Source organism: Polymorphospora sp. NPDC051019 (assembly GCF_040683055.1).
GTDB lineage: Bacteria > Actinomycetota > Actinomycetes > Mycobacteriales > Micromonosporaceae > Polymorphospora > Polymorphospora lycopeni.
In genome coordinates this window covers 1-54,247 of record NZ_JBFBCH010000030.1, presented here as the reverse complement: position 1 = coordinate 54,247, position 54,247 = coordinate 1, and the positions used below count along the sequence as shown (strand labels likewise).

Here is a 54,247-nt window from a genome sequence, read left to right as displayed (position 1 = left end):
TCGCTGCACCTGACCCCGGTCGGTCAGACGTTGCTCGCCGAGCTGCGCCGCGACCGGCGGGAACGGCTGGCGGCGGTGCTCGACGCGATGAGCGCCGGCAGCCAGCAGGCGCTGCTGCGCGGGCTGCGTGAGTTCGAGTCGGCGGCCCGCGCCGAGACGGCCGAGGACGAGGCCCGTTCGGCCTGACCCCGGATCCGGGCGGGCGCCTCGCCGGTCACGGCCGGGCGGGCGCCGCACTGGTCACGGTCGGGCGCGGACACCGTCACGGGCGGGCGAGCACCGTCACGGCCAGGCGGGCACCGCCCCGGTCACGGGCGGCCGCCGGCCAGCCAGCGGGCCGGCCGGTCCAGCACGGCCCGTACGACGGATCCGGCCGCACCCACCACCGCCGCGTCGCCGCCGAGCCGGGAGGCCCGGACGGTCACCGGTGACCATCCGGCGGTCAGCACCCGGTGGTTGACCTCGTCCTCGACCGCCGGCGCGAGCCAGGGGGTGAGGGGGGCGTAGACACCGCCCAGCACGACGGTGTCTACGTCGAGCACGTTGATCACGCCGGCCACGGTGACGCCGAGGGCCGAACCGGCGTCGGCGAGCGCTCGCAGCGCCGCCGGGTCGGCCGCCTCGGCGAGGCTGGTCAGCCGGGCGACGGCCTGGTCCGCGGTGTGGCCCCGGTCGGCCAGGCCGGCTGCGGCCAGGATCGCGTCCTGCCCGGCGTACCGCTCCAGGCAGCCTCGGGCGCCGCAGCCGCACGGCGGGCCGTCGGGCCGTACCGCGACGTGGCCCAGTTCGCCGCTCCAGCCGCGGGCGCCGCGCAGGAGGGCGCCGTCGAGCACGATGCCGGCGCCGATCCCGATCTCGCCGGAGACGTAGAGGAAGCTGGCCGGGCCGGCGGTGTGCAGTTCGCCGAGGGCGGCCAGGTTGGCCTCGTTGTCGACGGTCAGCGGCGCCCCGCCGGCCAGGGCGGGATGCCCGTGCACGAGGGCGGGTACGTCGACGTCGCGCCAGCCGAGGTTGGGGGCGAGCCGGACGACGCCGTCGGCGGTGACCAGCCCGGGTACGGCCAGCGCGGTGCCGGCGTGCGCCAGCCCCTGCCGTTCGGCCTCGCCCCGTACGGCGGCGGCGAGGTCGGCGACCCGGGCCAGCACGTCCCGGGGCCCGGCCGGGCGCTGGTCGGCGCGGTGGACGACGCGGTGCCGGACCCGGCCGGTCAGGTCGACGACGCACGCGGCGAGGTAGTCGACGTTGATCTCCAGCCCGAGCCCGGCCGGCCCGTTCCCGGCGAGCACCAGGCCGAGCGCGGGCCGCCCGGCGCCGGCACGTGGGGTGGGAGCGACCTCGGTGACCAGCCGGCCACCGATCAGGTCGTCGACGAGTGCGGAGACGGTGGCCCGGGTCAGCCCGGTCGCGGCGGCGATGTCGGCCCGCGACGGCACCCGGCCGCCCGCCGCGGCCGTCCCGCCGGCCGCGTCGGTGCCGCCGGCCGTCGGCGGACCGGTCGCGATGTGTCGCAGGACCAGGCCGAGGTTGTGTTCGCGCAGGCTGGCCTGCCTCACCGGGGTGTTGCCCGACCGTGTGCCAGCCTGCGCCATGACCTTGACAGTGCCATAGCCGCGCCAAATAATTCAACGAATAAACAAATCAAACGTGTTACGTGGAGGTCGCCATGGCAGCCCAGCCCACGCCCGCTGACAAGTTCTCCTTCGGCCTGTGGACGGTGGGGTGGCCGGCCCGCGATCCGTTCGGCGACGCGACCCGGGCCGCGCTCGACCCGGTCGAGGCGGTGCACCGGCTCGCCGAACTCGGGGCGTACGGCATCACGTTCCACGACGACGACCTGATCCCGTTCGGTTCCGACGACGCGGCCCGCGACCACCACGTCGGCCGCTTCCGCAAGGCGCTCGACGAGACCGGCCTGGTGGTCCCGATGATCACCACCAACCTGTTCACCCACCCGATCTTCAAGGACGGCGGCTTCACCAGCAATGACCGGGACGTACGCCGGTTCGCCCTGCGCAAGGTGCTGCGCAACATCGACCTCGCCGCCGAACTCGGCGCGAAGACGTTCGTGATGTGGGGTGGCCGCGAGGGCGCCGAGTACGACGTGGCCAAGGACATCCGGGCCGCGCTCGACCGCTACCGCGAGGCGGTCAACCTGCTCGCCGGCTACGTGCTCGACCGCGGCTACGACATCCGGTTCGCGATCGAGCCGAAGCCCAACGAGCCGCGCGGCGACATCCTGCTGCCGACCGTCGGGCACGCGCTGGCGTTCATCAACGAGCTGGACCACCCGGAACTGGTCGGCCTCAACCCCGAGGTCGGGCACGAGCAGATGGCCGGGCTCAACTACGCGCACGGCATCGCCCAGGCGCTGTGGGCCGGCAAGCTGTTCCACCTCGACCTCAACGGCCAGCGCGGCATCAAGTACGACCAGGACCTGGTCTTCGGCCACGGCGACCTGCTCAACGCGTTCGCCCTGGTCGACCTGCTGGAGAACGGCGGCCCGGACGGCGGGCCGGCCTACGACGGCCCCCGGCACTTCGACTACAAGCCGTCGCGGACCGAGGACTTCACCGGGGTGTGGGCCTCGGCGGCCGCCAACATGCGCACCTACCTCCTGCTCAAGGAGCGGGCCGCGGCGTTCCGCGCCGACCCGGAGGTGCGTCAGGCGCTGGCCGACAGCCAGGTCGACGCCCTCAACGAGCCGACGCTGAACCCGGGGGAGACCTACGCCGACCTGATCGCCGACCGGTCGGCGTACGAGGAACTCGACGCCGACGCGGTCGCCGCGAAGGGCTTCGGCTTCGTACGTCTCAACCAGCTAGCCGTGGAGCACGTCCTCGGCGCCCGCTGACCCCACCCTCGATCACCGTGATCAGGGAGTATTTCCGGCGTGTCGACGGCGCGCCGGCGTACCCACTCCCTGATCACGGTGATCTTTGAAGAGAGCGGGGCAGCGGGTAGAGTTTCGGATCTGTCGATGCGGAGGCCAGTCATGCCGTACGTCGCCGGAGTCGACTCGTCGACCCAGTCCTGCAAGGTGGTCGTCCGCGACGCCGAGACCGGCGCGCTGGTCCGGCAGGGCCGGGCCGCCCACCCCGACGGCACCGAGGTCGAACCGGCCGCCTGGTGGGCGGCACTCCAGGAGGCGATCGACCAGGCCGGCGGGCTCGACGACGTGGTCGCCGTGTCGATCGCCGGCCAGCAGCACGGCATGGTCTGCCTCGACGAGGACGGCAAGGTGGTCCGGCCGGCGCTGCTGTGGAACGACACCCGCTCGGCCGGCGCCGCCGCCGACCTCGTCGCCGAGTTCGGCGGCGACCGGGCCGGCCGGCGCGCCTGGGCCGAGGCGGTCGGATCGGTGCCGGTCGCCAGCCTGACCGTCACCAAGCTGCGCTGGCTGAGCCGGCACGAGCCGGCCGCCGCCGACCGCACCGCCGCCGTCTGCCTGCCGCACGACTGGCTCACCTGGCGGCTGGCCGGCGCGCCCGGCCTCCCCGCCCTGCGCACCGACCGCGGCGACGCGAGCGGCACCGGCTACTGGTCGCCGGCCACCGGTGCCTACCGCACCGACCTGCTCCGGCACGCCTTCGACGGGCGCGAGCCGGCCGTACCCAGGGTGCTCGGCCCGACCGACCCGGCCGGCACCCTGCCGGCCGGCGCCCGGCTCGGCCCCGGCACCGGCGACAACGCCGCCGCCGCGCTCGGGGTCGGCGCCCTGCCCGGCGACGTCGTGGTGTCGATCGGCACCTCCGGCACGGTCTTCAGCGTCGCCGACCGGCCGGCCGCCGACGAATCCGGCGCGGTCGCCGGATTCGCCGACGCCACCGGCCGGTTCCTGCCGCTGGTCTGCACCCTCAACGCCGCGCGGGTGCTCGACGCGGCCGCGGCGATGCTCCGGGTCGGCCTCGACGACCTCGCCACGCTGGCCCTGGAGGCGCCACCCGGCGCCGACGGCCTGGTCCTGGTGCCCTACCTGGAGGGGGAGCGGACCCCCAACCGTCCACACTCGACCGGCGCGGTGCACGGCCTGACGCTGCGCACCGCGACCCCGGCCCACCTGGCCCGCGCCGCCGTCGAGGGCATGCTCTGCGCCCTCGCCGACGGGCTGGACGCCCTGGTGGCGCAGGGCGCCGCCGTCAACCGGGTGATCCTGGTCGGCGGCGGGGCCCGGTCGGCGGCGGTCCGCCGGATCGCGCCCGAGGTCTTCGGCGTCCCGGTGCTGGTCCCACCGCCCGGCGAATACGTGGCCGACGGCGCCGCCCGCCAGGCCGCCTGGGTCGCCCTGGGCGGTGCCGAGCCGCCACCGTGGTCGGCGAGCCAGGCCCGGGAGTACGTCGCCACCCCCGCCCCGCACGTCCGCGAGCAGTACGCCGCCAGCCGCGACCTGGTCCGCGACCGTCCGGTCACCGGTTAGCGCGTCGCCGGCCCCGGGTGTTGCCGGTGCCGGCGGCGTGGGCGATCCTGGTGCGGTGCCGAGGATGACCAGCGGGGTCGGGCCGCGTGGGGGCAGCCCGGCCCACCGGTTCTACAGCGTCGTCGTCTTCGTCGTCCTCGCCTCGCTCGACAACGTCGCGATCGGGCTCGTCCCACCGCTCTACGGGCCGATCTCCGAGTCGTTCGAGGTACCCGTCAGCGCCCTCGGCCTGGTCACCGCCCTCACCTTCCTCGTCAGCGCGGTCGCCTCCGTCGCCTGGGCGTACGTCGGCGACCGCACCGACCGCAAGCCGCTGCTGGTCGCCGGCACCCTGCTGTGGGCGGCCGGCACCGCCGGCAGCGCGCTCGCCGGCGGCGCGGTCGGCGGGCTGGCCACCGGCTACGCCGGCTTCGTCGTCGCGCAGATCGTGGCGGCGATCGGCCTGGGGGCGGTCGGGTCGGTCGGCTTCTCGGTCGTCACCGACCTGATCTCGCCGCGCCGCCGTGGCCTGGTGATGAGCTTCTGGGGGCTGTCGCAGGGCATCGGCACCCTGACCGGCACCCTGGTCGCCGGGCTGCTCGGGTCCGTCGACTGGCGCCGCCCGTTCCTGGTGCTCACCGTGGTCGGCCTCGCCGCGACCGCCGCCTACCTGTTCACGTACGACATCCGGCGCGGCGCGAGCCAGCCCGAACTGGCCGGTGTGCTCTCCGCCGGCGGCGACTACGACTACCGGATCGGCCGTGCCGACCTGCCGAAGATCGTCGGCCGGCGCAGCAACGTGTGGCTGATCCTCCAGGGCCTCACCGCCCAGGCGGCGTTCGGGTCACTGGTCTGGCTGCCGGTGCTGTTCCAGCAGCGGGCTCTCGACCAGGGTTACTCGACGCCCACCGCGATCGTGGTCGGCAGCGTCTTCGCGACCCTGTTCCAGCTCGGCGGGGTCTTCTCCATCGTCGGCGGCCTGGTCGGCGACGCGCTGCAACGGCGTACCCCGCGCGGGCGGGCGGTCGTGGCCTCGGTCGGCATCCTCGCCGCGGTGCCGTTCTACGTCGCCCTGTTCTTCGTGCCGATGCGCATCGACGTGCCGGACGGGGCCGGCGGCGGCGCGGTCACCGCCGCCGTGCTGCGCAGCGTGGTGTCCGAGCCGACGGTCGGCCTCAGCTTCCTCACCGCCGTCCTGGCCCTGGCACTGACCTCGGCGAACTCCCCGAACTGGTTCGCCCTGATCGCCGATGTCAACCCGCCCGAGCACCGGGGCACCGTCTACAGCCTCGGCAACCTGGTCAACGGGGTGGGCCGGGCGGCCGGGAACGGGCTGGTCGGCGTCGTCTTCGGCGTACTGCGCGGGGCGTTCCCACCCCCGCTGAACTACGCCGTGGGGCTCGCCGCCTTCCAGCTGTTCTTCGTGCCGACCGGGATCATGTACTGGCTGGCGTCACGCACCGCCCCCCGCGACATCGTCGCCGTGCACGACCTGCTGACCGCGCGGGCGGCGGGGGCCGGACCGGACCGCACCGACCGGTCGGCCGAGGGCACTTCCGGCCGTTGATCGGCAAGCTTGGCAGCATGCAGAACGCTCACCCGCTGCCGGCCCGTGTCGCCGGCTGGTTCGGGCTCGTCGCACATCTCGCCACCCTCGTCTGGTACGCCGCCAGCGGCCTGCTCGCACCCGGCTGGGCGGTGCTGCTCCTGCTGCTGGTGTGGGCCGGGCTGCTCGTCGTCGCGATCGTGCTGCTGCGCCGCCGTCCGGCGTATGTGCCGCTGGTGCCGGTCGTCGCGGCGCTGTTCTGGTTCGGCGCCATCTCGGCCGGGGAGGCCTGGCTCGGCTGGACCGGCTGACGACACGCTCGTCACACCGGCCGGTCCCGAACCCGGAACCGGCCGGTCGACGTGTCTCAGGCGCGGGCCCACACGGTGACGTCGGTCGGCACCCCGCCGTCGGAGTCGAGCGGACCGCTGCTGAGCAGCGGCTGCGTGCCGGCCGGCAACCCGACCGGATCGGCCCCGAAGTTCGTCACCACGAGCAGGTCGCCGTTACGGAACGCGAGCACGTCGTCGGCGGTGTCCACCCACGACAGCGTGCCCCGGCCGAGCCCGTGTTCGCGGCGCAGCATCAGCGCCGCCCGGTACATCTCGTACGTCGCCCCGGCCACCTCCCGCTGGCGGTCCAGCGCGTACTCGGCCCACAGCGCCGGCTGCGGCAGCCAACTGGCGTCGGTCGGCCCGAAGCCGTACGACGGCGCGTCCGCCTCCCACGGGATCGGTACCCGGCAGCCGTCGCGGCCCCGCTCGGCACCGCCGCTGCGCTTCCAGGTCGGGTCCTGCCGGGCGTCGTCGTCCATCGTGGTGTGTTCGGGCAGCCCGAGTTCCTCGCCCTGGTAGAGGTAGGCCGATCCGGGCAGGGCGAGCATCAGCAGGGTGGCCGCCCGGGCCCGGCGCAGCCCGACCGCGGCGTCCGGCTGCGGGTCGCCGGCCCCGATCCCGTTCGGCTTGGGCGTGCCGGGCGGCAGCCCGAGCCGGGACGCGTGCCGCACGACGTCGTGGTTGGACAGCACCCAGGTGGTCGGCGCCCCGACCGCGTCGGTGGCCGCCAGCGAGCGGGTGATCACCGCGTACTGGGCGGGCGCGGTCCAGGCCGCCAGCAGGTACTCGAAGTTGAACGCCTGGTGCATCTCGTCGGGGCGGACGTAGGCGGCCAGCCGCTCGGCCGGCTGCACCCAGGCCTCGGCGACCAGGATCCGCTCGCCCGGATAGCTGTCCAGCAGCCGGCGCCAGTCCCGGTAGATCTCGTGTACGCCGTCCTGGTCCCACATCGGCGGCCGTACGCCCTCGCTGCCGCCGCCGCTCAGCGGCTCCTCCGGGTAGTGCCAGTCGGCGAGATCGGCCTGCTTCACCAGACCGTGCGCCACGTCGACCCGGAAGCCGTCGACGCCACGGTCGAGCCAGAACCGCAGGACGTCCTCGAACTCGGCGCGTACCTCGGGCAGGTCCCAGTTGAGGTCGGGCTGGCCGACGTCGAACAGGTGCAGGTACCACTGGCCGGGCCGACCGTCGGGGTCCGGCACCCGGGTCCAGGCCGGCCCGCCGAAGACGCTGCGCCAGGTGTTCGGTGGCTCGGCGCCGTCGGTGCCCTTGCCGTCGCGGAAGACGTAGCGGGCGCGGGCCGGGCTGCCGGCCGGGGCGGCGAGCGCCTCGACGAACCACGGGTGCGCCGACGAGGTGTGGTTGGGCACCAGGTCGACGATGACCCGCAGGCCCCGGGCGTGCGCCTGCGCGATCAGCTCGTCGGCGTCGGCCAGCCGCCCGAAGATCGGGTCGACGTCGCGGTAGTCGGCGACGTCGTAGCCGGCGTCCGCCTGCGGCGACGGGTAGAACGGGGACAGCCAGACCGCGTCGACCCCGAGTTCGACGAGGTGGCCGAGGCGGGCGGTGATGCCGGGCAGGTCGCCGATGCCGTCACCGTCGATGTCGGAGAACGAACGCGGATAGATCTGGTAGATGACGGCGTCACCCCACCAGGCGGGCGGGACGGCGGCGGGCCCACCCTGGGCCGGGGAATCCGTGGCGGAGGTTTCGTGCGTGTTCAGGGCGCTACTCCCGTCAGTTCGTGCCGGATCGACCTGTTTCCACCGTACTGGTCGAGCCGCTGGATCCGGGTGGACCGGTCGTGGCGCGGTCGACTCTCTCAACCTGCCCGCGGCGGCGCCGTCGACTCCCGTACGACCAGCCGAGTGGGCAGGATCACCGGCGGCTCGACGGCGTCGGCGGGATCGCCGTGGCCGAGCGGGCCGAGCAGCAGGCGGGCACCGATCCGGCCCTGCTCGGCGGCGGGCTGCGCGACGGTGGTGAGCCCGACGACGCCGGCCACGTCGTGGTCGTCGATGCCGATGACGCTGATGTCGTCGGGCACCCGCAGCCCGGCCTGCCGCAGCGTGGCCATCGCTCCGAAGGCCATCTCGTCGCACGCGGCGAAGATCGCGGTGGGCAGCGGGCCACGGCGCAGCAGTTCGGCGGTGGCCCGGCTGCCCCCGTTGATGGTGAAGTCGGCCTCGATGTCGAGCCGGGGATCGGGTTGCACACCGGCGGCGAGCAGTGCCCGCCGGTGGCCGATCCGCCGGTCGATGTGGGTGGTGAAGGCCAGCTCGTCGGACGGGTCGCCGGAGATGTGCGCGATCTGCCGGTGCCCGAGGGCGAGCAGGTGGTCGGTGGCGGCCGCGGCGGCCGCCCGGTCGTCGATCAGCACCCGAGGCCACCCGGGTACGGCGGTGCCGGAGCTGATCGTGACGCCGGGCAGGGCCAGGTTGGTGACCGCCACGAAGTCGGCCGGCCCGAGCGGGGTGGCCACCAGCATCACGGCATCGACCCGCTTGTGGAGGTTGGCGGTGTGCAGCAGCCGCTGGCGGGCGTGCTCGCGGCCGCCGAGGTTGTACAGCAGCAGGTCGTAGCCGGCGTCGTGCAGCGTCTCCTCGGCGGCCTCGACGACCGTGGCGAAGAACCAGCGGGTGACCCGGGGGATCACCACCGCGACCGCCCCGCTGCGGCCGCCGGCCAGCCGGGAGGCGCTGGGGGAGGCGGCGTAGCCGAGTTCGGCCGCCGCCTCCAGCACCCGTTCCCGGGTGGCCGGCGACACCGTCGGCAGCCCGCGCAGGGCCCGCGAGACGGTGGCGGTGGAGACGCCGGCCCGGCGGGCCACGTCGTCGATCCTGGTCACCGGACCACCCCCGCCACCGTCGCGCGCAATGGTGCCGCGGTCAGCCCTTCACACTGCCGGCCAGCAGGCCGCGTACGAAGTAGCGCTGGAGGGACAGGAACACGATCAGCGGTACGACGATCGAGACGAACGCGCCCGCGGTCAGCCGTTGCCACTCGTTGCCCCGGGTGCCGGCGAGTTCGGCCAGCCGCACGGTCAGCGGTGCCGCCTCGTTGCCGCCGCCGGCGAAGATCAGGGCGACCAGCAGGTCGTTCCATACCCACAGGAACTGGAAGATACCGAACGCGGCCAGGGCCGGGGTGATCAGCGGCAACACGATCGACCGGAAGATCTTCGGGTGGGTGGCGCCGTCGACCCGGGCCGCCTCCATCAGGTCGCCCGGCAGCTGCGCGATGAAGTTGTGCAGCAGGAAGACGGCGAGCGGTAGCGCGAAGCAGGTGTGCGCGAACCAGACCTGGATGAACCGTTGCTCGTCGTCGAGGTCCCAGGCCGGCATGATCTGGACACCGCCGACGCTGACGCCCTGGGAGAAGAAGCTGAGCAGCGGCACGAGGGCCATCTGCAGCGGCACGATCTGCAGCGCGAAGATGCCGATGTAGACCCAGTCCCGGCCCCGGAAGTTGATCCACGCCAGCGCGTACGCCGCCAGCGCGGCGAAGGCCAGCGGGAACAGCACCGACGGCAGGGTGATGACGACCGAGTTGACGAAGTAGCTGGCGAGCTGTCCGGCGGAGGACGACCGGCCGAAGAGAACGTCCTGGTAGTTCTCGAAGGTGATCTGCGGGTCGGTGAAGAAGGTCCACCAGCCGGTGGTTTTGATCTCCTGCTCGGGGCGGAACGACGAGACGAACAGGCCGAAGGTCGGCAGCGTCCACAGCACCGCGATGACGATCGAGACGAGGCTCGCGACCCGGGTGTTCAGCCGCCTGCGGACCCGCCCGGCGGCGGTCTTCGGCCGGTCGGCGCCGCTCTTGGCCACCGGCGGCGCGGGGGTGGTGGTGGTCATGTCAGCCCTCCCGCTGCTGGCGCAGGTTGCGGATCTGGTAGATCACGATCGGGATCACCAGGACGAAGAGGAACACCGCCAGCGCGGAGCCCTGCCCGACCTGTCCGAACCGGAACGCCTGGTTGTACATCTCGTTGGCGATCACGCTGGTGTTGAAGTTGCCGTTGGTCATGGTCCGGACGATGTCGAAGACCTTGAGGGTGGCGATCGAGATCGTCACGACCACGACGATCAGGGCCGGCCGGATGCTGGGAAGGGTGACCCGCCGGAACATCTGCCAGGCGTTGACGCCGTCGAGCCGGGCCGCCTCGACGATCTCGGCCGGGATGGCCTTGATCGCGGCGGACAGGACGACCATCGCGAAGCCGGCCTGGATCCAGACCATGACGGCGATCAGCAGCAGCGTGTTGAGGGGGGAGTTGAGCAACCACTGCTTGGGTTCGCCGCCGAAGGACACCGCGATCTGGTTGAGCAGGCCGATCTGCTCCTGCTCCTCGGAGCGGTAGGCGTAGACGAACTTCCAGATGATGCCGGCGCCGACGAACGAGATCGCCATCGGCATGAAGATCAGCGACTTGGCGATGGCCTCGAACCGGGCCTTGTCCACCAGTACGGCGTACAGCAGCCCCATGCCGGTCGCGAGCAGGGGGACGAGGACCACCCACATCAGGGTGTTGGTCAGCACGTCGAGGATCTCGGGCTGAGAGAACATCCAGCCGTAGTTGCGCAGCCCGACCCAGTTGTCGCTGCCGCCGTCCATCAACGACAGCAGGGTGGTGCGTACGGCCGGCACGACCAGGCCGATGAGCAGCAGCACGATCGCCGGGAACAGGAAGAAGGCGGCGAAGAGCCCCTCCCCGCGGCGGGGGCGGGCGACCGGGGCGGGGGAGTCCCCGCCGGGCCCGCCCTTGGCGGTGCTCGCCGCGATCAGCCGCTGCTCGCGGCGCCGGGCGAAGTAGTTGGGGATGGCGTCGAGCAGCAGGAGCAAGCCACCCACCACGACGACGAACGCCACCAGGCCGTACAACAACATGAGAAGCTTCGGGGCTTCGTCGGCGAACTCCATGCGTCCTCCCGCACGCGGAACCTACCGGGCCGGTGGCCCAATGGACGGTGGTCCGGCCCGAGCGGGCCGGACCACCGGAAAATCACTGGGGCCAGGATTGCTCGACGAAGGTCAGCGTGCTGGCGGTGTCCTTACCGTTGATCCAGTCGATCATGCCCTTCCAGAACGTGCCGGCACCGACGGCCGCCGGCATCAGGTCCGAGCCGTCGAAACGGAAGACGGCGTTGGTGTCCTGGAGGATCTGGACCGACAGCTTGTCGATCGGGTTGGCCACGTTGTTCAGGTCGACGCCCTTGTTGGCCGAGACCCAGTTGCCCAGCTTGGCGCGGGCGTTGGCGTGGTCGGCCGAGGCGAGGTAGGTCTGGAACGCCTGGACCTCGGGGCGGTCGGCGAACGCCGTGACGAACTCGCCACCGCCGAGGACCGGCTTGCCCTTGCTCGGGTCGACCGGCGGGAAGTAGAAGGCGAATACGTCGCCGTCCTCGGCGACCCGGGTGCCCTGCGGCCACTGGTTGGCGTAGAACGACGCCTGCCGGTGCAGGGTGCACTTGCCCTCGACGATGGGCAGGCCACCCTCCTGGAAGGAGGTGGTGGAGATGCTCTTGACGTCGCCGTAGCCGGCGTTGACGTACGCCGGGTTCTTCAGGATGGAGCCGGCGCGCTCGAACGCGGCGGCCACCCGCGGGTCGTTGAACGGGATACCGTGCTCGACCCACTGGTCGTAGACGTCAGGGGCGTTCTCGCGCAGCATGATGTCTTCGATCCAGTCGGTGGCCGGCCAGCCGGTGCCCTCACCGGACTCGATACCGACGCACCACGGCTTCTGGCCGTCCGCGACGACCTTGTCGCTGAGCGCGATCAGTTCCTGCCAGGTGGTCGGGACCGTGTAGCCCTTCTCCTGGAAGGTCTTCGGCGAGTACCAGACGAAGGACTTCACGTTGGACCCGAACGGCGCGCCGTAGAACTGGCCGTTGACGGTGCCGTACTTCAGCCACTCGGCCGGGTAGTTCTGCTCGGCCATCGTCTTGGTCTCGGCGGAGGTCGGCTTGAGCTTGCCGGCGTCGGCGAAGCGCTTGATCAGACCCGGCTGCGGGATCAGGGCGATGTCCGGCGGGTTGCCGCCGTCGACGCGTACGGGAAGCTGGGCCTCGAACTCGCCGCTGCCCTCGTAGTTGATCTCGATACCGGTGCAGTCCTGGAACTGTGCCCAGGACTGTTCCAGCAGATCGGCCTCCGCGTCGCGGATCGACGCGTAGACGGTCACCTCGGTGCCGTCGTGTCCCTTGTATGGCTCGTACGCGGCGCACTCCGGGGAGTCCGCGTCGGTACCGCTGCTGTCGTCGCTGGAGCACGCGGCGGCACTGAGGGCAATGCCGAGCACGCTGGCGATCACGAGGGCTTGGCGTGGTCTGGTGAAGACCGCCATGCCGTCCTCCTTCCTTGCCGGCGCCGTTTCCGAGCCCCACGGCTCACACGCCGGCCCCGACTCCTGTGGGCGTCCTCACATGTAAGCGCTTGCAACATTCGGAGTCCAGTCCAGAAAGGCATCGGCAAGTAACAATCAGGAAACTCGAAGAGATTGCTCTCCGTAGCCATTTGCGCACCTGATGCTCATGGGAGCGCTCCGACCAGCGGATTCAGTCACCGAGGATGGCGGCGAAGCGGGTTTCCGCAAGGTCCAACTGGTCGAAGATGTGGTCCTTGGCGCGGGTGGACAGCGGGGTGTCGGGGCGTCCGATCAGCTCCCGGAAGAGCGGGACGAGCGGCCGGTACTTGCGGGCGAGCCGCGCCACCCGGTCGCCGGTGGTGTGGATGATCCCCACCCCGTTGTCGGTGAAGTCGGAAACCTTGATCACCCGTGCCCACGGGTGCCGGTCCAGGCTCTCCGCCACGTGTGCCCGGTACTGCTCGTGCCGGTCGCGGTCCGGGGCGTACTCCGGGTTGGTCACCGCCCGGACCAGGTCGGCCACCCGCGGGTTGAACCGGCGGGCCAGTTCGGCCAGGGCGGCCCGGGTCGCCACGTCGTACGGCTGGCCCGGCGGCAGTCCGGCCAACTCCTCCGGGTGGTCCTCGACCGCGTCGTGCAGCAGGGCGGCGACGATCACGTCGACGTCGTCGACCTCGTAGTACCGGATGATCCGGATCGCCACCCGGAGCAGGTGGTTGAGGTACGGCTCGCGCACCCGGCGGTCGTCGCGGTGCAGGTGGGCGGCGAGTTCGGCGGCGGCCGCCAGGCGTGGCCGGTCGGCGGGGGAGAACCGGGCGAGTTCCTCGTCCAGGCGGTCCCGCAGGCCCGGTTCGCCGTAGACCTCGGTGATCGCGTGCAACGGCATGGACATCAGGTACGTCGGCGAGGCCATGGCCAACAGGTATACCGGATCATCGCCACCGGAACTGGCGTGAACTTGCCAGAGCCCCTTCCGCCGCCTGCAGCTTTCTGTCAACATCCATCGAAAGATCGACAATTATTACCGTTGTTTGGAGGATCTGGATGTTCAGACGTCTGCTCACGCTCTCCGCCGCGGCGCTGATGGCCGCCGCCGCCGTCATCATCCCGGCCGCGCCGGCCGCCGCCGCACCCACCTTCAAGGTCCCGTTCCCGTGCGGGCAGACCTGGTCGGGCCAGACCCGGACCAACCACAGCCCGCAGAACTCGATCGACTTCAACCGGACCAACGACGTCGACGACCCGGTCGTGGCCAGCGCCGCCGGCACCGTCGACCGGGTCACCAACCTCGGCAACACCAGCTACGGCAAGTACGTACGGATCAACCACGGCGGTGGATACCACACCTACTACGCGCACCTGAACGCGTTCCGGGTGTCGGTCGGCCAGACCGTGCGCCACGGCACGGTGATCGGCACCGTCGGCAGCACCGGCGGCTCCACCGGCCCGCACCTGCACTACGAGCAGCGGCTCAACGGCGCCGACATCAAGATCCGGTTCAACGGCACCCTCGCCCTCTACTGGGGCACCCGCAACTACACCAGCGACAACGGCTGCTCCGGCGGCAGCACCGCCGCGGGCACCGTGCGCACCGCCGGCACCCCGCTGACCGTACGCTCCGGCCCCGGCACCGGCTACGCCTCCGTCGGCACCCTCGCCACCGGCACCAACGTCACCATCCACTGCCAGACCACCGGTACGTCGGTGACCGGCACCTACGGCACCAGCAACATCTGGAACCGGATCGGCAGCGGCCGGTTCATCGCCGACGCCTACACCTACACCGGTCACAGCGGCTTCATCCCGGGCGTGCCCCGCTGCTGACCGACCGATCCGCGTACGGGCGCCGTGGCCGGGCCGGGCACGGCGCCCGCCGGATCGGTTCATCCGCCACCCGGCGAGGGATCAGTTCATCGGCACACGGCGAGGGATCAGTTCATCCGCCACACGGCGAGGTTGAGCGCCGCCGCGAACGTCACCCACGCCCAGTACGGCACCAGAAGCAGCGCGGCCGGGCGGCTCACCCGCCAGAAGAGCGCCACGGTGGCGCCGACCAGCGCCCACAGCACGACGATGTCGAGGAACGCGAGGCCGTACCGGCCGGCGCCGAAGAAGATCGGCGTCCAGAGCGCGTTGAGCACCAGTTGGGCGGTCCAGACGTAGAGGGCGGGGCCGAAGCCCACCCGCCGCCAGACCAGCCAGCCGGCGAGCGCGATCATCGCGTAGAGCACGGTCCACACCGGACCGAAGACCGACGACGGCGGCGCCCACGACGGTCGGGCGAGCCCGCCGTACTCCTGCGCCGTGCCGCTCACGCCCAGGCCGCCGATGCCGGCGGCCACCACGACGGCGGCGGCGAAGCCGGCGAGCGCCCACCACCGCCGATGGCCGTGCCGGGCGTCGACGCTGAGCGTGTCCATGTCCGATGCGGTTCCCGCTGTTGGAGGCGGGCAAACCGGGCCCGGCCCCGGACGGCAAGGCGCCGGGGCCGCTGCCGGCCGGCCGTCCATCGGGGAGGACGACGACCTTCCGGCAAGCGACCCCGGCGGGTCCAGGAGGGGAATGGGAAACGAGGGGTGGGAGGGACGGAGAGGGGATCGGACGGCGTCAGGTGAAGAGGCTGACGCCGCCCGGGCCGACGAGCAGCCCGACGATGATGAGGACGATGCCCCACAGGATCTGCCGCCGGAAGAGCGCGAGTACGCCGGCGACGACCAGTACCACTGCGAGAATCCAGAGAATCAGGTCCATGGCGGCGGATTACCCGACCGCCCAGCGCCGGAAACCCGCCGGTCAGTGACCCTGGTCGCCCACGTGGAAGACGCTGTACGCCTGCTTGATCACCGGATGGGCGACGTTGCGGACCCGTACCCCGCCCGGCGTGGTGCCGCGTTCGCTGCCGGAGTGCGCGTGCCCGTGGATCGCCAGCGCCGTCGGCGCCGCATCGATCGCCTGACCCAGCAGGTACGACCCCAGGAACGGGTAGATCTCCGGCGGCTCGCCGGCCAGCGTCTCCGGCACCGGCGCGTAGTGGGTGAGCGCCACCCGGATGTCGCACCGCAGCCCGATCAGCGCGGCCGCGAGGCTGTCGGCGCTGTCATCGGTGGTCTTTATGAACGCCTTCATCTCCGGCTCGCCGAAGGCACTGGCGCTGCGGCCGGCGAATCCGCCCCCGAACCCCTTCACCCCGGCGACCCCGAGCCGTACCCCGTCGTGCTCCACCACCGTGGCGTCGCCCTCCAGCACCGTGATGCCGGCGTCCTCCAGCACCTTCACCACCTGCGGCACCTGGTCGCAGTGGTGGTCGTGGTTGCCGAGGACGGCGATCACCGGTACGCCGAGTCCACCGAACTCGGTGGCCACGCAGCGCGCCTCGGACTCGGTGCCGTGCCGGGTCAGATCTCCGGCGAGCAGCAGCACGTCGGCCTGCTCGGGCAGTTGGTCCAGGGCCGGGCGGAACCGGCCGACGACGTCCTCGTCCATGTGTACGTCGCCGACGGCGGCGATCCGGATCACGGCAGTTCCTCCGCTTCGGTCGGCGCGGCGGCGCGGGTCACCCCGATGTCGGAGGCCAGCCGCAGGTCGGGGTACCGCTCCTGCACCAGGCGCAGGATCTCGTCCCGGCGTTGCGGGCTCTCCACCTCGCCGCACAGGACCAGCGTGTTGTCCCGCCGCGACGCGGTGATGCCCTGTTCGGCGATGTCGGCGTTCTCGGTCAGCAGATGTTGGATCTCGGCTTCCAGGTACTCGTCGCTCACGGCTCCTCCTCGATCCGCTCGGTGTTCACGTCGGCACCGCCCGGTCGGCCCCGTACGGCACCACGTCCAAGCGGTCCAGCAGCACCAGGAACGCCTCGGCGTACGGGGAGTGCTCCGTCTCCTTGCGTACCCGGTCCCAGTCGATCTGCTCCCGCAGCGAGCGGGCCAGCGGCAGTCCCCGGGCGAAGTCGCAGTAGTGCTGGGAGAAGCTGAGCAGCTTGTGCACCATCAGTTGGGTCGCGGACAGGACCGGCATCTGGATGGCGTCGACGGGGCGTACGACGGTGTCGGTGAACGTCTCGTCGGTGACCGGGGTTTCGATCGGCCGGTGGATCAGGTCCACCATCCGGCCTTCGTCGTAGACCTTGACGAGCCAGTCCTCCGGCGGACGCTCCGCGGTGAATCCGGCCTCGACGAGCGCCTCCAGGCAGCGCTCGACGTCCTGTTCCCGGATCAGGAAGTCGACGTCGTGGTCGCTGGAATGGCCCCCGTGGGCATACACCGCGAAGCTGCCACCGAGCGCGAACGGCACGTCGGACTGTTTCAGTACGGCGGCTACGCGTTTGAGGGTGTTGAGAAGGCCCTCGTCCACGCGGTGAGACATGGCGGTCTCCCGTGGGTAGGTGTCTGTTGAAGGTCTACCGGTACCCGACCGTCGGCCCGCTGACACCTGGGCAGGGGCTCAGGAGCGCATTCCCCGTACGGCCCGGGGCTAACCCGCCCGGCCCCGGACCGGCCTTTCCGGTCGGCGGTGACCAGCCGGTCACCGCCCGCCGTACCCGTCGTCGAGGTGACCGCGCAGCTTGACCAGGGCCCGGGCCAGCAGCCGCGAGACGTGCATCTGCGAGACGCCGATCCGGTCGGCGATCTGCGACTGGGTGAGGTTGCCGTAGAACCGCATGGTGAGGATCTGCTGCTCGCGCAGGTCGAGGGAGGCCAGCGCCGGGCCCAGTGCGACCCGCAACTCGGCGAGGGCGAGTTCGTCGTCCTCGCCGCCGAGCAGGTCGCCGAGTTCGGCGGCACCCTCGGTGTCGTTGGTCGGGGTGGACAGCGAGACGGTGTTGTAGGCGCGGGCGCCCTCCAGGCCCTCCAGCACCTCTTCCTCGGTGATGCCGAGGTGCCGGGCGAGGTCGGCCACGGTGGGCACCCGGCCGAGCCGCTGCGGCAGCGTCTCGGTGGCCTCCGAGATCACGATCCGCAGTTCCTGGATGCGGCGGGGTACCCGGACGTCCCAGGTGCGGTCCCGGAAGTGGCGTTTGATCTCCCCGACGACGGTCGGGATCGCGAACCCGGCGAACTCCACCCCGCGCCCCGGATCGAACCGGTCCACCGCCTTGATCAGCCCGACCGTGGCGGTCTGGACCAGGTCGTCGACGGGCTCGCCGCGGCCGGCGAACCGGCCGGCGAGGTGCTGGGCCAGCGGCAGCCACTGCTCGATGGCCTCGGCCCGCAGACGGGGGCGGAGCGGATCGTCGGGCGCGAGTGCGTGCAGTTCGCCGAGGAGCGCCGAGGCTCGTTCGTCGAATTCGCGTTCGGCTGTGGTGCGGACATGTGTGCTGCCCACTGGAGGCCTCCCCTGCGCCAGATTGCACCCATCTTAAGACGATAAATTGGTGAATACCGGCAAAAGTACCGTGTCTTTGCCCTGCACAATCGCTTTTCGTCCCGACGTCCGCGTGCGTCCGCCCGGTACCGTTGCGGACTGTGGCCCCGGTACGAGAGCACCACAGCACGAGTGGGAACGACGCGGGCACCACCCGCAGGCCGCGCGCGATCGCGTTGGTCGGCATCGATGGTTCGGGCAAGACGACCCAGGCGCACCAACTCGCCGCGCTGCTGACCGCGCGCGGCGTGCCGGCGACCTACTGGCAGAACGCCGGCGGCCGGCGCTGGCTCGGCCGGATCGCCCGCCGGGTCGGCCGGCGCGACCCGCAGCACCTCCTCGGCCGCACCGGCCTGCTGTTCGTCGAGTCCGTGCTGCGCTGGCTCGCCATCGCCCGCGCCCTGCTGCGCTCCACGCTGCGCCGCCGGGTGGCCGTCATGGACCGCTACGCCGTCTGCCAGTACGCCAGCATCCGGGCCCACGGCGGGCACCGGTCGGAGGCGCTGGCCCGGGCGTTCTACCGGATCTTCCCGCCCCCGGACGTCACGTTCCTGCTCGACGTCGACCCGGCCGAGGCATACCGGCGGATCGAGACGCGCGGCACCGACCACGAGACCATGGAGTTCCTGTCCGCCTCGGTCGCCGCCTACCGGTCGCTGCCGGAGCATCCGGGCTTCGTGGTCATCGACGCCAACGGCACGCCGGCCGAGGTCACCGCGGCGATCGTCGACCACCTCCTGGAGCGGTACCGGCCGCGTCCGGAACCGGGTGCGGCCGGAACCGTCCACGAGGTGCCGCCGCCGGCCGGCCCGGCGGCGCCCGGACCGGGCCTGGCCCGGATCGCTACGCGCTCGGCGTAACCGTTCCGCCGAGGGTGAACGGAACTGTCGCCGGCCGCGGTCGCGGGCGAGGATCGCCCGCATGCGACTTCTCATCCTCGGTGGCACCGTCTTCCTCGGCCGCGCGATCGCCCGGCACGCCCGCGACGCCGGCCACGACGTCACCGCCGCCGCCCGCGGCGTGACCGGCACGCCCGTGGACGGGGTCCGGTTCGTCCGGGTCGACCGCGACGACCCGGACGGCCTTGCGGACCTGGACGGGACGTACGACGCCGTCGTCGATGTGTCCCGCCGGCCCAGCCACGTCCGTCATGCGGTGGCGGCGCTCGGCGACCGGATCGGGCACTGGTCGTTCGTCTCGACCGGATCGGTCTACGCCGACGCCGTGACGCCGGGGCAGCGCGCGGCGACCGCGCCGCTGGTCGATCCCGCGCCCGCCGACGTCGACGACCCGTCCGGCGACCGGATGGAGTGGTACGGCCCCTGCAAGGTCACCTGCGAGTCGACCCTGCGCGACGGGGTCGGCGCCGACCGCGCGTTCATCTGCCGGGCCGGGCTGATCGTCGGCGCGGAGGACATCAGCGACCGGTTCCCGTACTGGGTCCGGCGGCTGGCCACCGGTGGCGAGGTGCTCGCTCCCGGCACCCCCGACGAGCCGGTCCAGTTCGTCGACGTGTCCGATCTGGCGGCCTGGCTGGTCCGCGCGGCGGAGACCGGGCTCGCCGGCACGTACGACGGTGTCGGGCCGGCGCTGCCGAGAGGCCGGTTCCTCGCCGAGGTGGCCGCCGGGCTGGGGCGGCCCGATCCGGAGCTGACCTGGGTCGACCAGGAGTTCCTGGCGAAACACGACGTACGCCCCTGGTCCGGCGAGCGGTCCCTGCCGCTGTGGCTGCCGCTGCCGGAGTACGGCGGTTTCATGTCCCGCGACGTCTCCGAGTCGCTGGCCGCCGGGCTGGCGCCCCGTCCGCTGGCCGAGACGGTGCGCGACACCCGGCAATGGATGACCGATCATCCGGATGCCGTCAAGGCGGGCGGTCTGGCCCCCGGCGAGGAGACGAAGGTCCTGCGGGAATGGCACGGACGGTTGGCGTGACCGCACCCCGGCGCCGGCCGGGTGGGCGTACTTTCGCAGGTGCCGACAGTCACGGTTGACTCTCCGGCATTTGTGAAAGTAAGTTTCATCCGTGGCGAAGACTGCGAAGGTTTCTGCGACCGGTGGGGCGCGCGGTTCGACGGCCTCGGAGACGCGAGCTTCCGCGGCCCACGACACCGGTGGGCTGATCGTCCACATCAGCGGCCTGCTGCCGTCACTGTCCCCAGCCGAGCAGCGGGTCGCCCGCCTCGTGGTCGCCGACCCCGCCGACGCGGCCCGTCGTACGATCACCGACCTGGCCACGGCCGCCGAGACCTCCGAGGCGACCGTGATCCGCTTCTGCCGCTCGGTCGGCATGGAGGGCTACCCGCAGTTGCGGATCCGGCTCGCCGCCGAGGCGGCCCGCCGGATCGAGCCCCCGGACGCCCGCGTCGTCGGCGGCGACATCCCGCCCGGCGCCGACCTCGCCCAGATCATCGCCACGATCGCCTTCAACGACGCCCGGGCCGTCGAGGAGACCGCCGAGCAACTCGACGCCGAGGTCTGTGAACGGGTGGTCGACGCGATCAACAACGCCGAGCGGGTCGAGATCTACGGGGCCGGCGCGAGCGGCTTCGTCGCCTCCGACTTCCAGCAGAAGCTGCACCGCATCGGCCGGACCGCCTTCCACTTCCCCGACGTGCACGCCGCCCTGACGTCGTCGGCCCTGCTCAGCCGGGGTGACGTCGCGATCGGCATCTCGCACACCGGCACCACCTCCGACGTGATCGAGGTGCTGGAGCAGGCCCGGGCCCGGGGCGCGACGACCGTGGCGATCACCAACTTCCCCCGTTCGCCGATCACCGAGGTCGCCGACTTCGTGCTGACCACGGCCGCCCGGGAAACCACCTACCGGTCCGGCGCGATGGCCAGCCGGCTGGCGCAACTGACGATCGTCGACTGCCTCTTCGTCGGGGTGGCGGCGCGCAACCGGGCGCGGGCGAGAAAGGCACTGGAGGTGACCGCCGAAGCCGTGCAGGCACACCGGCTCGGCGGCCACCGGAGGAAGGCATGACCCGGTCCGCACGGGCCGGTCACGGTGCCGGCCGCGGCACGGCCGGCGGGATCGGAGTCACCGTACGGCGCGGCGGACGGCCCGCCGTGCACCGGCAGCGCAGGCGGGGGATGGCATGACGGCGGAACCGACCAGGCTCGATCCCATTCCCGCGCCCGGCCCGGCGCCGGCCGGCACCGAGTTCGGTGCCGCCGGTGGTGCCGAGCGGCCCCGGGCGGCCGTACGGGTCGCCGCCCCGACCGAGCGGTCCAACCCGACCAGCGTGGACCTCGACCTGATGTCGACCCGCGAGGTCCTGCGGGTGATCAACGAGGCGGACAGCCGGGTGCCGGTCGCCGTGGCGGCCGTCCATGACGAGGTCGTCACCGCCGTCGAACTCGCCGTGACCGCGCTGCGGGCCGGGCACCGGGTGCACTACTTCGGCGCGGGCACCTCCGGCCGGCTCGGCGTGCTCGACGCCGCCGAGCTGTCGCCGACCTTCAATTCGCCGGACCACTGGTTCCGGGCCCACCTGGCCGGCGGCCCGGACGCGATGTGGCGGCCGGTGGAGGACGCCGAGGACGACGCCCCGGCCGGACACGCCGAGGCGCAGTCGGCCGTACGCGGCGGCGACCTGGTCGTCGGGCTCGCGGCGAGCGGCCGTACGCCGTACGTGCTGGGGGCGCTGCGGGCCGCCCGGGCACTCGGCGCGTCGACGGTACTGCTGTGCGCGAACCCCGGCGCCCCGGCCGCCGGTGAGGTCGACGTCTTCATCGGGATCGACACCGGACCGGAGGTCGTCACCGGCTCCACCCGGATGAAGGCCGCCACCGCCCAGAAACTGGTGCTCAACGCGTTCTCGACCGCCGTCATGGTGCGGCTCGGCCGGGTCTACTCCAACCTGATGATCGACATGGTGGCCACCAACGCCAAGCTCCGGGGCCGGATGATCTCCATCCTGATCGAGGCGACCGGCTGCACCGAGGACGTGGCGGAGCAGGCCCTCACCGAGGCCGACGGGGACCTGAAGGCCGCCCTGGTGTCGCTGGTGTCCGGCGCCGGCGTCGAGGATGCCCGGGCCGCCCTGGCTCGCTCCGCGCACCGGGTACGCGACGCCCTCGCCCTGCTCGCCTCCTGACCGATTCCCGACTGATTTCGGTCTGATTTCCGCCCCGGACGGCGTCCTGTCCGGCGCATGTCAACCCGCTGTTCTCTGCCGTCTGCGACGTTCGTCACGGCGGGAAGCGATGATCCTGCCCGATTGTTCCTTCCATGGCGGGGTACTCCAAAAGCGTGGTGAACCGGAAGCGGTAATCGAACGTGTAGCTGAGGTGACGAGGATCGCAGCCCTCCCGGTGACCAGGGTCGCAGCGCCGGCCAGTCGGTCGGTGTTGTCGTTGACCGGGGTCGCGAAGGTGGATCGCCATGCATGCGGAAGTGCCCGGCTCCGAATCGCCCTGAACGGCGACGCTGACAGCAAACGTCAATCGCGCTCTCAGCAAATCTTCAGGCGTTCGTGACACTTTCCAATGACGAGACGGAATCGCCGACACGTCTCATCTGTTGTGTAGGTGTCAGGACGACAGGGCACAGCAGAGGTTACGGGGGAGGGCTGATGAACGTGGAGACCAGAGGCAAGAGGGCAATCGGGGCAGACGAGGGGACCGTGGGCAACGTGGAGAAGAAGATGGTCATGCGGACCGACGAGGTTGCCGAAGAACGCGACCTGGTCGGCGTCTACCTGCACGAGATCTCCCGGACGCCGCTGCTCGACGCGGCCACCGAGGTCAACCTCTCCAAGTCGATCGAGGCCGGCCTCTACGCGGAGCACCTGCTCGAGACCGACCGGGTGCCGGACGGGGTCGACCGCGAGGAACTGGAGCGGCTCGTCGCCGACGGCGAGCGCGCCAAGGACCTGTTCATCCGGGCCAACCTCCGGCTGGTCGTGTCGATCGCCCGGCGCTACGTGCGGTCCGGCATGCCGATGCTCGACCTCATCCAGGAAGGCAACACCGGCCTGGTCCGCGCCGTCGAGAAGTTCGACTACGAGCGCGGCTTCAAGTTCTCCACCTACGCGACGTGGTGGATCCGCCAGGCGATCAGCCGGGCCATCGCCCAGCAGGAGCGCACCGTGCGCCTGCCGGTGCACCTGGTCGAGGACGTCAACCGGATGCGTAACGTCGCCCGGCAGCTCACCCGTGAGCTGGGATCCGACCCGGAGCCGGAGCAGATCGCGGCGGCGCTCGGCGTTCCGGTCGAGCGGGTCCACGAACTCGTCCGCTGGTCGCAGGACACCGTCTCGCTGGACACCCCGGTCGGTGACGACGGCGACACCAACCTCGGCGACCTGGTCGCCGACAGCGACGCCCCGTCGCCCGAGGAGGTCGTGCTGACCGCCCTGGAGCGCCAGCGCATCGAGGGCCTGCTCAACCACCTCGACGACCGGTCGGCCGGCATCATGCGGGCCAGGTACGGCCTGGAGGACGGCCGCGAGCACTCGCTCACCGAGGTGGCGTCGCGGTTCTCGCTCTCCCGGGAGCGGATCCGCCAGCTGGAGATCCAGGCGCTCGGCCGCCTGCGCGAGCTGGCCCGGGCCGAGGGCCTGCAAGCGGCGTAACAGATCCGGCCACCCCGTACGGTCAAGCGGCCGGCACTCCCCGCGGGGAGTGCCGGCCGCTTCGTGCGTTCAGCCCACCGCCGCCGGGGCGGGGTCGGGCAGCCAGCCCAGCCCGACCCGGGCCAGGTACGCCCACCAGCCGGTGTGGCGTCCGTAGCGGCCCCGGATCTCGGCGGCCGACGGCGGCGGATCACCGTAGACCGCCCGGGCGACCAGCTCGAACTGGGCCATCTCCAGCGGTGCGTCGTCGGGCCGGCCGAGCACCCGCAACAGCAGCGAATGAGCGGTGAACGGGCCGACGCCCGCGACGCCGAGCAGGGCCGCGCGGACCTCGTCGTAGGGGGCGGTGTGCAGCCACTCCTCGTCGAGGGCGGCGATCCCCTCGACGACGCCCCGCAGGCGCTCGGTGCGCTGCCGGTGGCCGGTGTAGCCGGTCAGCTCGTCGTCGGTCAGCCGGGCGATGGTCGCCAGCGAAGGGAACGCGGTGTAGGCGGTGCCGTCGAGCCGGACGGTCGTGCCCAGGTCGGCCATCAGGCGCCGTTTGCGGGCCGCGGCGAACCACTGCGTGCTGCGCTGGGTGAGCGTGAAGTAGACCGCGCCCTCGGCGAGTGACGCGAACCGGACCTGGTGCAGGCCGCGAAGCACCGGCAGCAGCGGGGCCATGGCCGGGTCGGTGTCGGCGGCGGCCAGCAGCGGCGCCGGATCGTCCGCCAGGCTGAACCAGCGGGCGACCAGCCGCTCGACGGCGCACAGGTCGGCCGGCGCCAGCGGGATGTCGGCGAAGACGGTCAGGGTGACACCGGGCGGGCCGGCGGCCGCGGCGACCTCGACCACGACCGCCCGGTCGGGACGGCCGGCGGGAGCGGGGAGCAGCAACGCCTTGCGGACCGCGTCGCCGGTGCGGCGATGGTCGCCGGCGCCCGGGCCGAAGCCGTCGAGGGCACGCAGGCTCAGGTCGAACGAGAACGGGGGCAGAGCAGGCAGAACGGTCCGATGGACCGCGGGGAGGTCTGTCATGCCGGCCAGCATGGGGCGGTCCTACGACAATCGCCGTTCAAGATCGCCGTTTCGGCGCCGAATGTGCAGTCGACTGCGTTATCGGCGCCGAAACGGCGATCTTGCGGTGTTCGCGATCCGGTCACCGGACCGCCCGACGGTCCCCGCGTGCGACTGGCACGGCGGGGCCGCCGGGCGGCAGGAGTGGTCTAGCGCACCCGGCCGTAGCCGTACGGGGGCATCATGTCGACGCTGGAGATCTTGACGCTCTCGCCGAAGGTCGGTGCGTGGATCACCTTGCCGCTGCCGACGAAGATGCCCACGTGGCCGAGGTTGCTGTAGAAGACCAGGTCACCCGGCTGGAGCGCGCTCCGGCTGATCTTCGCCACCCGGTCCCACTGCATGGCCGCGTTGTGGGGCAGCGACTTGCCGGCCGCCCGCCACGCCGCCAGCGTCAGACCCGAGCAGTCGTAGCCGTTCGGGCCGGAGGCCGCCCACACGTACGGCTTGCCGATCGCGCCGTACGCGAACCGGACCGCGACACCGGCCTGCCCGGAGACCGCCGGGATGCTGCCGGTGTAGGAGCTGCCCGGGTTGGTGGCCGCGCCGTACGCCCGCTCCCGCATCTCGTACAGCTTCTTGAGGTCGGCCTCGATCTTCTTCTTGCCGGCCTGGAGTTCCTTGGCCTGGGCGGTCTCGCGGGCCAGGGTGGCGTCGAGCCGTGCCTGCTCGTCCAGGTATTCGCGCTGGGTCGCGGTGAACCCGCTCACCTGCGACTGGCGTTCGCGGGCGAGCTGTTCCAGGGTGCCCAGGCGGTCGACGAGCGACCCGTTCTCGCTCGCGGTGAGGATCGCCTGGATGGTGTCCAGGCCGCCCGACTTGTAGGCCCGGGCGGCGATCGTGCCGACCTCGACCTCGGTCTGGGCCAACTGCTCCTGCAGCGGTCCGAGCTTGGCCTCCACCGCGGTCTTGGCCGCCTTGGTTGCCTTGATCTCCTCGTTGAGTTTGTTGTAGGACTCGACGACCTTCTCCAGCTCGGTCGACGACTTGTTGATCCGCTGCGTCAGCTCGCTGACCGACGGTTCGGCGGCGGCACCCGTGGCGGGTACGACGAGGCCGATGGTGATGCCGGTCAGGACGACGGCGCGCAGCAGCATCCGGGCGGGCGACAATACAGGCAGAGCCTTTCTTCCCCGGGTCACGCCCGATCGACGTGATCCAGCCGCCTACCGGGTTAGCTGACGGATTCGGGCGGGAAGATCGCCCTACCACGAAACGTGGATTCACCCCTTGGTGCCGGTGGGTTCCCGGTTCACCGGTCCGGTCGACTGCGCAGCGTGATCGGATGTCGACAATGGATGACCGGTGATTCGGCGGCGCCGGGCCGGCGCCTCCCGAGGGGGTTGGCTGACGACCGGACCAGCGGCTCCAACCTAGTCGTGGTCCGGATCAACCGAAAGAGGGCGGCTGCGTGATGTGGAGCGAAGTTGCCTGGTCGGGGCGCGATGTGCTTACTGTCCGTTGTTGTCGCTGTGCGCTGCGTCGATTGCCGGCTCGATCGGGATCGCGGATGGACCGCGCGGCGGACGCTGCGATCAAAAGTCGATCTTGCCAAGATTGATTGTTGTTTGAGGCTATTTGTCGCTCTTGGCGGTATCAATCGGATCAAATGTGTGCAATGTGGTGGCTATGGGTGTCCAGGGGGCCACCTGCCGCCTGTAAAAGTGCCAGGTTGCACATTGCCCCCCTTCTCTTTTGGCGCGCGGGTCCACACAATGGTGTTAGGCCGTAAAGGTTTCGCGGAACCGGCGCCGCAACGAGAAGGCGATCGGCACCTGACTGCCATCAGATGCCGATCTTTCGAACCGCATGTGGATCTTTCGGGACACGTGCCGACCTCAGAACACTGGCGATTTCGATCTACGTCGATTTTGATCTACGTCGCTCTCGATCTGCGTCGCCGACCCGCGTCACGAGCCCTTGGAGGCATCTCGTGAATGCTACCCGCCAACCCACCCGCCCAACAGAGGCCATGTCCGGAAAGCCCGAATGGGTAACCCGCCGGACACCTGCCACGATCTACCGCCAGCCCGGTCTCTACATCACGACGGAGTGGTTCGTGATCGGCAAACGGCGCTACCCGATCTGGGAGTTGACCAACCTGCGGACCGGGCGTGGCCGACGGGATCCACTCATCGTCCGGTCGATGCTGGTCACCGCGGCGGTGGTCGCCGGAATCGGAGTCACCCTCGGCTTCGTCCGCGAACTCCACACCATCAGCCCCGCCACCTACCTGGCCCTCGGCGCCGCCGCCATGGTGCCCATGCTGACCGCCGCCGTCGGATACCGGCTGCGGCCCAGGCCGTACGAGCTGTGGGCCGACATCCGCGGCCGGGCCGTCATGGTCTTCAGCACCGACCAGGAACGGGTGTACGGACAGGTCTCCCGGGCGTTGCTCCGGGCCAAGGAAGCCGCCCGGTACGGCGGCATCGCCGACCCGCTGGCCGCCGCCGGCCAGTGGCCGACCGTACGCTGACCGCACCACGACGCGGACGGATCCCTGCCGGATCCGTCCGCGTCCGCGTGTCCGGCCCACCCCGGGCTCAGCCGAGGTCGTCGGCGATCCGCGCGATGCGCGCGAGCGACGCCGCCGGCTCCAGCGACATGCCCTGGAGGGTCCGGAAGGCAGCCACGTAGGGCTCCACCGTGTCCGACGTGTCGGTCAGGTCCTGCGACAGTGGACTGCCGACGAAGACCACGTCGGTGTCACCCGTACCCGGGAACCGGACGACGATGAACGGGGCGCGTACCGCGTAGTCCGGCACCTGGAACGGCAGCACCTGGATCGTGATGTTGGACCTGCGGCCGGCCTCGACGAGATGCCGCAACTGCTCGCGCAGGCAGGGCGCCCCGCCGGTCTGCCGGTGCAGCACCGACTCGTCGAGTACGACCTCGATGGACGGCGGGTCGGCCCGGTCCAGCACCTCGTGCCGGCGGCGTGCCCGTACGTCGTCGACGATGTCGAGATCGAACGGCTCCACCGCGAAGCGCAACGAGGCGACGGTGCTGGCCCGCGCGTACGCGTCGGTCTGCAACAGCCCCGGAATCCCGACCGACTGGAAGACCAGCAGGCTCGACGCCTCGACCTCGAGCCCGATGTACGACAGGTACGGCGCCGGCAGCCCGTCGCGGTATCGCGACCACCAGGCCCGGCGACGGGAGACCCGGGCCAGGGCGACCAGCTCCGCGACCTGCTCGGAGTCGGTCAGCCGGTAGTGGCTGATCAGCGCCTTCACGTCGTTGGTGGAGACGGAGACGGCGCCGGCCTCGATCCGGATCACCTTGGACAGCGACCAGTCCATGGCGTCGGCGACCTGTTCCTGGGTGAGGCCGGCACCCTCCCGGGCCGCCCGCAGTGCCGAGCGCAGTCGCCGGCGTCCGATCGTCGCTCCGTGTAGCGCGGTCATCGGTGGCCTCCTCACCGAACCGGAGCCGGGGATCGTCAGCCGATCTGGCGGGCGATCCGGTCGATCGTGGCGATCGACTCGTCGCGCCCGAGGGACATCTCCCGGAGCCGCTGGAACGTCTGTTGGTAGGGCGCCACGAGGTCGGGCCGGTCGACGATGTCCTGGGCCAGCACGCCCTCGAGGTAGACGACCGGAGCGTCGTCGGAGCCGGGAAAGTCCAGCACGATGAACGATCCCTGACTGGCGTACGTGCCCGCGGTGAAGGGCAGCACCTGGATGCTCATGCTGGGTTCGCTGCCCATCGCGACCAGATGCCGCAGCTGCTCGCGGATGCAGGCCGGCCCGCCGGTCTGCCGGTGCAGCACCGCCTCGTCGAGCACGACGTTCACCTGTGGCGGCTCGGGGCGGCTGAGCATCTCGCGTTGGCGGCGCATCCGGACCGCCACCCTCGTTTCGATCTCGCTTTCGTCGATCGGGAAGACGGTCGAGGTCGTGGCGGCCGCGGCGACGGTCGCCCGTGCGTATCCCTCGGTCTGCAGCAGTCCGGGGATGCCGGAGGACTGGAAGAACGAGAGGGTGGACGCCTCGAGTTCCAGCCCGATGTAGGCGATGAAGGGGGCGGGCAGGGTTTCCTTGTACTGCGACCACCAGGTCCGCCGGCGGGCGACCCTGGCCAGTTCCAGCAGTTCCGAGACCTGCTCGGGATCGGTCAGCCGGTAGTGGCTCAACAGCGCCTTGAGGTCGTTGGTCGAGATCGACACGGTCCCGGCCTCGATCCGGATCAGCTTGGACAGCGACCAGTCCATCGCGCCGATGACCTGTTCCTGGGTGTAGCCCGCCCTCTCGCGGGCCGCGCGTAGCGCTGACCTCAGCCGCCGTCGTCCGACCGTCGGTCCGTGCACCGTCGTCATTCGCTCAGCCTCCGTGCGCGCGCGATGCACAACCGCGCCGGTTCTGCTGCTCGAGCGGGTGCTGCTCGGGCAAAATCCGCCACTACTCGAGCGGGTGCCGCTCGGGCAAATCCGCCACCTGGCTAGCCGCAACCTGCCACATAGCGAGTCCTGTGCAGGTTACACCCGTCGTCGTCGCCTTTTCCAGGGTCTTTGCGCCCCGCGCGTCATCGGCCTCTCGCCCGGCTAGATCAACTGTTCGGGTTCGGGTGGTGGGTAATCGTGATCGTCGGTAGTCGGACCGGGTGCTTTGGCGGGTGCTTTCCGGGGCCGAACGGTTCCGTACGGTGTTTTTGAAAACCGCCCTCCGCGTGTCGACGTATTGCGGGCGGTCGGGAAGTAGGCTGCCGCCTGGTGGCATCCGGCCACGTTTGAGATCACGGCAAAACGTAGAGGGAGCTAGAAGGATGGCTCAGGCAGGTCCTGCCATAGGCGAGTGGGTAAAAAGCAGCCGGTGCGAGGCGCACAACTGCGTGGAGGTTGCTCGCCGTAGTGGTGAGGTCGCGGTCAGGAACAGTGCGCTTCCGGTGGACCAGGTGACCTTCACCGAATCTGTCTGGGCGGATTTCATCGCCGGTGTTCGGGCCGGCGGATTTGATCTTCGATAGGTACTGACGCACCCAGACGACGGTCGGCGGGCCATTCCACGCCCGCCGGCCGTGCCAGCTCCCTCCCGAGAACTCCCGAACACCTTCTGAGCAGGGAACTCATTCACTCACGTGAGCGACCTTTACCGCTTGTGGCCGTCGTGCAGAATTGACGGTGACGGCGGAGGTGTGGATGGCACACCACGCTTTCGCCTGAACCGGGGGGGAGGGACAGGTGAATGTGATGGACCAGCCAGCAATGTGGCGGCGGAGCCGTCGCTGCGAGTCGCACAACTGCGTCGAGGTGGCCTACCGGTCCGGGCAGGTGCTCGTACGCAATTCGCAGTACCCCGACGGGGGGGTTCTCGCGATCGACCCGGACAGTTGGACCAGTTTCTGTGTCGCACTCAGGACGGGAGAGTTGCACGGCTGACCGTGCGACGGAAGTGACCCGGGTGCCGGTGGTCGGCCGGCGTCGTCGCCGACCGCTCACCGGCATCAGTCCGAAGCGGGTCAGCTGGCGGCGGGCTGCGGCTCACGCACCCATCTCGCGACGACCCGCTCGGCCCAGAAAGACACGAACGGCACGGTTCCGGCCAGCATGACCAGTGCCATCCTGCTCAGCGGCCACTCGGCCCGCCGCCCCAGGTCGAAGGCGGCCACCAGGTAGACCATGTAGAGGAAGCCGTGCCCGGGGCCGATCGTCTCGACGACGATCGGGTCGTCCCAGATGTACTTCATCGGCATACCGACCACCACGAGCGCGATCAGCACGACACCCACGATGTAGGCGATCACGCGGTATCGGGTCAGGGCTCCGCCCACGGTGTTCCTCTCCTTCTTGTCCTTCTCGCTGCCCGGGGTCAGCCGGGGTAGTCGCTGATGCGCGCGTCGGGGTTGGCGTTACGCCAGGCCAGGTAGCGGTTGTACTCGTCCAGCTCCGGGTCCTCGTCCGCGGTGGTGGTCCGGCGGACGGCGCGTACCGGCCGGCGGATGCCAGCCGCGCCGCCGGGCCCGCGGGCATCGGCGGGCGCACCCACCGGCCCGGCCACGCCGGTCGCGGCCAGTGGCCGGGCCGGTTCGGCGGTGTCCAGCGGGCCGGGGGCGGAATCGGTGTGGGGGGAGTCGCCGCGCAGGGTGTGCCGTACCTCGCGGATCCATACGAAGATCACGAAGCCGGCGAAGACCGGCCATTCCACGGCGTACGCCCAGCTCAGGGCGTTGCCGGCGACGGCCCGGCTGATCTGCCACCAGCCGAGCGCGCTGAAGGCGACCACGAGCGCGACCGCGCCGACATGCCGGGCGATCCACGACGGGGTCAACAGCCGCTTCATGGCCACGAGCGTACCGGTGGCGGCGGACGGTCTCCGACGCGCCGTCGTAGTTGGTGTCCGCGCGGGCGGGTTTGGCGCCGTGTGCTCCGGGCAACCATCCCGGAAAGACGCACGGTAACGAGACACCGGGAGCGACGATGACCGAATCAGTACGCGACGTGAGCCCGGAGCAACGGATCGGGGAGTGGGACGGCGACCACATCCGCGACGGGGTCGGCACCGCGACCGGTCTCGCCGAGGATGAGATCGGGATCGACCCGACCACCCTTCCCGAAGAGGACCTGATCCGCGAGATGAGCAGCCTGCACCGGACCCGGCTCGACACCCTGCGGCACGCCCCCGACAGCGCGCTCGCCACCCACCTGCGGCGGACGGCGGAACTGGAGACCGAATACCTGGCCCGGCATCCCGGCCGCGAGGTCGACGCCGGGCGCCTGCGCGGCGGGTTCTGACATGCCGGTCGACACCCAGCGGAGCATGTCCGCGCCCCCCGAGGTGGTCTTCAACACCGCGACCGACCCCGACCGGATGGGTGCCTGGCTGCCCGAGCCGCTGCTGAAAGCGGACCACCGGACGCCGACCGACCAGTCGATGCGGGCTCGCTGGGACACGGCCGCTGACGACGGTCCTGGGACGTCACCCGCATCAGGCAGTCGCAACTGGTCGGCGCTCCTACGGGTCGAGGACGTACCGGCGGGTGGTGCGCTGGTGCGGCTCCGGCTCGACGCCGACGCCGACACCCCGCCCGACCGGCTGTCCGGGATCGCCGAGGAGGCGCTGACCTGTCTCGCCCGCGAGGTCGCCGACAACCTCACCGCCGGCTGATCACCACTGGGAGTACCCACATGCGGATCCGTGACCGGCTCGGCCGGCTCCGGCGGGCGTACGCGCCCCACGAACACCGCCCGTTGGGTGGCTATCTCGGCGCGATGGGGACGTACGCCGCGGTGGCGGCGGGGCTCGGCGCGGCCGCGAAGGCGACCCGCCGCCCGGTGCCGGAGCGGCCCGCGACCTCGGACGTCGTACTGCTGTCGATCGCCACGCACAAGCTGAGCCGGCTGCTGTCCAAGGACGCCGTGACCAGCCCGCTGCGGGCACCGTTCACCAGCTACGACAAGCCGATCGGCAGCGGCGAGGTGATGGAGCAGGTACGGGACGGGGGCAGCGCTGCCCGGCACGCCATCGGCGAACTGCTGAGCTGCCCGTTCTGCCTGGCGGTCTGGGTCGCCACCGGGCTGACCGGCGGCCTGGTGCTGGCGCCCCGGCTGACCCGCCTGGTGGCGACCGCGCTGACCGCCGTCGCCGTCTCGGACTTCCTGCAGATGGGGTACGCGGTCGCGCAGCGGGCGGCGGACGGCCCCCGCCACGGTGGAGGTACGCCGTAGGCCGGGACCGGCAGGGGCCGGCCGGGTGGGCTACGGCTCCTCTTCGAGTCCCGCCCAGCCGCGCGGTGCCTCGGGTTCGCGGTCGACGTCCTCACCGGTGAGGACGTCGTCGTCGACCGCGGTCTGGTCGTGTTCGTCGGCGAAGTCGCCGTCCTTCTCGGCGCTGGAGGGGGTCGGCCGGGTCGCGTCCGATCCGGTGGCATCCGGGCCGGTCGCCTGTTCCTCGGTGGCGCCGGGGCGGGTCGCCTCGACCGGCTCGCCGAGGGGGGCCAGGAACTCGTCGGCGGGGTCGTCGCGTTTCATGTTCATCTCCTCGGTACGGCACCGGTCGGCCGGCGGCCCGGTGACCGGTCGGGCCGTGGCCGGTTGGGCGGGGCGGGGGAGTGGCGGTGACCGCCGGTACCGGTCAGGCGACGCTGCCGCCCAGCAGGTCGGCGGCCTCGTCGATGGCGTACTCGCCCTCGGGCATCGCACCGATGCGGGTGAGCAGGCCGGCGGGCAGGTCGGCGGCGACGGCCCGCCGGTAGATCTCCGCCTGGGTGACCCGCTCCTGCCCGAAGTAGATGTCGTCAAGCAGCCGGTCGAGGTCGCGGTTGGGCAGTTCGTCGGTCACGGTGGATCAGCTACCCCGGTTCCGGAGCAGCAAACGCTGTGACGGGCGGCACAGAACGGGCCGGAACACCGGCGGGGGGACGGCGGTTGTACCCACCGTCGGTGTGTCCAGTGTCCCCGGGCCTCACCCAACTGCCTTCGCGGAATACCGTCCGGCTGGAGCCGCGTCGTGCCACTCGCCGAGAGGCGACCTGCACACCGACACCGGGCGCCGCCCAGGGTCACCGCCCTGGGCGGCGCTCTTTTTCGTCCCGCACCCCGCCAGCGGGTCGGGGGTCGGGGATAGTACGGCAGATCGACCATTTCTCATCATATGGTGAACTGTCCGGATTACCCTCGGAGCAGCATGATCCCGGCAGGGCGGCCCACGAACCGGTCCGCGGGGGTGCCGGGCTGCTTCGAGGAGGAGTCATGATCGGCACAATCCTGTGGGCGCTCATCGCCGGCACGATCATCGGCATGCTGGGCCGGCTGCTGCTGCCCGGCCGGCAGAACATCTCGATCTGGGTCACCATCGGCGTCGGCGTGGCGGCCGCGCTGCTCGGCGGCATCATCGCCGACGTCTTCGGGGTGGGCGAAACCGCCGGCATCGACTGGATCCGGCACGCGATCCAGGTCGGGCTCGCGGTGCTGTTCGTCTACATCGCCGCCCGCCTGACCGGCAGCCGGCCCGCCGGTGGCCGGACGCCGCGCTGACCCCTCGCCGCCGCGGCGGAACGTCCGGCGCACGTGATCGGTACGCCGGACCCGGGCGGGCATCCGGTCCGATGCCCGCCCGGTCGGAAGGTCACGCCTGAGCGGCCCCGATCGTCGTACGGCGGGCGGCCACCGCCGCCGCGAGGGTGGTGAGCACCGAGTCGGTGCGCTCCCAGCTCATGCAGGCGTCGGTGATCGACTGGCCGTAGACCAGCGGGCGGGTGGGGTCGAGATCCTGCCGGCCCTCGACCAGGAACGACTCCAGCATCACCCCGGTGATGCCCCGCTGGCCGGCCGCCAACTGCTCGGCGATGCTCTCCACCACCACCGGCTGCCGGCGGTGGTCCTTGCCGCTGTTGTCGTGGCTCGCGTCGACGACCAGCCGCTCCGGCAGACCGGCCGCCCGCAGCAGTGCCAACGATTCCCCGATCGACTCGGCGTCGTAGTTCGGGCCGCCGCGCCCACCACGCAGCACCAGGTGGCAGTCGGCGTTGCCCCGCGTGTGCAGGATCGCCGGCGTGCCCGACAGGTCGATGCCGGGGAAGACGTGCGGCACCCCGGCCGCCCGGATCGCGTCGACCGCGGTGCCGACGCTGCCGTCCGGGCGGTTCTTCATGCCGATCGGCATGGACAGCCCCGACGACAGTTGCCGGTGCACCTGGCTCTCCACCGTCCGGGCGCCGATCGCGCCCCAGGCCACCGTGTCCGCGATGTACTGCGGGGTGATCGGGTCGAGGAACTCGCAGCCGACCGGCAGGCCGAGCCGCAGCACGTCGAGCAGCAGCGACCGGGCTTTACGCAGGCCGGTGTTGACGTCGCCGGAACCGTCCAGGCCGGGATCGTTGATCAGGCCCTTCCAGCCGACGGTGGAGCGGGGCTTCTCGAAGTAGACCCGCATCACGATCAGCAGGTCGTCGGCGAGCCGTCCGGCCGTCACCCGCAGCCGGTCGGCGTAGTCCAGGGCCGCGGCCGGATCGTGTACGGAGCACGGGCCGACGACGACCAGGAGGCGATCGTCGACCCGGTCGAGTACCCGGGCGACGGCTCGTCGACCGTCCAGTACGGCCGTGGTCAACGCGTCGTCGAGCGGCAGCTCGTGGTGCAGCAGGGCCGGGGTGGTCAGCGGTACGACGCGGTCGATGCGCTGGTCGGTGACCCGGGCGGTGCCGGTGCTGATCATCGTGGGTAGTCCCTCCGCCAGCCACCCGGGGCCGGTGTCCCGCGGTAGAGCCGGCTGCTCGTCGCATGCGAAAGGGCAGGGACGATGCCCCTGCCCTGGCCGGCTCTGGTGTGTGGTGACGTCAGGTCATAGCCGAGTCACCGGCACCAGGGCCGGCTGACCAAACCATCGATAGGAGCGCCACACGCGGCCAACCCTACCCGACCCGGGCCTGCCCGCCCCCCACCGTTCCGCGTCCTGGGACGCCCGCCCGGCGGCCGCGCGGCGCGGATCCCCGGCGCCCCCGCGGTCGCCCGCGTGGCGGACCGCCCGGCGGGGTATGGAAGGTCGGTATGAGTGCAGAGACCACCGAACGGGACCCGGACCGGGAACGGGCCGAATCGCGAGCGCGTCGCCTGCTTCCCGAGGAACTGGCGGCCGGCAGCGACGACGCGCGGGCCCAGGCGACGGCCATCCTGGCCGAGTCCGACCGGCGTACGGCGGATCCGGGGGCCGCGCCCGACACGATCCTGGAACGGCGTACCTCCGAACAGACCGTGACCGAGCCGCCGGACTGACCGCATCCCCGGACTGACCGTAGCGCCGGCTCAGCCCAGCGGGAACTCGTCGAAGAGCACCACCGCCGAGTCGGGTTCCCTGGTGTCGAACCGGTACGACCGTACGACGCCGGCCGCCGAGTCGAGGATCGAGAACGCGGTCACGTCGTTGCTGGCGACGTACGGCAGCGGCCGGCCCGAGGCGTCGGTGAGCGGGGCGACGGTCGGGAGCACCGGCGCCAGCCCGCCCGGATCGCCCTGCAGCGGGTAGCCGTCCGGGGCGTCGCGCAGGCGGCCGGAGGTCACGTCGTACGCGCCGTAGCTGTTGCCGACGTTCGACGTCTCCAGCCAGTTGACCCCGGCCGGGGTGCGGAACCGGTTCCAGATGTGCGAGTGGCCGTTGAGCACCAGGTTGACCCCGGCGGCGTCGAACAGCGGCGCCAGGTCGCGCAGGATGTGGTCCGCCTCGAGCGGGTAGTCGTACCGCACCTCGGTGACCTCGCCGGTCACCTCGTCCCGGACCACCGTCCGTACCGGGTCGGTGTACGCCGGCACCGAGTGCGTGCCCAGCCCGTGCGCCGGATGGTGGAACATCACCACCCGGTGACGGGCCGCCCGCGCCGGGCCGCCCGCCAGCTCCCGCTCCAGCCAGGCGAACTGCGCCGACCCGCGCCGGACCGGTTCGAAGAGGAACTGGCCGCCGCCCCAGCGTTCCGGTGTCGCCAGCCGGTCGGTCGGCTCCCGGTAGCGGCCCTCGCCGCCGTACCCGCCGTTCGGCCGCCAGACCAGGGTGGCGAAGACCGAGGCGACCCAGACGTCGCCGATCGTGCGCGACCACCAGCGCGGCCCGCCCTCCGGGCTCGCCGGCAGCGGAAAAAGCTCCGAGTACGTCGTCACGTCCCAGTCGTCCGGTGCCGGATCGTTGAACTGCTCCCCCAGCGTGGTGGCGTCCGACCAGCGGCCCATCACGTCGTGGTTGCCCGGCGTGGGATAGATCGGGGTGTGCTGGAGGATCGGCGCACCCCGGTAGAGGCGGCCGGCGAGCCGGTGCTCGGCCCGCCCGCCGAACGCGGCGAAGAAGGCCCGCCCGGTGCCGCTGTCGAACCACTCGCTGGCCCGGTCCGGCACGTTGACCATGTCGCCGGCCATCAGCACCCCGTCCAGTTCCACCCCGGCGGTCTCGGCGACCTTCTCCAGGTTGGCGGGGACCATCCGCTTGAGCTGGTGGTCGCTGCTCAGCAGCAGGCGTACCGGCTGGTCCGGGCCGGCGACCGGGGCGAGCCGGTAGGTGGCGGTGACCGTGGCCCGGCCGACCCGGCCGGCGGCGACCACCCGGTACGGCGTACGGCCCGGCGGCAGTTCGGTGACGGTGGCCAGGTGGCGGTAGACGGGCCGGCGCCGGACCCGGTGGTAGTGCCGGCCGGGCACCCGGGAGTCGGTGTCCTCCCGCATCCGGCTCAGCGCGGTGGTGACCGCCACGACCCGCCGCCAGCCCGGGCCGTCCGCCTCCGGTCCGGTCGCCGCGGCCAGCGCCGCCGCCTCGGACAAGCCGGACACACCCGGTCCGACCAGTACCACCTGGACGGGCCCCGGCGACTCGGTGTGCCACACCACATGCGCCCGGTCCGGCCCCGGATCCAGCAGATACGGCGTACACAGAAGATCCACGCGGCCATTATCGGGCCAGCCGTGCCACCCTGCCCGACCGTGATCGGATAGCGTCGGCCCATGTCTGTGACCGGTTATCCGTGGCCGATCGAGACCACCCGCCTCGACAACGGGCTCCGGGTGGTCGTCAGCGTGGACCGCAGCGCCCCCGTCGTGGCGGTCAACCTCTGGTACGACGTGGGGTCCAGGCACGAGCCCGACGGGCAGACCGGATTCGCCCACCTCTTCGAGCATCTGATGTTCGAGGGATCGGTCAACGTGGCCAAGACCGAGCACATGAAACTGATCCAGGGCTCCGGCGGCTCGCTGAACGCCAGCACCAACCCCGACCGCACCAACTACTTCGACACCGTTCCGGCCGAGCACCTCGCGCTCGCGATGTGGCTGGAGGCCGACCGGATGGGTGGCCTGGTGCCGGCGCTGACCCAGGAGACGCTGGACAACCAGCGCGAGGTGGTCAAGAACGAGCGCCGGCAGCGCTACGAGAACGTGCCGTACGGCGACGCCTGGCTGCGCCTGCTCCCGCTGCTCTACCCACCGGGACACCCGTACCACCACCCGACGATCGGGTCGATGGACGACCTCAACGCCGCCGACCTGCCGACGTTCCAGGCGTTCCACACCACCTACTACGCGCCGAACAACGCGGTGCTGACCGTCGTCGGCGACACCTCGGCCGACGAGGTGTTCTCCCTCGCCGAGCGCTACTTCGGGGCGCTGGAGGCACGCCGCGACATCCCCGCCGCGCCCGACGGGCGCCAGGTGCCGGCCACCGGCACCCCGGTCCGCGAGACCGTCCGCGCCTCGGTGCCGGCGCCCCGGATCTACCTGAGCCACCGCACCCACCCGTTCGGCAGCCCCGGATACGACGCCCTCACCGTGCTGGCCGCCGTCCTCGGCAGCGGCCGGGGCAGCCGGCTCTACCAGCGGCTCGCCGACGGCGCCCGGATCGCCCAGCCGGACAACATCGCCGCGTACGGCGTCGACCTGGCGCACGCCCCCGCGCCGCTGATCGTGACCGCGACCGCCCGGCCCGGCGTGACCGTCGAGGAGCTGGAGGCCGGGCTCGTCGAACTGCTCGACGAGGTCGCCGCCGGCGGGGTGACCGAAGCCGAACTCGACCGGGCCAAGGCGCTGCTCACCACGAGCTGGTGGCGCGGGCTGGCCCGGGTCGACGGCCGCGCCGACCTGCTCAGCCGCTACGCCACCCAGTTCGGTGACCCGGCCCGCGCCGCCGACCGGCTGCCGAACTGGCTCGCCGTCACCACCGACCGGGTGGCCGAGGTCGCCGCCGAGGTGCTGCGCCCGCAGGACCGGGTCACCCTGACGTATCTGCCCGAGGAGGAGAGCGCGTGACGCTCATCAGCGAACGCCCGGCGCCGGGCGAGCCGCGGTCGTACCGCTTCCCACCGGTCGTCCGGCGGGCCGTGGCCGGCGGCGAGGTCGTCGCCGCGCACCTGCCCGGCCAGAGCCTGGCCGTCGCCACGCTGCTGCTCGACGCCGGTGCCGGCCGCGAACCACTGGGCCGCGAGGGGCTGGCCGGGGTGGTCGCCAAGGCCCTGGAGGAGGGCACCACCGACCGGGACGCCGCCGCCTACGCGCTGGCCCTGGAGGGGCTCGGCACCGAGCTGTCGACCAGCGTCGACTGGGACTCGTTCCGGACCACCGTCCAGGTGCCGGTCGACCGCCTCGCGCCGGCCGTCACCCTGCTCGCCGAGGCGGTCCGTACGCCCCGGCTCGACCCCGCCGACGTCGAGCGGGTACGCGACGACGAGGTCACCTCGCTGCGGATGTACTGGGCCAACCCCGGCCCCCGGGCCGACGCCGCCCTGCGGGCCGACCTGTTCGGTGCCGAGGTCCGGCACGGCCGCCCCATGGACGGCGACCCGGAGTCGGTCGCCGCGCTGACCGTCGACGACATCACCGGCTTCCACGCCGGCTGGCTGCGCCGGCCCGGCACCCTGCTCGTCGCCGGTGACCTGGACCGGATCGACCTCGACGCGCTGGCCGCGGCGGCGTTTGCCGGCACCGGCGGTGACCCGGTCGAGGCCGGCGTCCCGATCGACGTCCAGGTACGCACCCAGCGGCGGATCATCCTGGTCGACCGGCCCGGGTCGGTGCAGTCGTCGCTGCGGCTCGGCCACACCGCCCCGCCCCGCCCGCACCCCGACTACGTGCCGACGCAGCTCGCCGGCACCGTGCTCGGCGGCGCCTTCACCTCCCGGCTCAACCACCTCATCCGCGAGGTGCGCGGCTACACGTACGGCATCCGGGCGGACTTCGGGATGTCGCGCCGGTTCGGCCGCTTCACCGTCAGCTCGAGCGTGCAGACCGCGGTCACCGCACCCGCCCTGGTCGAGGCGGTCGGCGAGATCGCCCGTACGCAGGCCGACGGGGTCACCGAGGAGGAGCTGGCGGTCGCCCGGTCGTGGCGGGCCGGGCAGCTCTCGGTCGAGCTGCAGACCCCGGCGGCGATCGCGTCGGCGCTGGCCACCCTGGTCGTGTACGGCCTGCCCGACGACTACCACGCGCACCTGCGCGAGGCGATGCTGTCGGCGCCGCTGGACGTGGTGTCGGCCGCCGCCGCGGCACACCTGCACCCGCACGGGCTGACCCTCGTGGTCGAGGGCGACGTCGCCCTCATCCGCGACGAACTGGTCGCCTCCGGCCTCGGCGAGGTCGTCGACGACGGTCCGAGGTGATGGGAAAGACCTTGCCGTATCCGTGGGCGGGGTGGGTAGCCTCGCCTGCATGAGGATCGGCATTGTGGGAGCCACCGGCCAGGTCGGTGGCGTCATGCTGGGGATACTCGCCGAACGGCGGTTCCCGGTGACGGAGTTGCGGTTGTTCGCGTCGGCCCGGTCGGCGGGGCGTACCCTGCCGTGGCAGGACGGCGAGATCACGGTCGAGGACGCGGAGACCGCCGACTACGGCGGCCTGGACATCGTGCTCTTCTCCGCCGGCAAGGGCACGTCGAAGCAGCTCGCCCCGAAGGTCGCCGCGGCCGGCGCGGTCGTGATCGACAACTCCTCGGCGTGGCGGATGGACCCCGAGGTGCCGCTGGTCGTCGCCGAGGTCAACCCGCACGCCGCCGACGACCGCCCCAGGGGGATCATCGCCAACCCCAACTGCACCACGATGGCGGCGATGCCGATCCTGCGCCCGCTGCACGACGAGGCCGGCCTGGTCAGCCTGGTCGTCGCCACCTACCAGGCGGTCTCCGGGGCCGGCCTGGCCGGGGTCGCCGAACTGGACGAGCAGGTACGCAAGGTCAGTGACCGGGCCACCGAGCTGACCTTCGACGGATCGGCGGCCGAGTTTCCGGCGCCGCGCTCGTTCGCCCGCCCGATCGCCTACAACGTGCTGCCGCTGGCCGGCTCGATCGTCGACGACGGCTCCGAGGAGACCGACGAGGAGCAGAAGCTCCGCAACGAGAGCCGCAAGATCCTCGAGATCCCCGACCTGTTGGTGTCCGGCACCTGCGTCCGCGTACCCGTCTTCACCGGCCACTCGTTGCAGGTCAACGCCCGGTTCGCCCGGCCGCTCACCCCGGCCCGGGCCCGCGAGCTGCTCGCCGACGCCCCCGGGGTCGAGCTGTCCGACGTACCGACGCCGCTCGCGGCGGCCGGCCAGGACCCGACGTACGTGGGCCGGTTCCGGGTCGACGAGACCGTCGACAACGGGCTGTCGTTCTTCTGCTCCAACGACAACCTGCGCAAGGGTGCGGCGCTCAACGCCGTACAGATCGCCGAGCTGCTGGCCGCGCGCAGTGCCGGCTGACCGCGAGGCGGGCCTGCTTTCGGTCGTGGGCGGGCACCGGCTCGGGGTGCTCGCCACGATCCAGCCCGACGGGCGACCCCATCTGTCGAACATCATCTACGCGTTCGACCCGGTGGAGCGGCTGGTCCGGGTGTCGCTGACCGACGGCCGGGTCAAGACCCGCAACCTGCGCCGCGACCCCCGCGCGACGCTGCACGTCAACACCACCGAGGGCTGGGTCTGGGCGGCGGCCGAGGGCGTCGCCGAACTGACCCCGGTCGCGACCGACCCGGCCGACGCCACGGTGGAGGAGTTGGTCGACCTCTACCGGTCGATCGAGGGCGAGCACCCGGACTGGGACGACTACCGCCGGGCCATGGTCGCCGACCGCCGCCTCGTGCTGCGCCTGCGGGTGGACCGCCTCTACGGCCAGCCGCCGGCCTGATGGTCGAGGTCCGGCGGGCGGTGGTCGACGACGCCGCGGAGCTGGTCCGGCTCCGCGGCCTGATGCTGCGGGCCATGGGGATCGGTGACCCGGGGGCCGAGGACTGGCAGCCGGTCGCGCTGCGGTCGCTGCGTGACCGGCTGGCGGAGCCGGACGGCTCGCTGGTCGCTTTCGTGGTCGACCAGCCGGCCGCCCCTGACGACCAGCCCGTCGATCCCGCCGGGTCGACCGGCCCGCCGCGGTTGGCGGCCTGCGTGGTGGGGGTGGTCGAGCGCCGTCTCGGCACCCCCGACAATCTCAGTGGCGAGATCGGGTACGTCTTCAACGTGTCGACCGACCCCGGCTACCGCCGGCGCGGCTACTCCAGAGCGTTGATGGCGGCGTTGCTCGACTGGTATCGGGAGCGCGGCATCATGGTCGTCGATCTGGTGGCGACCGGGGACGGCGAGCCGCTCTACCGCTCGATGGGCTTCGAGCCGTCGGCGATGCCGCTGATGCACCTGACGCTCCCGATCGACCCGGCCGGGGTGCGGAGCTAGCTGGACGTAGAACGTTTGTTGTCGCGGGGGCGACAACAAACGTTCTACATCCGCTCGACGGGACGGCCGGCGGGCCGGGCCCGTTTCAGCCCTTCAGGCCGGTGTGGGCGAGGCCCTCGACGAACTGCTTCTGGGCGATCACGAACACCGCCAGCACCGGCAGCGCGGTCAGCGAGGCGGCCGCCAGCTGGATGTTCCACATCGGACCGCCGTACGCGTCGACGAACTGGGTCAGCGCCTGCGGCAGGGTGAACTTCTCCGGAGTGGACAGGAACACGATCGGTTCCAGGTAGAGGTTCCAGCTGTGCAGGAACGTGAAGATCGCCACCGCGCCGAGGGCCGGCCGGGCCAGCGGCAGCGCGATCCGCCAGAAGGTGGCGAGCCGGCCGAGCCCGTCGACCCGGGCCGCCTCCTCCAGTTCGCCGGGCAGGGCGATGAAGAACTGCCGCATGATGAACGTCGCCAGCACGCTCGGCGCGCCGAAGATCGGCACCAGGATCAGCGGCCAGTGGGTGTCGACCCAGCCCAGCGTGTTGAACATCTGGAAGAGCGGGACGATGGTGACCTCGCTCGGGATGAGCAGCCCGAGCAGCACGACGAGGAACAGCGCGTTCTGCCCGCGGAACCGGATGCGGGCGAAGGCGTACCCGGCCAGGGCCGACACCGCGAGCGTGCCGAAGGTGACGACGGCGGCGATGTAGGCGCTGTTGAAGTACTGCTGGGCGAACGGCTGGAGTTCGAAGACCTGCCGGTACGCGTCGACCTGCGGGTTCGTCGGCAGCAGGCTCGGCGGCCAGGAGAAGATGTCGCTGATCGGCTTGAACGACGAGGTGACCATCCACCAGGTCGGGAAGACGAACGGGACGGCGAGGACGAGCAGCGCTCCGTACAGGCCGAGTTTGGCGCGGCGGGACACCTTACTGCTCATGGAAGACCCACCTCTTGCGCATCTGCCACTGGATGACGGTGAGGACCAGCACGATCCCGAAGAGCAGTACGGACAGGGTGGCGCCGTACCCGAAGTGGTGGAACTGGAACGCCTGCTGGTAGAGGTAGTAGACGAGCACGGTGGTGGACGTCCCCGGCCCGCCCTGGGTGAGTACGGCGATCTGGGCGAAGACCTGGAGCGAGCCGACCACGGTGATGATCGAGGTGAGCAGGATCGTCGGGCTGATCAGCGGAACGGTGATCTTGCGGAACTGGGTCCACCGGCCGGCGCCCTCGACCCGCGCCGCCTCGTAGAGTTCGGCCGGCACGCCCTGGAGGGCGGCCAGGAAGAGCACCATGTTGAGGCCGACGTTCTTCAGCACCTGCACCACGACGACCGACAACATCGCGGTCGCCTCGCCGCGCAGCCAGTTGGGGCCGTCGACGCCGATCGTGTCCAGCAGGCCGTTGATGCCGCCGTTGTCCTGGAGCAGGAAGCCCCAGACGATCGTCCAGGCGACCAGCGACACCACGACCGGCGAGAAGAACAGGGTGCGGAAGACGACCGTGCCGCGCAGCTTCTGGTTGAGCAGCACCGCGAGCAGCAGGGCCAGACTGAGGTTGAGGACGACCAGGCCGAGCGAGAAGAGCCCGGTCGCGCCGAGCACCGACGGCAGGTTGGGGTCGTCGGCCAGCGCCCGGTAGTTCTCCGCGCCGACGAAGTCGAAGGTGTCGGCGAGCACGTTCCACTCGTGCAGGCTGTAGTAGACGACCAGCCCGAGCGGCAGCAGCACGAAGATGATGCTGCCCAGCAGTTGCGGGCTGACGAACAGCAGCCCGGCGAGCTGGTCCCGGCGCCGGGTGGTCCACCAGGACCGGCGGGGCGGGTCGGCGGGCTTGGCGGCCGGCGGGGTGGACCGGGCGTGGGCCCGGTCCACCACCTGCGTCGTACGCGACATCAGCGGTCCAGCAGCGGCTTGATCTGGGTGCAGACGCCGGTGAGTACGGTCCGTACGTCGGCGCCGGGCTGCCACAGCGGGTCGAGCGCGGCCCGCACCGCCTGGCTGATCTCGGCCTGCCCGGTGTGGCTCGGCTTCACCACACCGGAGGAGATGCCGTCGATGACCACGCTCTGCAGCTGTTCCGGCTTCAGCAGCGGGTTGGTCTTGGCCAGGGTCTCGGCGGTGAGCTGCGACTGGCGCGGCGGCGGGAAGAACTGCGCGAGCTTCGCCGAGTTGGTCGGGTTGGTCAGGAAGGCCAGGAAGTCCGCGGCCACCTTCGCGTTGTCGCCCTTGCGCAGTACGCCCATGCCGCCCTGGCCGATCACGGCGTAGTCGCCGTTCGGGCCGGCCGGCAGCGGCACCAGGTCCCAGCCGAACTTCTGGTCGGCCAGCAGCGACGCCCGGGAGATCTGGGTGATCGTCATGCCGGCGTCACCGGCGAAGAAGTCGGCCGTGGTGCCGGGGGCCGGCAGCGCCTTGTCGGTGAAGATCGCCTTGTGCAGGAACGTCATCGCGTCGACCATCGGCTGCTGGTCGAAGCCGCAGGTCTTGCCGTCCTCGCTCCACGCCTGGGCGCCCCATCCGGTCCACACCGTGGACAGGTTGTCCCAGCCCTTGTAGTCGAAGTCGCGGATGACGAGCCCGGCCTTGCCGGTCTCGGCGTTGACCGCCGAGGCGGCCGCGACCGCCGTGTCCCAGGTCCACCGGCCGGCCGCGATCAGCTCGGCCGGCGTCTCCCGGCCGGCCTTCTCGAAGAGGTCGGTGTTGACGAAGACCCCGAACGGCGAGGTCGAGAACGGGTACGCGTACAGCTTGCCCTCGTCCTGCCACAGCTTCGTGGCGGCCGGGGTCAGCTCGTCGAAGGCGTACCCGTCGGTGCCCTTGAGGGTGTCGTCGAGTGCGACCAGGGCACCCGACGAGACGAAGTCCGGCGCCGAGTTCTCGAAGATCCAGGCCAGGTCGGGCGGGTTGCCGCCGGCGATCTGGGTGGTGAGGGTGGTGGTGTAGTTCTCGAACGGGATCGGATCGAACTTGATCTCGGTGACGTTCGGGTTCGCCTTCTTGTATTCCTCGGCGATCTCGTTGAACAGCGCGAGGTGCGCCTCGTTCGCCGACCAGGTCGTCATGCGCAGCGACACCGGTCCGTCGCTGTCGCCGGCGTCGCCGCCGCCGCATGCCGTCAGGCCCAGCAGCGCGGCCAGTGTCACCGCCGCCGTCAATCTGGCTCTCATCAAACCCTCCCTCAGTAGCCGGCGATGTCGGGCCAGTGCAGCTCGACGCCCTCGCCGACGAGGCGATTCTGGAAATCGGCCAGCAGGCCGGGAGTGTCACGTACCGCCCGGGGGACGACCCCGCGCTCCAGACAGAAGTCCGCGAGCATGCCGGCGACCTCGCCGACGTTCCACTCGACGGGGTGCAGGCGGTACGAACCGTTGGTGATGTGGGTGGTGCCGATGTTCTTTCCGGCGGGCAGGAGATTGTCCATGCGCCGGGGGATCAGTGCGCCCAACGGGATCTGGAAGGGGCACGAGGCGACGTCGACGTAGTTGTCGCCGCCGGTCGACGGGTGCAGGTCGATGCGGTACATGCCGACGCCGACCGAGTCGGGGTAGATGGCCGCGCCCTTGTCGCCGCGTACGTCCAGCGACAGGTCCTGCTCGACCACGGTGTATTCGGCGCGGATCCGGCGCGACTCGCGGATGTACGGCGCCTGGGCGAGCCCGTCCGCGCTGCCGGTGACGTCGCCGCGCAGCCGCAGGCCGGGGAAGCCGGTGCCGCCGTCGGTGCGCGGCGCCTCGGTCTGCAGCCAGTAGAGCACCGACCGGGACAGTTCCCGCGCCGCCGCGAAGTGGTGCTCCGGATCCGGTACGTCGATCACCGGACTCTCGAAGTAGTCGATCATCGGCCAGTTGACCAGGCAGATGTCGCTGTCGTACGCCCCCTCGCGGAACAGTCGGCGGGCCGCGATCCGCCGGAACGTCCACAGGTTGCCGTCGCCGGGGTTGCGGCGCTGGTCGGCGTCGACCAGCAGCGGGTCGTCGTCGGGATTCGGGGTGAAACTCCGCTCGGAGATCTCCAGCGTGCGTGGGTTGGGGGAGCGGAACGACAGCATCCGGTCGCCCCAGAACGCCGGCTGGTAGTCCCGCCAGAACGAGTAGCGTTCCGGCCGGTCGATGGTGTGGTCGCCGTCGACGTGGTCGACCGCGAAGCACACCGACATCGCCTGCATGTTGGCCGGCTGCGCCACGTCCGGCGCGCTCGGCTCACCGGTGTCGGCCCGCGACTCGAACCCTGTGACGTACTCGGTGCCGGTCATCGGCAGCAGCTCACCGGTCTCGGTCGCGTCCAGGACGTACCCGGCCGTCACCACGATCTCGTCGGCGCCGTCGCGGTGCGCGACCGTCACCGCGGTGACCCGGTCGCCGTCGACGGCGGCGGACACCGGCCGGTACGGCTGCAACACCCGCAGCCGCCCGGATCCCCGGTACGGCGCCAGCATCGACTCCAGGACGGCGACCGCCACCCGTGGCTCGTGGCAGAGCCGGCTGACGTGGCCGGCGCCCGGGTTCAGGTCCCGCCACGCGCGCGCCCGGTCGGTGAGCGGGTAGTAGCGGCGGTAGTAGTCGCGGATACCGTCCCGCAGCGCCCGGTAGCTCGCGGTGATGCCGAAGCGTTCCACCCAGCTGTGCTCGTCCGGTGGCACGGCCTGGCTGGTGAGCTGGCCGCCGAGCCAGTCGAACTCCTCGGTCAGCACCACCGAGCGCCCGGCGCGCAGGGCGCCCAACGCCGCCGCGACCCCGCCGAGACCTCCGCCGACGACCAGGATGTCGGCTCGCATCTCCCGCAACGTGCTTCCCTTCACTTGGTGGACCTTCCCGACCCGGCCGGCGGCGCCAGCGTGGCGCCGTCGACGGGTTCACAGGACAGCAATCTCTGGATCTCACTCCGCCCGGTCGGCTCGAGGAGGGTGGTGAGGACCTCGACGGCCTGCCAGCCCATCTGCCGGCGCGGGATCCGGAAGCCGGAGAAGTCGATGTCGGTCGGTGCCGGCCGGGTCGGGTCGCCCAGCGCGAGGATCGACAGGTCGCCGGGGATGGACAGGCCGCGCTCGCGGGCGAGGCCGGCGATGGCGGCCCCGTCGGCGTACTCCTCGACGAACGCGGCGGTCACCCCGGCGTCCAGCAGCGCGTCGAGCAGGTCGGCGGGGGAGCGGTCGGCCGTCGGCTCGTGCCGGGTGGTCACCCCGGTGGCGGCCACCGCGGCGGTGAAACCGCGTAGCCGGTCGGCGTGCGACTCCGGCGCCGGGCGCCGGTCCGGGCCGGTCGGGCCGTCGCCCTGTCCGACGTACGCCAGCCGGCGGTGGCCGACCCCGACCGCCCGGTGTACGAGGGCGGCCGTCGCGGCCGGATAGTCGGCGCCGACGTACGGCACCGGGCCGCCGGCGTCGTCGCGGCGGCCGACGGAGACGAACGGCAGTCCTTCGGCGACCAGCCGGGTCAGCTCGTGGTGGTCGAGCGACCGTCCGAGCAGGACACAGCCGTCGGCGAGCCGGAGCCGGTTGTCCTCGTGGAAGACCCGGCGGCGGCCGTCGACCACCGGGGCGCTGGTGAACAGCAGCAGGTCGCAGCCGAGTTGTTCGGCGCACTGCTCGATGCCGACCAGGAACGGGTGGTAGAAGTCGCCGGTGCCGGTCGGGAACACCGGCTCGTAGGTGAAGACGCCGATGATGCGGTTGTGCCGCGCGGCCAGCCGGCGGGCGATCGGGTCGGCGACGTAGCCGGTGCTGCGGATCGCCTGCAGCACGCGGTCGCGGGTCTCGGGCGCGATCCGTACGTCGGCGTCGGCTCGGCCGTTGAGCACGAGGGACACCGTCGCCTGGCTCACGCCGGTCATCCGCGCGATGTCCTGCTGCGTCACCCGTCTCCGCGATGCGGTCACGTTCCGTACCCGTCCGTTTCTCTGCTAATACGCATTAGTTACGTCGAGATGAAATCCTGCGGTCCCGGATCGTCGGCCGTCAAGCCCTCGGCGGCAACTTTTTCTCGGCGAACCTGCCTTGATAATTCGTATTAGCGTCTTGACGCCGCCATCGACGGGCGACGAAACTCAGCCATCACGAGCGGGTCCGGGATGGACGGCCAGGTCACTGAGGGTGACGGTGGGTCGGCGTGCCCGCCTGCCCGCACCAGGCAAGTCCTTGATCGACGAGCGTCCCCTCACGATCGGAGGCACCACCATGGACCATCACCCCCGACCCGACGCCGGACCGGCCGTGCCGGACCCGGCCGGCGGCGCGGCCGTCCCGGGCGAGCGGTTCGCGCTTCGCCGCCGGGGCCTGCTGCGGGGTGCCGCGCTGCTCGGCTCCGCCGCCGCGGCCGGTGGCTTCGGCGGGCTGGCCGCGGCCGCCCCCGCCCACGCCGGGCCGGCGGGATTCCCCAACTACCGCTACGTCCGCGACGCGTTCGCCGGCCCGCTGCGCTACAACCCGACCGGCGAGATGATCTTCCCGTGCGTGCGTGGCGTCTACGACAAGATCGGTAACGCGCGCGGGCGGTACTACCTCTACTACGCGCCGCACGACGCGCCCGGCGGGATCTGCCTCGCCTATGCCGACCGGCTGGAGGGGCCCTACACCGAGTATCCGAACAACCCGATCATCAACCGGTTCCTGCAGGGAAAGGCGACGGTCAGCCACGTCTCGTCGCCGCACGTGGTCTGGAACGCCCCCACCCGCGAGTTCTACCTCTACTTCCACGGCGAGAACCACACGACCCGGGTCGCCCGCTCCCGCGACGGGATCAACTTCACGGACATCACCCCGATCCTGAGCACCCGGCTGGTGCCGAACACCACCGAGACCTCGTACGCCCGGGTCTTCGAACACTCCGTGGCCGGCAAGGGCAACCGGTACGTGATGCTCTTCATGGGCGCCCACACCATCCGGCCCGGCACCCGGAAGATCTTCTGGGGCTGGTCGCCGAACGGCTGGGACCAGTGGCAGTTCGCCCCCAACCCGCTGGTCTCGCCGGCCGGTGACGGGCTGACCGACATCGCCGCGCCCCACCTGCTCAAGCGCAACAACACGACGTACGTCGTCTACCACGGCAACGACGGCCGGATGCGGCTCACCGAGGTCGGCAACAACTTCGACCGCGAGGTGCACCTCGGCGTCTTCCACACCCCGATCGCCTCCGACAACGGCCGGGTCGCCTCGCCCGCGTTCGGCACCGACGGCGGCGTGTCGTACATGATCTACGAGGCCGGCCCCCGCCTGGGTGCCCGCATCTGCGTCGCCCGCGCCGTCTAGCCCCCGATCACGGTGATCAGGGACCGCGTCGCGCGTGTCGTCGGCGCGGCGCGGCTCCCGGTCCCTGATCACGCGGATCAAGACGCCGGCCCCACCGTTTCCGCCCAGACGGGTCGGGTAAGCGACCGCCCGTACCCGCTGGTTGCGCGGCGCGCGGACCCGCAGCGGATTGGGGGCAGGGATGGCGGACAGCATCGCCAGGTTCTTCGAGGGACTCAACCACCACGGGCACGAGGCCCGGCTGGAGAAGCTGAACGGCACGGTACGCATCGAACTGCACGACAACGGCCACTCCGAGCACTGGCTGGTGACCGTGAAACGGGGCGAGATCACCGTGACGCGGGAGGACCACGTCGCCGACGCCACCATCTACGCCTCGCCGGAACTGTTCGGGCGGATCGTCCGGGGCGAGGCGAACGCGATCTCGGCGCTGCTCCGCGGCGAGATGAGCACCGCCGGTGACCTGCAACTGGTGGTGCGGCTGGAGCGGATCCTGCCCGGCCCGGCGAACGTCCTCGGTCCCCACCGGCTCGCCCACGCCGGGAGGGCCGCGTCGTGACCGAAGAGAACCTGGTACGCATCCTCGACGGCAGCACGTTCGTGGTCAGCGACGGCCGGGGCGACATCGAGGCGACCCCGACCTCGCCGACCGGGTTCTTCGCCCTCGACACCCGGTTCCTGTCAAGATGGGTGCTGACCATCAACGGGCAGCGGCTCGACGCGCTCAGCGCCGACGACCTCCAGTACTTCGAGACCCGGTTCTTCCTCGTGCCGGGCACCGCCACCCACTACGTCGACGCCGCCCTGTCGGTCATCCGGCAACGGATGGTCAACGACGGGTTCGACGAGGAACTGACCGTACTCAACCACAGCCAGGAACGGCTCGACCTCGACGTACGCGTCGACGCCGGCTCCGACTTCGCCGACCTGTTCGAGGTCAAGGACGCGGTGGCCAAGAAGGGCAACTACTACCGGCGGATCGAGGACGGCAAGCTACGGCTCGGGTACGAGCGTGAGCACTTCCGTCGCGAGACGGTGCTGTGGGCCAGCGAACCCGCCGAACTCGACGACGACGGCATGACGTTCCGGATCGGGATACCACCCAACGGCCAGTGGCACACCAGGATCCGGGTGGTCGCCGAGACCGTCGTACCCACCGGGCACGACCTGCGGATGGGCCTGCAGGTCCACGGCGGCGAGAAGCGGGCCATGGAGGCCGACCTCGCGGAGTTCGTGGCCCGGGCGCCGACGATCTCCTGCGAGAGCGAGGCGCTGGCCGGCACCTACCGGCGCAGCCTGGTCGACCTCGCCGCGCTGCGGTTCGCGCCGATCTCGATGCCCGGCCAGGCGCTGCCCGCCGCCGGCCTGCCCTGGTTCATGACGATGTTCGGCCGGGACAGCATCCTGACCAGCCTCCAGGCCCTGCCATTCGTACCGGAGCTGGCCGCGACCACGCTCAAGGTGCTCGCGATGCTCCAGGGCAGCCGGCTCGACGACTTCCGCGACGAGGACCCGGGCCGCATCCTGCACGAGTTCCGGTACGGCGAGAGCGCCGCGTTCGAGGAGCAGCCGCACTCGCCGTACTACGGCTCGGTCGACGCCACGCCCCTGTTCGTGGTGCTGCTCGACGAATACGAGCGCTGGTCCGGCGACGCCGACCTGGTCCGGTCGCTGGAGTCCGAGGCGCGGGCCGCGATCGCCTGGATCGACGACTACGCCGACCTGGTCGGCAACGGCTACATCTGGTATCAGCGGCGCAACGAGACGACCGGCCTGGAGAACCAGTGCTGGAAGGACTCCTGGGACTCACTGTCCTACCGCGACGGCACACTGCCCGGCTATCCACGGGCCACCTGCGAGGTCCAGGGGTACGCGTACGACGCGAAGCTGCGCGCCGCCCGGCTGGCCCGGCTCTTCTGGAACGACCCCGGCTACGCCGACCGGCTGGAACGGCAGGCGATGGAGCTGAAGGAGCGGTTCCACGAGGACTTCTGGGTCGCCGACGGGGAGTACTACGCGCTCGCGCTGGACGCCGACGGCCGGCAGGTCGACACCCTGACCTCCAACATCGGGCACCTGCTGTGGAGCGGGATCGTCGACGAGCGGTACGCGCCGAGGATCGCCGAGCACCTGCTCGGACCGCGGCTGTTCAGCGGCTGGGGGGTGCGGACCATGGCCGAGGGGGAGGTCCGCTACAACCCGATCGGCTACCACACCGGCACGATCTGGCCGTTCGACAACTCGTTCGTCGCCTGGGGCCTGCGCCGGTACGGCTTCAGCGAGGAGGCGGCCACGATCGCCGAGGGGATCATCGACGCGGCACAGTTCTTCGCCGGCCGGTTGCCCGAGGCGTTCGGCGGGTACGCCCGTTCGCTGACCCGGTATCCGGTGGTCTACCCGACGGCGTGCAGCCCGCAGGCGTGGTCGACGGGAACCCCGATGCTGTTGCTGCGTACGATGCTCGGCCTGGAGCCGCACGAGGGGCATCTCGCGGTCGACCCGGCCCTGCCGACCGGCCTGGGCCGCCTCGAACTGCTCGACATCCCCGGCCGGTGGGGACACGTCGACGCCTTCGGCCGGGGCCGGATCGACGTGACCGACCGCCGCCCCCTGCGCGAGACGCACGGCGGCGCCGTCACCTGACACCCCCTTCCCGCGATCTTGCAGTTGTCTCCTCCTTTTGCTCGTTGTGGAGGGCGACAAGTGCAAGATCGCGGGGAGACGGGTGGCGGGTCAGGGCTTCAGGTGCTGGGCCACGGCGTCGGGCAACGGGGTCGTGGGGCGGGCGATCAGGCGGCTCAGGTCGCCAGTGCCGGTGTGCAGGTCGCCCCGGGCCAGGCCGGCGTCACTGTCGGCGAGCATCCGCGCCACCGGCTCCGGCAGGCCGAACCCGGCCAGCGCACGGGCGTACTCGTCGACCGGCAGGTCGCGGTAGGCGACCTCGGTGCCGCTCTGCCGGGTCACCTCGGCGGCCAACTCGGCCAGCGTGAACGCCTCGTCGCCGCCGAGTTCGTAAACCTTCCCGGCGTGCCCGTCCCCGGTGAGCACGGCCACCGCGGCGGCGGCGAAGTCGGCCCGGGTGGCGGCGGAGACCCGGCCCTCGCCGGCCGCGCCGAGGATCACGCCCTGCGCCACGGCACCGGCGAGGTCGTAGTTCTCGAGGTACCAGCCGTTGCGCAGCAGCACGTACGGCAGCCCGGAGGCGCGGACCAGGTCTTCGGTCGCCTTGTGCTCGGGACCGAGCGGCACGCTGGTGGTGTCGGCGGCGAGGATGCTCGTGTACGCCAGCAGCGACACCCCGGCCGACCTGGCCGCCTCGACGACGTTGCCGTGCTGGCGCAGCCGCTGGCCCAGCTCGTTGCCGGAGACCAGCAGCAGCCGGTCGGTGCCGGCGAGGGCGGCGGCCAGGGTCTCCGGCCGGTCGTAGTCGGCCTCGCGGACCTGGACGCCACGGGCGGCGAGGTCGGCGGCCTTCTCCGGGGCGCGTACGGCGGCGACGATCCCGGCGGCCGGTACGCCGCGGTCGAGCAGCTGTTCGACGACGAGCCGGCCGAGATGGCCGGTCGCTCCGGTGACAGTGATCATGTGGAGCTTCTCCCGATGGGTGGCGGGCCGGCGGGGCTCGCCGGGCGCTTCCCAAACGATTGCACTAACTTTTCGAAAGTGCAAACCTCGGGGGAGTATCGTCGGACCATGAGCAGCGCCCCGCCAACGGCCGCGTCGTTCGACCCGGACGACGCGCTGATCTGCGACGTCTTCGCCCGAGCCTGCCCGTCCCGGGCGATCATGGAGAACATCGTCGGCAAGTGGGGGGTGCTCGCGCTCGCCGCGCTGCTCGACGGCACCTACCGCTTCAACGCGCTGCGCCGCCGGGTCGACGGAGTGAGCGAGAAGATGCTGGCCCAGACGCTCCAGAACCTCGAACGCGACGGGCTCGTGCACCGCGAGGTGCAGGCGACCATCCCGGCCCGGGTCGAATACAGCCTGACGCCGGCCGGCACCCGGATCGCCACGCAGCTGGTCAACCTGCTCGAGGTGATCGAGGCCGAGGCGCCGGGGATGATCGCGGCCCGCGCCGAACAGGAGCCGGCCACCTGACCCGGTCACACCGGTCGACGGACGAAAGCCGGCCGGTGGTGACCGCCTGATCGGTCACCACCGGCCGGGGTTCAGCGGGCGAGATAGGTCCGGTGCAGCTCGGCCAGGATCCGCGCGCGGTCCCGGTCGCCGGCCTCGGCGAGCTGGTCGAGGAGCAGGCCGGCGAGCGCGGAGAGGCCCACCAGCAGCTCGGCGACCGCCCGGCCGGGTTCCGCCCCGGTCAGCGACTCGCCGACCACCCGGTGCAGGGTCTCCCAGTAGAGCGCCGGGTCGTCGCCGGAGGTGACGTACGCCGTGGTCAGCTCCAGCGCCGGCGGCAGGAGCGTGGCGATGACCTCGTCAGGGGTGGCCGGAGGCATCAGCCCGCCGGGCGGGTGGCGGCGACGGCCGCCGCGTAGCGGGCGCTCACGTCGGGCCAGTTGACGACCTCCCACATGGCCTTGACGAAGTCCGGCCGTACGTTGCGGTATTGCAGGTAGTAGGCGTGCTCCCAGGCGTCGAAGGCGAGCAGCGGTACCGAGCCGATGCCCACGTTGCCGTGGTGGTCGTAGACCTGCTCGACGATCAGTCGCTTGCCGAGCGGCTCGTAGGACAGCACGCCCCAGCCCGAACCCTGCACCGCTGTGGTGGCGGCGGAAAGCTGCCCGTGGAACGCCTCGAACGACCCGAAGTGCTCGGTGATCGCGTCGGCCAGGTCGCCGTCGGGGCGGTCGCCGCCGTCCGGCGACATGTTCTGCCAGTAGAGCGAGTGCAGGACGTGCCCGGAGACGTTGAACGCCAACGTCTTCTCCAGCCCGACGATGCTCGAGAAGTCGCCCTTGTCACGGGCCTCGGCGATCCGCTCGACCGTGTCGTTCGCGGCCTTCACGTAGGTGGCGTGGTGCTTGTCGTGGTGCAGTTCCAGGATCTGGCCGTTGATGTGCGGCTCGAGCGCGGCGTAGTCGTAGGGCAGGTCCGGCAGCGTGTACGTGCTCACGGAAGCGGTCTCCTCGTCGGTGTGGCCAGATGCCATCTTCTAGTAGTTGCCAACTATAGGCAAGAAGAGCCGTCCGGATACGCGAACGTGGGCGCCTCCCTGTTCAGGGAGGCGCCCACGTCGTGGCGTTGTCTTACTTGTTGGTGATGTCGGTGATGATGTCGGCGGCCATCTTCTCCCACTGGGCGTAGTGGTCGGG

59 protein-coding genes and 1 riboswitch (1 of these 60 cut by a window edge) are annotated in these 54,247 nt (G+C 71.5%); of the genes, 28 read left to right on the top strand and 31 right to left on the bottom strand.

Translation table 11 applies throughout. The features are described from left to right. Positions 1 to 186 carry the final stretch of a MarR family transcriptional regulator gene (locus tag AB0M79_RS33240; protein ID WP_364221714.1) on the top strand. It extends 294 nt beyond the left edge of the window, so the window shows 186 of its 480 coding nt (coding positions 295-480); its start codon lies beyond the left edge, outside the window; the stop codon is at positions 184 to 186. A 122-nt stretch (positions 187 to 308) separates the two neighbouring features. Here the strand turns inward: AB0M79_RS33240 and AB0M79_RS33235 are convergent, their stop codons facing one another. After that, the gene (locus AB0M79_RS33235; protein ID WP_364221711.1) at positions 309 to 1,589 is read right to left on the bottom strand and encodes an ROK family protein; all 1,281 of its coding nucleotides are present in this window, start codon (positions 1,587 to 1,589) and stop codon (positions 309 to 311) included. A 74-nt stretch (positions 1,590 to 1,663) separates the two neighbouring features. On the opposite strand from AB0M79_RS33235, the gene xylA reads away from it, so the two are divergent. The 4 genes from xylA to AB0M79_RS33215 all read left to right on the top strand — a co-directional run bounded on the left by xylA (position 1,664) and on the right by AB0M79_RS33215 (position 6,250). Then, positions 1,664 to 2,851, top strand: a complete 1,188-nt coding sequence (gene xylA / locus AB0M79_RS33230) for a xylose isomerase (protein ID WP_364221708.1) — start codon at positions 1,664 to 1,666, stop codon at positions 2,849 to 2,851. A 141-nt stretch (positions 2,852 to 2,992) separates the two neighbouring features. After that, on the top strand, positions 2,993 to 4,414 hold the full coding sequence (gene xylB, locus AB0M79_RS33225) for a xylulokinase (RefSeq protein ID WP_364221779.1): 1,422 nt from the start codon (positions 2,993 to 2,995) through the stop codon (positions 4,412 to 4,414). 64 nt (positions 4,415 to 4,478) lie between these two features. After that, positions 4,479 to 5,960, top strand: coding sequence for an MFS transporter (locus AB0M79_RS33220; RefSeq protein ID WP_364221705.1), 1,482 nt, complete (start codon positions 4,479 to 4,481; stop codon positions 5,958 to 5,960). 17 nt (positions 5,961 to 5,977) lie between these two features. Then, the gene (locus tag AB0M79_RS33215) at positions 5,978 to 6,250 is read left to right on the top strand and encodes a hypothetical protein (protein WP_357543515.1); all 273 of its coding nucleotides are present in this window, start codon (positions 5,978 to 5,980) and stop codon (positions 6,248 to 6,250) included. 56 nt (positions 6,251 to 6,306) lie between these two features. Here AB0M79_RS33215 and AB0M79_RS33210 read toward each other — a convergent pair whose 3' ends face one another. The 6 genes from AB0M79_RS33210 to AB0M79_RS33185 all read right to left on the bottom strand — a co-directional run bounded on the left by AB0M79_RS33210 (position 6,307) and on the right by AB0M79_RS33185 (position 13,554). Then, positions 6,307 to 7,911: an alpha-amylase family glycosyl hydrolase gene (locus AB0M79_RS33210; protein WP_364221776.1), complete on the bottom strand. Its 1,605-nt coding sequence runs from the start codon at positions 7,909 to 7,911 to the stop codon at positions 6,307 to 6,309. A 185-nt stretch (positions 7,912 to 8,096) separates the two neighbouring features. Next, positions 8,097 to 9,122, bottom strand: coding sequence for a LacI family DNA-binding transcriptional regulator (locus AB0M79_RS33205; RefSeq protein ID WP_364221701.1), 1,026 nt, complete (start codon positions 9,120 to 9,122; stop codon positions 8,097 to 8,099). Positions 9,123 to 9,162: 40 nt separating this feature from the next. Beyond that, a complete protein-coding gene (locus AB0M79_RS33200; protein ID WP_364221698.1) occupies positions 9,163 to 10,128 on the bottom strand; it encodes a carbohydrate ABC transporter permease in 966 nt (321 codons plus the stop codon). A gap of 1 nt (position 10,129) precedes the next feature. Further along, positions 10,130 to 11,194 (bottom strand): sugar ABC transporter permease, encoded by a 1,065-nt coding sequence (locus AB0M79_RS33195; protein ID WP_364221695.1) that lies wholly within the window; start codon positions 11,192 to 11,194, stop codon positions 10,130 to 10,132. An 82-nt stretch (positions 11,195 to 11,276) separates the two neighbouring features. Beyond that, positions 11,277 to 12,620, bottom strand: coding sequence for an ABC transporter substrate-binding protein (locus AB0M79_RS33190; RefSeq protein ID WP_364221692.1), 1,344 nt, complete (start codon positions 12,618 to 12,620; stop codon positions 11,277 to 11,279). Between the two features lie 211 nt (positions 12,621 to 12,831). After that, on the bottom strand, positions 12,832 to 13,554 hold the full coding sequence (locus tag AB0M79_RS33185) for an HD domain-containing protein (protein WP_357543525.1): 723 nt from the start codon (positions 13,552 to 13,554) through the stop codon (positions 12,832 to 12,834). Between the two features lie 131 nt (positions 13,555 to 13,685). Here AB0M79_RS33185 and AB0M79_RS33180 point away from each other — a divergent pair, with 131 nt between their 5' ends. Beyond that, complete coding sequence (locus AB0M79_RS33180; protein ID WP_364221688.1) at positions 13,686 to 14,465, top strand: peptidoglycan DD-metalloendopeptidase family protein; 780 nt, start codon at positions 13,686 to 13,688, stop codon at positions 14,463 to 14,465. A gap of 107 nt (positions 14,466 to 14,572) precedes the next feature. Here the strand turns inward: AB0M79_RS33180 and AB0M79_RS33175 are convergent, their stop codons facing one another. The 6 genes from AB0M79_RS33175 to AB0M79_RS33150 all read right to left on the bottom strand — a co-directional run bounded on the left by AB0M79_RS33175 (position 14,573) and on the right by AB0M79_RS33150 (position 17,963). Further along, complete coding sequence (locus tag AB0M79_RS33175) at positions 14,573 to 15,061, bottom strand: TspO/MBR family protein (protein WP_364221685.1); 489 nt, start codon at positions 15,059 to 15,061, stop codon at positions 14,573 to 14,575. 187 nt (positions 15,062 to 15,248) lie between these two features. Then, a complete protein-coding gene (locus AB0M79_RS33170; RefSeq protein WP_357543531.1) occupies positions 15,249 to 15,392 on the bottom strand; it encodes a GPGG-motif small membrane protein in 144 nt (47 codons plus the stop codon). Between the two features lie 42 nt (positions 15,393 to 15,434). After that, positions 15,435 to 16,157 carry a metallophosphoesterase gene (locus tag AB0M79_RS33165; protein WP_364221681.1) on the bottom strand — a complete coding sequence of 241 codons (723 nt, stop codon included), beginning with the start codon at positions 16,155 to 16,157 and terminating at the stop codon, positions 15,435 to 15,437. Continuing rightward, a complete protein-coding gene (locus tag AB0M79_RS33160; RefSeq protein WP_364221678.1) occupies positions 16,154 to 16,399 on the bottom strand; it encodes a hypothetical protein in 246 nt (81 codons plus the stop codon). Before AB0M79_RS33160 ends, AB0M79_RS33165 begins: the two co-directional genes overlap by 4 nt. A gap of 25 nt (positions 16,400 to 16,424) precedes the next feature. After that, a complete protein-coding gene (locus AB0M79_RS33155) occupies positions 16,425 to 17,003 on the bottom strand; it encodes a nucleotidyltransferase (protein ID WP_364221675.1) in 579 nt (192 codons plus the stop codon). Between the two features lie 159 nt (positions 17,004 to 17,162). Further along, on the bottom strand, positions 17,163 to 17,963 hold the full coding sequence (locus tag AB0M79_RS33150; RefSeq protein ID WP_364221672.1) for a SigB/SigF/SigG family RNA polymerase sigma factor: 801 nt from the start codon (positions 17,961 to 17,963) through the stop codon (positions 17,163 to 17,165). 209 nt (positions 17,964 to 18,172) lie between these two features. Between AB0M79_RS33150 and AB0M79_RS33145 the strand changes: the two genes are divergently transcribed. The 5 genes from AB0M79_RS33145 to AB0M79_RS33125 all read left to right on the top strand — a co-directional run bounded on the left by AB0M79_RS33145 (position 18,173) and on the right by AB0M79_RS33125 (position 23,584). Further along, on the top strand, positions 18,173 to 18,862 hold the full coding sequence (locus tag AB0M79_RS33145; protein ID WP_364221773.1) for a dTMP kinase: 690 nt from the start codon (positions 18,173 to 18,175) through the stop codon (positions 18,860 to 18,862). A gap of 61 nt (positions 18,863 to 18,923) precedes the next feature. Next, positions 18,924 to 19,934 (top strand): NAD-dependent epimerase/dehydratase family protein, encoded by a 1,011-nt coding sequence (locus AB0M79_RS33140; RefSeq protein ID WP_364221669.1) that lies wholly within the window; start codon positions 18,924 to 18,926, stop codon positions 19,932 to 19,934. Positions 19,935 to 20,118: 184 nt separating this feature from the next. After that, on the top strand, positions 20,119 to 20,988 hold the full coding sequence (locus AB0M79_RS33135) for a MurR/RpiR family transcriptional regulator (RefSeq protein ID WP_364221770.1): 870 nt from the start codon (positions 20,119 to 20,121) through the stop codon (positions 20,986 to 20,988). 115 nt (positions 20,989 to 21,103) lie between these two features. Further along, positions 21,104 to 22,105: an N-acetylmuramic acid 6-phosphate etherase gene (gene murQ, locus AB0M79_RS33130; RefSeq protein ID WP_364221666.1), complete on the top strand. Its 1,002-nt coding sequence runs from the start codon at positions 21,104 to 21,106 to the stop codon at positions 22,103 to 22,105. Positions 22,106 to 22,582: 477 nt separating this feature from the next. Continuing rightward, complete coding sequence (locus AB0M79_RS33125) at positions 22,583 to 23,584, top strand: sigma-70 family RNA polymerase sigma factor (RefSeq protein WP_357543545.1); 1,002 nt, start codon at positions 22,583 to 22,585, stop codon at positions 23,582 to 23,584. A gap of 69 nt (positions 23,585 to 23,653) precedes the next feature. On the opposite strand, the gene AB0M79_RS33120 is transcribed toward AB0M79_RS33125, so the two are convergent. Both AB0M79_RS33120 and AB0M79_RS33115 read right to left on the bottom strand, forming a co-directional pair. Beyond that, a complete protein-coding gene (locus AB0M79_RS33120) occupies positions 23,654 to 24,601 on the bottom strand; it encodes a hypothetical protein (protein WP_364221662.1) in 948 nt (315 codons plus the stop codon). 188 nt (positions 24,602 to 24,789) lie between these two features. After that, positions 24,790 to 25,737: an NlpC/P60 family protein gene (locus AB0M79_RS33115; RefSeq protein ID WP_364221659.1), complete on the bottom strand. Its 948-nt coding sequence runs from the start codon at positions 25,735 to 25,737 to the stop codon at positions 24,790 to 24,792. 51 nt (positions 25,738 to 25,788) lie between these two features. Further along, a riboswitch (cyclic di-AMP (ydaO/yuaA leader) is annotated at positions 25,789 to 25,928 on the bottom strand. Between the two features lie 501 nt (positions 25,929 to 26,429). On the opposite strand from AB0M79_RS33115, the gene AB0M79_RS33110 reads away from it, so the two are divergent. Next, positions 26,430 to 27,116 (top strand): DUF6232 family protein, encoded by a 687-nt coding sequence (locus tag AB0M79_RS33110; RefSeq protein WP_364221656.1) that lies wholly within the window; start codon positions 26,430 to 26,432, stop codon positions 27,114 to 27,116. Between the two features lie 67 nt (positions 27,117 to 27,183). Here the strand turns inward: AB0M79_RS33110 and AB0M79_RS33105 are convergent, their stop codons facing one another. After that, complete coding sequence (locus AB0M79_RS33105; protein ID WP_364221653.1) at positions 27,184 to 28,047, bottom strand: helix-turn-helix transcriptional regulator; 864 nt, start codon at positions 28,045 to 28,047, stop codon at positions 27,184 to 27,186. 35 nt (positions 28,048 to 28,082) lie between these two features. Continuing rightward, positions 28,083 to 28,958, bottom strand: coding sequence for a helix-turn-helix transcriptional regulator (locus AB0M79_RS33100; RefSeq protein ID WP_364221650.1), 876 nt, complete (start codon positions 28,956 to 28,958; stop codon positions 28,083 to 28,085). Positions 28,959 to 29,404: 446 nt separating this feature from the next. Between AB0M79_RS33100 and AB0M79_RS33095 the strand changes: the two genes are divergently transcribed. Together AB0M79_RS33095 and AB0M79_RS33090 are read left to right on the top strand one after the other, a co-directional pair. Further along, the gene (locus tag AB0M79_RS33095) at positions 29,405 to 29,605 is read left to right on the top strand and encodes a DUF397 domain-containing protein (RefSeq protein ID WP_364221647.1); all 201 of its coding nucleotides are present in this window, start codon (positions 29,405 to 29,407) and stop codon (positions 29,603 to 29,605) included. 223 nt (positions 29,606 to 29,828) lie between these two features. Next, on the top strand, positions 29,829 to 30,017 hold the full coding sequence (locus AB0M79_RS33090; protein ID WP_364221644.1) for a DUF397 domain-containing protein: 189 nt from the start codon (positions 29,829 to 29,831) through the stop codon (positions 30,015 to 30,017). Positions 30,018 to 30,097: 80 nt separating this feature from the next. Here the strand turns inward: AB0M79_RS33090 and AB0M79_RS33085 are convergent, their stop codons facing one another. After that, positions 30,098 to 30,409, bottom strand: coding sequence for a DUF3817 domain-containing protein (locus tag AB0M79_RS33085; RefSeq protein WP_364221642.1), 312 nt, complete (start codon positions 30,407 to 30,409; stop codon positions 30,098 to 30,100). A gap of 38 nt (positions 30,410 to 30,447) precedes the next feature. Next, positions 30,448 to 30,918: a hypothetical protein gene (locus tag AB0M79_RS33080; RefSeq protein ID WP_364221639.1), complete on the bottom strand. Its 471-nt coding sequence runs from the start codon at positions 30,916 to 30,918 to the stop codon at positions 30,448 to 30,450. 137 nt (positions 30,919 to 31,055) lie between these two features. Between AB0M79_RS33080 and AB0M79_RS33075 the strand changes: the two genes are divergently transcribed. From AB0M79_RS33075 to AB0M79_RS33065, 3 genes are read left to right on the top strand one after another with little or no spacing between them, the layout of a single operon-like run. Further along, a complete protein-coding gene (locus tag AB0M79_RS33075) occupies positions 31,056 to 31,370 on the top strand; it encodes a DUF6158 family protein (RefSeq protein WP_364221636.1) in 315 nt (104 codons plus the stop codon). A 1-nt stretch (position 31,371) separates the two neighbouring features. Next, on the top strand, positions 31,372 to 31,743 hold the full coding sequence (locus AB0M79_RS33070) for an SRPBCC family protein (RefSeq protein ID WP_364221633.1): 372 nt from the start codon (positions 31,372 to 31,374) through the stop codon (positions 31,741 to 31,743). Between the two features lie 20 nt (positions 31,744 to 31,763). Next, positions 31,764 to 32,303, top strand: coding sequence for a DUF1360 domain-containing protein (locus AB0M79_RS33065; protein ID WP_364221630.1), 540 nt, complete (start codon positions 31,764 to 31,766; stop codon positions 32,301 to 32,303). Between the two features lie 30 nt (positions 32,304 to 32,333). Here the strand turns inward: AB0M79_RS33065 and AB0M79_RS33060 are convergent, their stop codons facing one another. Further along, positions 32,334 to 32,606, bottom strand: coding sequence for a hypothetical protein (locus AB0M79_RS33060; RefSeq protein WP_364221627.1), 273 nt, complete (start codon positions 32,604 to 32,606; stop codon positions 32,334 to 32,336). 103 nt (positions 32,607 to 32,709) lie between these two features. Beyond that, complete coding sequence (locus AB0M79_RS33055) at positions 32,710 to 32,916, bottom strand: hypothetical protein (RefSeq protein WP_364221624.1); 207 nt, start codon at positions 32,914 to 32,916, stop codon at positions 32,710 to 32,712. A 410-nt stretch (positions 32,917 to 33,326) separates the two neighbouring features. Between AB0M79_RS33055 and AB0M79_RS33050 the strand changes: the two genes are divergently transcribed. Then, on the top strand, positions 33,327 to 33,611 hold the full coding sequence (locus AB0M79_RS33050) for a GlsB/YeaQ/YmgE family stress response membrane protein (protein ID WP_364221622.1): 285 nt from the start codon (positions 33,327 to 33,329) through the stop codon (positions 33,609 to 33,611). Between the two features lie 91 nt (positions 33,612 to 33,702). Here AB0M79_RS33050 and AB0M79_RS33045 read toward each other — a convergent pair whose 3' ends face one another. Continuing rightward, the gene (locus tag AB0M79_RS33045) at positions 33,703 to 34,791 is read right to left on the bottom strand and encodes a 3-deoxy-7-phosphoheptulonate synthase (protein WP_364221619.1); all 1,089 of its coding nucleotides are present in this window, start codon (positions 34,789 to 34,791) and stop codon (positions 33,703 to 33,705) included. A 332-nt stretch (positions 34,792 to 35,123) separates the two neighbouring features. Here AB0M79_RS33045 and AB0M79_RS33040 point away from each other — a divergent pair, with 332 nt between their 5' ends. Then, a complete protein-coding gene (locus AB0M79_RS33040) occupies positions 35,124 to 35,348 on the top strand; it encodes a hypothetical protein (RefSeq protein ID WP_364221616.1) in 225 nt (74 codons plus the stop codon). 30 nt (positions 35,349 to 35,378) lie between these two features. Here the strand turns inward: AB0M79_RS33040 and AB0M79_RS33035 are convergent, their stop codons facing one another. Continuing rightward, entirely contained in the window at positions 35,379 to 36,995 is a 1,617-nt protein-coding gene (locus AB0M79_RS33035; RefSeq protein WP_364221613.1) for a metallophosphoesterase, read from the bottom strand. Between the two features lie 60 nt (positions 36,996 to 37,055). On the opposite strand from AB0M79_RS33035, the gene AB0M79_RS33030 reads away from it, so the two are divergent. From AB0M79_RS33030 to AB0M79_RS33010, 5 genes are read left to right on the top strand one after another with little or no spacing between them, the layout of a single operon-like run. Beyond that, the gene (locus AB0M79_RS33030) at positions 37,056 to 38,351 is read left to right on the top strand and encodes a pitrilysin family protein (RefSeq protein ID WP_364221610.1); all 1,296 of its coding nucleotides are present in this window, start codon (positions 37,056 to 37,058) and stop codon (positions 38,349 to 38,351) included. Then, positions 38,348 to 39,697 (top strand): pitrilysin family protein, encoded by a 1,350-nt coding sequence (locus tag AB0M79_RS33025; protein ID WP_364221607.1) that lies wholly within the window; start codon positions 38,348 to 38,350, stop codon positions 39,695 to 39,697. Before AB0M79_RS33030 ends, AB0M79_RS33025 begins: the two co-directional genes overlap by 4 nt. Positions 39,698 to 39,746: 49 nt before the next feature. Further along, positions 39,747 to 40,775, top strand: coding sequence for an aspartate-semialdehyde dehydrogenase (locus tag AB0M79_RS33020; RefSeq protein ID WP_364221604.1), 1,029 nt, complete (start codon positions 39,747 to 39,749; stop codon positions 40,773 to 40,775). After that, positions 40,765 to 41,199 carry a PPOX class F420-dependent oxidoreductase gene (locus tag AB0M79_RS33015; protein WP_364221601.1) on the top strand — a complete coding sequence of 145 codons (435 nt, stop codon included), beginning with the start codon at positions 40,765 to 40,767 and terminating at the stop codon, positions 41,197 to 41,199. The genes AB0M79_RS33020 and AB0M79_RS33015 overlap by 11 nt, the downstream gene beginning before the upstream one ends. Further along, entirely contained in the window at positions 41,199 to 41,738 is a 540-nt protein-coding gene (locus AB0M79_RS33010) for a GNAT family N-acetyltransferase (protein WP_364221598.1), read from the top strand. The genes AB0M79_RS33015 and AB0M79_RS33010 overlap by 1 nt, the downstream gene beginning before the upstream one ends. 85 nt (positions 41,739 to 41,823) lie before the next feature. On the opposite strand, the gene AB0M79_RS33005 is transcribed toward AB0M79_RS33010, so the two are convergent. The 5 genes from AB0M79_RS33005 to AB0M79_RS32985 are packed head-to-tail and all read right to left on the bottom strand — an operon-like array spanning position 41,824 to position 47,584. After that, a complete protein-coding gene (locus AB0M79_RS33005; protein ID WP_364221595.1) occupies positions 41,824 to 42,666 on the bottom strand; it encodes a carbohydrate ABC transporter permease in 843 nt (280 codons plus the stop codon). Continuing rightward, positions 42,656 to 43,624: a sugar ABC transporter permease gene (locus tag AB0M79_RS33000; protein WP_364221592.1), complete on the bottom strand. Its 969-nt coding sequence runs from the start codon at positions 43,622 to 43,624 to the stop codon at positions 42,656 to 42,658. The genes AB0M79_RS33005 and AB0M79_RS33000 overlap by 11 nt, the downstream gene beginning before the upstream one ends. Further along, positions 43,624 to 44,898, bottom strand: a complete 1,275-nt coding sequence (locus AB0M79_RS32995; RefSeq protein WP_364221589.1) for a sugar ABC transporter substrate-binding protein — start codon at positions 44,896 to 44,898, stop codon at positions 43,624 to 43,626. Before AB0M79_RS32995 ends, AB0M79_RS33000 begins: the two co-directional genes overlap by 1 nt. 11 nt (positions 44,899 to 44,909) lie before the next feature. Then, the gene (locus AB0M79_RS32990) at positions 44,910 to 46,529 is read right to left on the bottom strand and encodes an FAD-dependent oxidoreductase (protein WP_364221586.1); all 1,620 of its coding nucleotides are present in this window, start codon (positions 46,527 to 46,529) and stop codon (positions 44,910 to 44,912) included. After that, positions 46,526 to 47,584, bottom strand: a complete 1,059-nt coding sequence (locus AB0M79_RS32985) for a LacI family DNA-binding transcriptional regulator (protein ID WP_364221583.1) — start codon at positions 47,582 to 47,584, stop codon at positions 46,526 to 46,528. The genes AB0M79_RS32990 and AB0M79_RS32985 overlap by 4 nt, the downstream gene beginning before the upstream one ends. Positions 47,585 to 47,903: 319 nt before the next feature. Here AB0M79_RS32985 and AB0M79_RS32980 point away from each other — a divergent pair, with 319 nt between their 5' ends. From AB0M79_RS32980 to AB0M79_RS32970, 3 genes are all read left to right on the top strand, one after another. Further along, positions 47,904 to 48,974, top strand: a complete 1,071-nt coding sequence (locus tag AB0M79_RS32980) for a hypothetical protein (protein WP_364221580.1) — start codon at positions 47,904 to 47,906, stop codon at positions 48,972 to 48,974. Between the two features lie 181 nt (positions 48,975 to 49,155). Further along, entirely contained in the window at positions 49,156 to 49,533 is a 378-nt protein-coding gene (locus AB0M79_RS32975; RefSeq protein ID WP_364221577.1) for an SCP2 sterol-binding domain-containing protein, read from the top strand. After that, positions 49,530 to 51,617 (top strand): glycogen debranching N-terminal domain-containing protein, encoded by a 2,088-nt coding sequence (locus AB0M79_RS32970; RefSeq protein ID WP_364221574.1) that lies wholly within the window; start codon positions 49,530 to 49,532, stop codon positions 51,615 to 51,617. Before AB0M79_RS32975 ends, AB0M79_RS32970 begins: the two co-directional genes overlap by 4 nt. A 90-nt stretch (positions 51,618 to 51,707) precedes the next feature. Here the strand turns inward: AB0M79_RS32970 and AB0M79_RS32965 are convergent, their stop codons facing one another. Next, positions 51,708 to 52,559, bottom strand: a complete 852-nt coding sequence (locus AB0M79_RS32965) for an SDR family oxidoreductase (RefSeq protein WP_364221571.1) — start codon at positions 52,557 to 52,559, stop codon at positions 51,708 to 51,710. A gap of 108 nt (positions 52,560 to 52,667) precedes the next feature. On the opposite strand from AB0M79_RS32965, the gene AB0M79_RS32960 reads away from it, so the two are divergent. After that, positions 52,668 to 53,072 (top strand): helix-turn-helix domain-containing protein, encoded by a 405-nt coding sequence (locus tag AB0M79_RS32960; RefSeq protein WP_364221568.1) that lies wholly within the window; start codon positions 52,668 to 52,670, stop codon positions 53,070 to 53,072. Positions 53,073 to 53,143: 71 nt separating this feature from the next. Here AB0M79_RS32960 and AB0M79_RS32955 read toward each other — a convergent pair whose 3' ends face one another. Together AB0M79_RS32955 and AB0M79_RS32950 are read right to left on the bottom strand one after the other, a co-directional pair. After that, positions 53,144 to 53,431 (bottom strand): hypothetical protein, encoded by a 288-nt coding sequence (locus AB0M79_RS32955; protein ID WP_364221565.1) that lies wholly within the window; start codon positions 53,429 to 53,431, stop codon positions 53,144 to 53,146. After that, positions 53,431 to 54,048 carry a superoxide dismutase gene (locus AB0M79_RS32950; RefSeq protein ID WP_364221562.1) on the bottom strand — a complete coding sequence of 206 codons (618 nt, stop codon included), beginning with the start codon at positions 54,046 to 54,048 and terminating at the stop codon, positions 53,431 to 53,433. The genes AB0M79_RS32955 and AB0M79_RS32950 overlap by 1 nt, the downstream gene beginning before the upstream one ends. Positions 54,049 to 54,247: the final 199 nt, after the last annotated feature.

Bases quoted from the DNA above. Each gene is read 5' to 3' on its own strand.
- AB0M79_RS33005 (WP_364221595.1), bottom strand. From the start codon at position 42,666: ATGAGCAGTAAGGTGTCCCGCCGCGCCAAACTCGGCCTGTACGGAGCG.
- AB0M79_RS33020 (WP_364221604.1), top strand. From the start codon at position 39,747: ATGAGGATCGGCATTGTGGGAGCCACCGGCCAGGTCGGTGGCGTCATG.
- AB0M79_RS33000 (WP_364221592.1), bottom strand. From the start codon at position 43,624: ATGTCGCGTACGACGCAGGTGGTGGACCGGGCCCACGCCCGGTCCACC.
- AB0M79_RS33105 (WP_364221653.1), bottom strand. From the start codon at position 28,047: ATGACCGCGCTACACGGAGCGACGATCGGACGCCGGCGACTGCGCTCG.
- murQ (WP_364221666.1), top strand. From the start codon at position 21,104: ATGACGGCGGAACCGACCAGGCTCGATCCCATTCCCGCGCCCGGCCCG.
- xylA (WP_364221708.1), top strand. From the start codon at position 1,664: ATGGCAGCCCAGCCCACGCCCGCTGACAAGTTCTCCTTCGGCCTGTGG.
- AB0M79_RS33170 (WP_357543531.1), bottom strand. From the start codon at position 15,392: ATGGACCTGATTCTCTGGATTCTCGCAGTGGTACTGGTCGTCGCCGGC.
- AB0M79_RS33030 (WP_364221610.1), top strand. From the start codon at position 37,056: ATGTCTGTGACCGGTTATCCGTGGCCGATCGAGACCACCCGCCTCGAC.
- AB0M79_RS33180 (WP_364221688.1), top strand. From the start codon at position 13,686: ATGTTCAGACGTCTGCTCACGCTCTCCGCCGCGGCGCTGATGGCCGCC.
- AB0M79_RS32955 (WP_364221565.1), bottom strand. From the start codon at position 53,431: ATGCCTCCGGCCACCCCTGACGAGGTCATCGCCACGCTCCTGCCGCCG.
- AB0M79_RS32995 (WP_364221589.1), bottom strand. From the start codon at position 44,898: ATGAGAGCCAGATTGACGGCGGCGGTGACACTGGCCGCGCTGCTGGGC.
- AB0M79_RS33045 (WP_364221619.1), bottom strand. From the start codon at position 34,791: ATGATCAGCACCGGCACCGCCCGGGTCACCGACCAGCGCATCGACCGC.
- AB0M79_RS33010 (WP_364221598.1), top strand. From the start codon at position 41,199: ATGGTCGAGGTCCGGCGGGCGGTGGTCGACGACGCCGCGGAGCTGGTC.
- AB0M79_RS33125 (WP_357543545.1), top strand. From the start codon at position 22,583: ATGAACGTGGAGACCAGAGGCAAGAGGGCAATCGGGGCAGACGAGGGG.
- AB0M79_RS33235 (WP_364221711.1), bottom strand. From the start codon at position 1,589: ATGGCGCAGGCTGGCACACGGTCGGGCAACACCCCGGTGAGGCAGGCC.
- AB0M79_RS33195 (WP_364221695.1), bottom strand. From the start codon at position 11,194: ATGGAGTTCGCCGACGAAGCCCCGAAGCTTCTCATGTTGTTGTACGGC.
- AB0M79_RS33065 (WP_364221630.1), top strand. From the start codon at position 31,764: ATGCGGATCCGTGACCGGCTCGGCCGGCTCCGGCGGGCGTACGCGCCC.
- AB0M79_RS33070 (WP_364221633.1), top strand. From the start codon at position 31,372: ATGCCGGTCGACACCCAGCGGAGCATGTCCGCGCCCCCCGAGGTGGTC.
- AB0M79_RS33080 (WP_364221639.1), bottom strand. From the start codon at position 30,918: ATGAAGCGGCTGTTGACCCCGTCGTGGATCGCCCGGCATGTCGGCGCG.
- AB0M79_RS32975 (WP_364221577.1), top strand. From the start codon at position 49,156: ATGGCGGACAGCATCGCCAGGTTCTTCGAGGGACTCAACCACCACGGG.
- AB0M79_RS33075 (WP_364221636.1), top strand. From the start codon at position 31,056: ATGACCGAATCAGTACGCGACGTGAGCCCGGAGCAACGGATCGGGGAG.
- AB0M79_RS32960 (WP_364221568.1), top strand. From the start codon at position 52,668: ATGAGCAGCGCCCCGCCAACGGCCGCGTCGTTCGACCCGGACGACGCG.
- AB0M79_RS33140 (WP_364221669.1), top strand. From the start codon at position 18,924: ATGCGACTTCTCATCCTCGGTGGCACCGTCTTCCTCGGCCGCGCGATC.
- AB0M79_RS33090 (WP_364221644.1), top strand. From the start codon at position 29,829: ATGGACCAGCCAGCAATGTGGCGGCGGAGCCGTCGCTGCGAGTCGCAC.
- AB0M79_RS33120 (WP_364221662.1), bottom strand. From the start codon at position 24,601: ATGACAGACCTCCCCGCGGTCCATCGGACCGTTCTGCCTGCTCTGCCC.
- AB0M79_RS32980 (WP_364221580.1), top strand. From the start codon at position 47,904: ATGGACCATCACCCCCGACCCGACGCCGGACCGGCCGTGCCGGACCCG.
- AB0M79_RS33155 (WP_364221675.1), bottom strand. From the start codon at position 17,003: ATGTCTCACCGCGTGGACGAGGGCCTTCTCAACACCCTCAAACGCGTA.
- AB0M79_RS33060 (WP_364221627.1), bottom strand. From the start codon at position 32,606: ATGAAACGCGACGACCCCGCCGACGAGTTCCTGGCCCCCCTCGGCGAG.
- AB0M79_RS33220 (WP_364221705.1), top strand. From the start codon at position 4,479: ATGACCAGCGGGGTCGGGCCGCGTGGGGGCAGCCCGGCCCACCGGTTC.
- AB0M79_RS33110 (WP_364221656.1), top strand. From the start codon at position 26,430: ATGCCGATCTTTCGAACCGCATGTGGATCTTTCGGGACACGTGCCGAC.
- AB0M79_RS32965 (WP_364221571.1), bottom strand. From the start codon at position 52,559: ATGATCACTGTCACCGGAGCGACCGGCCATCTCGGCCGGCTCGTCGTC.
- xylB (WP_364221779.1), top strand. From the start codon at position 2,993: ATGCCGTACGTCGCCGGAGTCGACTCGTCGACCCAGTCCTGCAAGGTG.
- AB0M79_RS33095 (WP_364221647.1), top strand. From the start codon at position 29,405: ATGGCTCAGGCAGGTCCTGCCATAGGCGAGTGGGTAAAAAGCAGCCGG.
- AB0M79_RS33215 (WP_357543515.1), top strand. From the start codon at position 5,978: ATGCAGAACGCTCACCCGCTGCCGGCCCGTGTCGCCGGCTGGTTCGGG.
- AB0M79_RS33115 (WP_364221659.1), bottom strand. From the start codon at position 25,737: ATGCTGCTGCGCGCCGTCGTCCTGACCGGCATCACCATCGGCCTCGTC.
- AB0M79_RS33185 (WP_357543525.1), bottom strand. From the start codon at position 13,554: ATGGCCTCGCCGACGTACCTGATGTCCATGCCGTTGCACGCGATCACC.
- AB0M79_RS33050 (WP_364221622.1), top strand. From the start codon at position 33,327: ATGATCGGCACAATCCTGTGGGCGCTCATCGCCGGCACGATCATCGGC.
- AB0M79_RS33190 (WP_364221692.1), bottom strand. From the start codon at position 12,620: ATGGCGGTCTTCACCAGACCACGCCAAGCCCTCGTGATCGCCAGCGTG.
- AB0M79_RS33100 (WP_364221650.1), bottom strand. From the start codon at position 28,958: ATGACGACGGTGCACGGACCGACGGTCGGACGACGGCGGCTGAGGTCA.
- AB0M79_RS33175 (WP_364221685.1), bottom strand. From the start codon at position 15,061: ATGGACACGCTCAGCGTCGACGCCCGGCACGGCCATCGGCGGTGGTGG.
- AB0M79_RS33200 (WP_364221698.1), bottom strand. From the start codon at position 10,128: ATGACCACCACCACCCCCGCGCCGCCGGTGGCCAAGAGCGGCGCCGAC.
- AB0M79_RS33040 (WP_364221616.1), top strand. From the start codon at position 35,124: ATGAGTGCAGAGACCACCGAACGGGACCCGGACCGGGAACGGGCCGAA.